Source organism: Stenotrophomonas sp. KH_052 (genome assembly GCF_057838755.1).
Window position 1 is genome coordinate 2,954,411 of record NZ_CM174475.1, and the last position, 54,316, is coordinate 3,008,726.

General features: G+C 64.1%; 58 protein-coding genes and 2 pseudogenes (2 of these 60 cut by a window edge). 25 read left to right on the forward strand and 35 right to left on the reverse strand.

Features of this window, described 5'->3' with window-relative positions; translation table 11 throughout:
- Positions 1 to 200, forward strand: the 3' end of a protein-coding gene (locus AC3ITW_RS13620) for a class I SAM-dependent methyltransferase (RefSeq protein WP_012511420.1). It extends 451 nt beyond the left edge of the window; only the last 200 of its 651 coding nucleotides appear in the window; its start codon lies off the left edge, out of view; the stop codon is at positions 198 to 200.
- A 75-nt stretch (positions 201 to 275) separates the two neighbouring features.
- On the opposite strand, the gene AC3ITW_RS13625 is transcribed toward AC3ITW_RS13620, so the two are convergent.
- From AC3ITW_RS13625 to ppsR, 3 genes are all read right to left on the reverse strand, one after another.
- On the reverse strand, positions 276 to 764 hold the full coding sequence (locus AC3ITW_RS13625) for an NUDIX hydrolase (protein ID WP_012511421.1): 489 nt from the start codon (positions 762 to 764) through the stop codon (positions 276 to 278).
- 40 nt (positions 765 to 804) lie between these two features.
- Positions 805 to 1,314, reverse strand: a complete 510-nt coding sequence (locus AC3ITW_RS13630; protein WP_006374079.1) for a DUF1249 domain-containing protein — start codon at positions 1,312 to 1,314, stop codon at positions 805 to 807.
- 169 nt (positions 1,315 to 1,483) lie between these two features.
- On the reverse strand, positions 1,484 to 2,305 hold the full coding sequence (gene ppsR / locus AC3ITW_RS13635; protein ID WP_012511422.1) for a posphoenolpyruvate synthetase regulatory kinase/phosphorylase PpsR: 822 nt from the start codon (positions 2,303 to 2,305) through the stop codon (positions 1,484 to 1,486).
- Positions 2,306 to 2,449: 144 nt separating this feature from the next.
- Here ppsR and ppsA point away from each other — a divergent pair, with 144 nt between their 5' ends.
- On the forward strand, positions 2,450 to 4,828 hold the full coding sequence (gene ppsA, locus AC3ITW_RS13640; protein WP_065724520.1) for a phosphoenolpyruvate synthase: 2,379 nt from the start codon (positions 2,450 to 2,452) through the stop codon (positions 4,826 to 4,828).
- A gap of 136 nt (positions 4,829 to 4,964) precedes the next feature.
- Positions 4,965 to 5,858 (forward strand): mechanosensitive ion channel family protein, encoded by an 894-nt coding sequence (locus AC3ITW_RS13645; protein WP_006374142.1) that lies wholly within the window; start codon positions 4,965 to 4,967, stop codon positions 5,856 to 5,858.
- Positions 5,859 to 5,945: 87 nt separating this feature from the next.
- On the opposite strand, the gene AC3ITW_RS13650 is transcribed toward AC3ITW_RS13645, so the two are convergent.
- The 5 genes from AC3ITW_RS13650 to AC3ITW_RS13670 form a co-directional block, all read right to left on the reverse strand.
- Complete coding sequence (locus AC3ITW_RS13650; protein ID WP_012511424.1) at positions 5,946 to 7,061, reverse strand: alkene reductase; 1,116 nt, start codon at positions 7,059 to 7,061, stop codon at positions 5,946 to 5,948.
- Between the two features lie 208 nt (positions 7,062 to 7,269).
- On the reverse strand, positions 7,270 to 8,142 hold the full coding sequence (locus tag AC3ITW_RS13655) for an EcsC family protein (RefSeq protein WP_032971007.1): 873 nt from the start codon (positions 8,140 to 8,142) through the stop codon (positions 7,270 to 7,272).
- A gap of 159 nt (positions 8,143 to 8,301) precedes the next feature.
- On the reverse strand, positions 8,302 to 8,874 hold the full coding sequence (orn, locus tag AC3ITW_RS13660) for an oligoribonuclease (protein WP_012511426.1): 573 nt from the start codon (positions 8,872 to 8,874) through the stop codon (positions 8,302 to 8,304).
- 74 nt (positions 8,875 to 8,948) lie between these two features.
- The gene (gene tadA, locus AC3ITW_RS13665) at positions 8,949 to 9,473 is read right to left on the reverse strand and encodes a tRNA adenosine(34) deaminase TadA (RefSeq protein WP_032971011.1); all 525 of its coding nucleotides are present in this window, start codon (positions 9,471 to 9,473) and stop codon (positions 8,949 to 8,951) included.
- A gap of 75 nt (positions 9,474 to 9,548) precedes the next feature.
- Positions 9,549 to 9,908 carry a winged helix-turn-helix transcriptional regulator gene (locus AC3ITW_RS13670; RefSeq protein ID WP_006374229.1) on the reverse strand — a complete coding sequence of 120 codons (360 nt, stop codon included), beginning with the start codon at positions 9,906 to 9,908 and terminating at the stop codon, positions 9,549 to 9,551.
- A 77-nt stretch (positions 9,909 to 9,985) separates the two neighbouring features.
- On the opposite strand from AC3ITW_RS13670, the gene AC3ITW_RS13675 reads away from it, so the two are divergent.
- From AC3ITW_RS13675 to AC3ITW_RS13685, 3 genes are all read left to right on the forward strand, one after another.
- Positions 9,986 to 10,753: an NAD(P)H-dependent oxidoreductase gene (locus tag AC3ITW_RS13675; RefSeq protein ID WP_012511429.1), complete on the forward strand. Its 768-nt coding sequence runs from the start codon at positions 9,986 to 9,988 to the stop codon at positions 10,751 to 10,753.
- A gap of 68 nt (positions 10,754 to 10,821) precedes the next feature.
- The gene (locus AC3ITW_RS13680; protein WP_006374231.1) at positions 10,822 to 11,259 is read left to right on the forward strand and encodes an acetyltransferase; all 438 of its coding nucleotides are present in this window, start codon (positions 10,822 to 10,824) and stop codon (positions 11,257 to 11,259) included.
- A gap of 58 nt (positions 11,260 to 11,317) precedes the next feature.
- Complete coding sequence (locus tag AC3ITW_RS13685) at positions 11,318 to 11,524, forward strand: hypothetical protein (protein WP_005410107.1); 207 nt, start codon at positions 11,318 to 11,320, stop codon at positions 11,522 to 11,524.
- Positions 11,525 to 11,542: 18 nt separating this feature from the next.
- Here the strand turns inward: AC3ITW_RS13685 and AC3ITW_RS13690 are convergent, their stop codons facing one another.
- A complete protein-coding gene (locus AC3ITW_RS13690; protein WP_012511430.1) occupies positions 11,543 to 12,049 on the reverse strand; it encodes a GNAT family N-acetyltransferase in 507 nt (168 codons plus the stop codon).
- 278 nt (positions 12,050 to 12,327) lie between these two features.
- On the opposite strand from AC3ITW_RS13690, the gene AC3ITW_RS13695 reads away from it, so the two are divergent.
- The 3 genes from AC3ITW_RS13695 to AC3ITW_RS13705 are packed head-to-tail and all read left to right on the forward strand — an operon-like array spanning position 12,328 to position 14,696.
- The gene (locus tag AC3ITW_RS13695; protein WP_006374288.1) at positions 12,328 to 12,678 is read left to right on the forward strand and encodes a hypothetical protein; all 351 of its coding nucleotides are present in this window, start codon (positions 12,328 to 12,330) and stop codon (positions 12,676 to 12,678) included.
- A 39-nt stretch (positions 12,679 to 12,717) separates the two neighbouring features.
- Positions 12,718 to 13,371 carry a hypothetical protein gene (locus AC3ITW_RS13700; RefSeq protein ID WP_006374290.1) on the forward strand — a complete coding sequence of 218 codons (654 nt, stop codon included), beginning with the start codon at positions 12,718 to 12,720 and terminating at the stop codon, positions 13,369 to 13,371.
- Positions 13,368 to 14,696 carry an XVIPCD domain-containing protein gene (locus tag AC3ITW_RS13705; RefSeq protein ID WP_012511431.1) on the forward strand — a complete coding sequence of 443 codons (1,329 nt, stop codon included), beginning with the start codon at positions 13,368 to 13,370 and terminating at the stop codon, positions 14,694 to 14,696. The genes AC3ITW_RS13700 and AC3ITW_RS13705 overlap by 4 nt, the downstream gene beginning before the upstream one ends.
- Before the next feature lie 54 nt (positions 14,697 to 14,750).
- On the opposite strand, the gene AC3ITW_RS13710 is transcribed toward AC3ITW_RS13705, so the two are convergent.
- The 3 genes from AC3ITW_RS13710 to AC3ITW_RS13720 form a co-directional block, all read right to left on the reverse strand.
- The gene (locus AC3ITW_RS13710) at positions 14,751 to 16,025 is read right to left on the reverse strand and encodes a hypothetical protein (RefSeq protein WP_489389639.1); all 1,275 of its coding nucleotides are present in this window, start codon (positions 16,023 to 16,025) and stop codon (positions 14,751 to 14,753) included.
- A gap of 97 nt (positions 16,026 to 16,122) precedes the next feature.
- Positions 16,123 to 17,127, reverse strand: a complete 1,005-nt coding sequence (locus tag AC3ITW_RS13715; protein WP_100468864.1) for an XVIPCD domain-containing protein — start codon at positions 17,125 to 17,127, stop codon at positions 16,123 to 16,125.
- Positions 17,128 to 17,184: 57 nt separating this feature from the next.
- Positions 17,185 to 17,721, reverse strand: a complete 537-nt coding sequence (locus AC3ITW_RS13720; RefSeq protein ID WP_032129521.1) for a hypothetical protein — start codon at positions 17,719 to 17,721, stop codon at positions 17,185 to 17,187.
- A 268-nt stretch (positions 17,722 to 17,989) separates the two neighbouring features.
- Between AC3ITW_RS13720 and AC3ITW_RS13725 the strand changes: the two genes are divergently transcribed.
- Positions 17,990 to 18,280, forward strand: coding sequence for a hypothetical protein (locus tag AC3ITW_RS13725; RefSeq protein ID WP_154354767.1), 291 nt, complete (start codon positions 17,990 to 17,992; stop codon positions 18,278 to 18,280).
- A gap of 67 nt (positions 18,281 to 18,347) precedes the next feature.
- Here AC3ITW_RS13725 and AC3ITW_RS13730 read toward each other — a convergent pair whose 3' ends face one another.
- The 18 genes and pseudogenes from AC3ITW_RS13730 to AC3ITW_RS13815 all read right to left on the reverse strand — a co-directional run bounded on the left by AC3ITW_RS13730 (position 18,348) and on the right by AC3ITW_RS13815 (position 35,722).
- Positions 18,348 to 18,635: a DUF4189 domain-containing protein gene (locus AC3ITW_RS13730; RefSeq protein ID WP_229298220.1), complete on the reverse strand. Its 288-nt coding sequence runs from the start codon at positions 18,633 to 18,635 to the stop codon at positions 18,348 to 18,350.
- A 267-nt stretch (positions 18,636 to 18,902) separates the two neighbouring features.
- Positions 18,903 to 19,673, reverse strand: a pseudogene (locus AC3ITW_RS13735) (type IV secretion system protein); the annotation flags it as partial.
- Between the two features lie 44 nt (positions 19,674 to 19,717).
- Positions 19,718 to 20,254 (reverse strand): DUF4189 domain-containing protein, encoded by a 537-nt coding sequence (locus AC3ITW_RS13740; RefSeq protein WP_223276932.1) that lies wholly within the window; start codon positions 20,252 to 20,254, stop codon positions 19,718 to 19,720.
- 9 nt (positions 20,255 to 20,263) lie between these two features.
- A pseudogene (locus AC3ITW_RS13745) lies at positions 20,264 to 21,202 on the reverse strand (TrbL/VirB6 family protein); the annotation flags it as partial.
- Positions 21,203 to 21,697: 495 nt separating this feature from the next.
- Positions 21,698 to 22,213 carry a DUF4189 domain-containing protein gene (locus AC3ITW_RS13750; RefSeq protein ID WP_006405953.1) on the reverse strand — a complete coding sequence of 172 codons (516 nt, stop codon included), beginning with the start codon at positions 22,211 to 22,213 and terminating at the stop codon, positions 21,698 to 21,700.
- A gap of 41 nt (positions 22,214 to 22,254) precedes the next feature.
- A complete protein-coding gene (locus tag AC3ITW_RS13755; RefSeq protein WP_229298144.1) occupies positions 22,255 to 23,406 on the reverse strand; it encodes a TrbL/VirB6 family protein in 1,152 nt (383 codons plus the stop codon).
- Between the two features lie 79 nt (positions 23,407 to 23,485).
- Entirely contained in the window at positions 23,486 to 24,283 is a 798-nt protein-coding gene (locus AC3ITW_RS13760) for a hypothetical protein (RefSeq protein ID WP_049398226.1), read from the reverse strand.
- 59 nt (positions 24,284 to 24,342) lie between these two features.
- Positions 24,343 to 26,781, reverse strand: a complete 2,439-nt coding sequence (locus tag AC3ITW_RS13765; protein WP_006374693.1) for a VirB4 family type IV secretion/conjugal transfer ATPase — start codon at positions 26,779 to 26,781, stop codon at positions 24,343 to 24,345.
- A gap of 81 nt (positions 26,782 to 26,862) precedes the next feature.
- Positions 26,863 to 27,171 (reverse strand): VirB3 family type IV secretion system protein, encoded by a 309-nt coding sequence (locus AC3ITW_RS13770; protein WP_006374695.1) that lies wholly within the window; start codon positions 27,169 to 27,171, stop codon positions 26,863 to 26,865.
- Positions 27,164 to 27,574: a TrbC/VirB2 family protein gene (locus AC3ITW_RS13775; protein WP_006374697.1), complete on the reverse strand. Its 411-nt coding sequence runs from the start codon at positions 27,572 to 27,574 to the stop codon at positions 27,164 to 27,166. Before AC3ITW_RS13775 ends, AC3ITW_RS13770 begins: the two co-directional genes overlap by 8 nt.
- A gap of 73 nt (positions 27,575 to 27,647) precedes the next feature.
- On the reverse strand, positions 27,648 to 28,631 hold the full coding sequence (locus AC3ITW_RS13780; RefSeq protein WP_006374698.1) for a lytic transglycosylase domain-containing protein: 984 nt from the start codon (positions 28,629 to 28,631) through the stop codon (positions 27,648 to 27,650).
- Between the two features lie 3 nt (positions 28,632 to 28,634).
- Complete coding sequence (virB11, locus tag AC3ITW_RS13785) at positions 28,635 to 29,678, reverse strand: P-type DNA transfer ATPase VirB11 (protein WP_049398229.1); 1,044 nt, start codon at positions 29,676 to 29,678, stop codon at positions 28,635 to 28,637.
- 14 nt (positions 29,679 to 29,692) lie between these two features.
- Complete coding sequence (locus AC3ITW_RS13790; protein ID WP_006374750.1) at positions 29,693 to 30,958, reverse strand: TrbI/VirB10 family protein; 1,266 nt, start codon at positions 30,956 to 30,958, stop codon at positions 29,693 to 29,695.
- Positions 30,955 to 31,734 (reverse strand): TrbG/VirB9 family P-type conjugative transfer protein, encoded by a 780-nt coding sequence (locus AC3ITW_RS13795; RefSeq protein WP_006374751.1) that lies wholly within the window; start codon positions 31,732 to 31,734, stop codon positions 30,955 to 30,957. The genes AC3ITW_RS13790 and AC3ITW_RS13795 overlap by 4 nt, the downstream gene beginning before the upstream one ends.
- Positions 31,731 to 32,786 carry a VirB8 family type IV secretion system protein gene (locus tag AC3ITW_RS13800; protein WP_006374752.1) on the reverse strand — a complete coding sequence of 352 codons (1,056 nt, stop codon included), beginning with the start codon at positions 32,784 to 32,786 and terminating at the stop codon, positions 31,731 to 31,733. The genes AC3ITW_RS13795 and AC3ITW_RS13800 overlap by 4 nt, the downstream gene beginning before the upstream one ends.
- A gap of 89 nt (positions 32,787 to 32,875) precedes the next feature.
- On the reverse strand, positions 32,876 to 33,322 hold the full coding sequence (locus AC3ITW_RS13805) for a hypothetical protein (protein ID WP_006374753.1): 447 nt from the start codon (positions 33,320 to 33,322) through the stop codon (positions 32,876 to 32,878).
- A 426-nt stretch (positions 33,323 to 33,748) separates the two neighbouring features.
- Complete coding sequence (locus tag AC3ITW_RS13810; protein WP_006374754.1) at positions 33,749 to 35,428, reverse strand: type IV secretory system conjugative DNA transfer family protein; 1,680 nt, start codon at positions 35,426 to 35,428, stop codon at positions 33,749 to 33,751.
- A gap of 36 nt (positions 35,429 to 35,464) precedes the next feature.
- Positions 35,465 to 35,722: a hypothetical protein gene (locus tag AC3ITW_RS13815; RefSeq protein ID WP_006374755.1), complete on the reverse strand. Its 258-nt coding sequence runs from the start codon at positions 35,720 to 35,722 to the stop codon at positions 35,465 to 35,467.
- Positions 35,723 to 35,957: 235 nt separating this feature from the next.
- On the opposite strand from AC3ITW_RS13815, the gene AC3ITW_RS13820 reads away from it, so the two are divergent.
- Positions 35,958 to 37,169, forward strand: coding sequence for an MFS transporter (locus tag AC3ITW_RS13820; RefSeq protein WP_489389640.1), 1,212 nt, complete (start codon positions 35,958 to 35,960; stop codon positions 37,167 to 37,169).
- A gap of 16 nt (positions 37,170 to 37,185) precedes the next feature.
- On the opposite strand, the gene AC3ITW_RS13825 is transcribed toward AC3ITW_RS13820, so the two are convergent.
- The gene (locus tag AC3ITW_RS13825) at positions 37,186 to 37,665 is read right to left on the reverse strand and encodes a MerR family transcriptional regulator (RefSeq protein ID WP_006374757.1); all 480 of its coding nucleotides are present in this window, start codon (positions 37,663 to 37,665) and stop codon (positions 37,186 to 37,188) included.
- 89 nt (positions 37,666 to 37,754) lie between these two features.
- Between AC3ITW_RS13825 and AC3ITW_RS13830 the strand changes: the two genes are divergently transcribed.
- The 4 genes from AC3ITW_RS13830 to AC3ITW_RS13845 all read left to right on the forward strand — a co-directional run bounded on the left by AC3ITW_RS13830 (position 37,755) and on the right by AC3ITW_RS13845 (position 40,309).
- Positions 37,755 to 38,993 (forward strand): NADH:flavin oxidoreductase/NADH oxidase family protein, encoded by a 1,239-nt coding sequence (locus tag AC3ITW_RS13830; RefSeq protein WP_489389641.1) that lies wholly within the window; start codon positions 37,755 to 37,757, stop codon positions 38,991 to 38,993.
- Positions 38,994 to 39,086: 93 nt separating this feature from the next.
- Complete coding sequence (locus tag AC3ITW_RS13835) at positions 39,087 to 39,563, forward strand: hypothetical protein (RefSeq protein ID WP_006374924.1); 477 nt, start codon at positions 39,087 to 39,089, stop codon at positions 39,561 to 39,563.
- A 104-nt stretch (positions 39,564 to 39,667) separates the two neighbouring features.
- Positions 39,668 to 39,937: a hypothetical protein gene (locus tag AC3ITW_RS13840; protein ID WP_041864662.1), complete on the forward strand. Its 270-nt coding sequence runs from the start codon at positions 39,668 to 39,670 to the stop codon at positions 39,935 to 39,937.
- A 126-nt stretch (positions 39,938 to 40,063) separates the two neighbouring features.
- The gene (locus AC3ITW_RS13845) at positions 40,064 to 40,309 is read left to right on the forward strand and encodes a hypothetical protein (RefSeq protein WP_012511449.1); all 246 of its coding nucleotides are present in this window, start codon (positions 40,064 to 40,066) and stop codon (positions 40,307 to 40,309) included.
- Between the two features lie 45 nt (positions 40,310 to 40,354).
- On the opposite strand, the gene AC3ITW_RS13850 is transcribed toward AC3ITW_RS13845, so the two are convergent.
- Complete coding sequence (locus AC3ITW_RS13850) at positions 40,355 to 41,884, reverse strand: FAD-dependent monooxygenase (protein WP_489389642.1); 1,530 nt, start codon at positions 41,882 to 41,884, stop codon at positions 40,355 to 40,357.
- A gap of 82 nt (positions 41,885 to 41,966) precedes the next feature.
- On the opposite strand from AC3ITW_RS13850, the gene AC3ITW_RS13855 reads away from it, so the two are divergent.
- A complete protein-coding gene (locus AC3ITW_RS13855; RefSeq protein ID WP_006375107.1) occupies positions 41,967 to 42,611 on the forward strand; it encodes a TetR/AcrR family transcriptional regulator in 645 nt (214 codons plus the stop codon).
- A 73-nt stretch (positions 42,612 to 42,684) separates the two neighbouring features.
- Positions 42,685 to 44,826, forward strand: a complete 2,142-nt coding sequence (locus AC3ITW_RS13860; RefSeq protein ID WP_489389643.1) for a TonB-dependent siderophore receptor — start codon at positions 42,685 to 42,687, stop codon at positions 44,824 to 44,826.
- Between the two features lie 56 nt (positions 44,827 to 44,882).
- On the opposite strand, the gene AC3ITW_RS13865 is transcribed toward AC3ITW_RS13860, so the two are convergent.
- Entirely contained in the window at positions 44,883 to 45,164 is a 282-nt protein-coding gene (locus AC3ITW_RS13865) for a hypothetical protein (protein ID WP_012511452.1), read from the reverse strand.
- Between the two features lie 209 nt (positions 45,165 to 45,373).
- Between AC3ITW_RS13865 and AC3ITW_RS13870 the strand changes: the two genes are divergently transcribed.
- The 8 genes from AC3ITW_RS13870 (at position 45,374) to AC3ITW_RS13905 (ending at position 52,615) form a co-directional block, all read left to right on the forward strand.
- Positions 45,374 to 46,048, forward strand: a complete 675-nt coding sequence (locus AC3ITW_RS13870; protein WP_012511453.1) for a response regulator transcription factor — start codon at positions 45,374 to 45,376, stop codon at positions 46,046 to 46,048.
- Positions 46,048 to 47,397 carry a sensor histidine kinase gene (locus AC3ITW_RS13875; protein ID WP_006375112.1) on the forward strand — a complete coding sequence of 450 codons (1,350 nt, stop codon included), beginning with the start codon at positions 46,048 to 46,050 and terminating at the stop codon, positions 47,395 to 47,397. The genes AC3ITW_RS13870 and AC3ITW_RS13875 overlap by 1 nt, the downstream gene beginning before the upstream one ends.
- Positions 47,398 to 47,720: 323 nt before the next feature.
- Positions 47,721 to 48,137 (forward strand): hypothetical protein, encoded by a 417-nt coding sequence (locus tag AC3ITW_RS13880; protein ID WP_489389644.1) that lies wholly within the window; start codon positions 47,721 to 47,723, stop codon positions 48,135 to 48,137.
- 135 nt (positions 48,138 to 48,272) lie between these two features.
- Entirely contained in the window at positions 48,273 to 49,463 is a 1,191-nt protein-coding gene (locus AC3ITW_RS13885) for an efflux RND transporter periplasmic adaptor subunit (RefSeq protein WP_006375116.1), read from the forward strand.
- A gap of 2 nt (positions 49,464 to 49,465) precedes the next feature.
- Positions 49,466 to 51,424 (forward strand): MacB family efflux pump subunit, encoded by a 1,959-nt coding sequence (locus tag AC3ITW_RS13890; RefSeq protein ID WP_489390364.1) that lies wholly within the window; start codon positions 49,466 to 49,468, stop codon positions 51,422 to 51,424.
- 90 nt (positions 51,425 to 51,514) lie between these two features.
- Positions 51,515 to 51,898 (forward strand): hypothetical protein, encoded by a 384-nt coding sequence (locus AC3ITW_RS13895; protein WP_065724494.1) that lies wholly within the window; start codon positions 51,515 to 51,517, stop codon positions 51,896 to 51,898.
- Between the two features lie 26 nt (positions 51,899 to 51,924).
- Entirely contained in the window at positions 51,925 to 52,302 is a 378-nt protein-coding gene (locus AC3ITW_RS13900; RefSeq protein ID WP_448123173.1) for an EF-hand domain-containing protein, read from the forward strand.
- Between the two features lie 115 nt (positions 52,303 to 52,417).
- Positions 52,418 to 52,615, forward strand: coding sequence for a hypothetical protein (locus AC3ITW_RS13905; RefSeq protein ID WP_005410142.1), 198 nt, complete (start codon positions 52,418 to 52,420; stop codon positions 52,613 to 52,615).
- A 110-nt stretch (positions 52,616 to 52,725) separates the two neighbouring features.
- Here AC3ITW_RS13905 and AC3ITW_RS13910 read toward each other — a convergent pair whose 3' ends face one another.
- A complete protein-coding gene (locus AC3ITW_RS13910; protein ID WP_489389645.1) occupies positions 52,726 to 54,048 on the reverse strand; it encodes a Smlt3024 family type IV secretion system effector in 1,323 nt (440 codons plus the stop codon).
- 31 nt (positions 54,049 to 54,079) lie between these two features.
- Positions 54,080 to 54,316 carry the 3' portion of a Smlt3025 familytype IV secretion system inhibitor gene (locus tag AC3ITW_RS13915; protein ID WP_012511459.1) on the reverse strand. It continues 627 nt past the right edge of the window, so the window shows 237 of its 864 coding nt (coding positions 628-864); its start codon lies off the right edge, out of view — the gene reads right to left on this strand; the stop codon is at positions 54,080 to 54,082.

Here is a 54,316-nt window from a genome sequence, read left to right on the forward strand (position 1 = left end):
CCTTCGGTGACGCGGCCTTCATGCGTAGCCTGCCATTTGCCAGCGACTTCCAGCTGCATGAGCTGGACGCGGTGGAACTGGCCCTGCGCGTTTCCGGCTTCAGCGTTTCGGCCTGGCGCAGCCACCGGGAATCCGCGACCGGCAATGACGGGCAGGTTCGCGAGAAGCACTTCCACCTGCTGCTGGCGCAACGGCGGTAATGCCCGCCGGGCATGGCCCGGCGCTGCCGGCTCCGAACGCTTCGGGTAGCGCCGGGCCATGCCCGGCGAGCCGCCTCACAGCCGGCTGTACGCCCAGCTCACCATGCGGCCGTCCTTGTACGGCATCACGCCGTGGAACGGGCGCGGGTCGGCGTCGAACACCAGCGGCAGGAAGTTGCGGTCACCCTCCCACATCGGCAGCTGGTCGAGCTTGTCCACATCCACCCATTCCAGGGTGCCCTCGTGGTTGCCGCCGTGCGGGGTGCCTTCGAAGCTGTCGATGACGAACACGAAGCCCAGCCAGTCCTCGCCATGCTTGCCGAAACCCGGCCAGCTGATGGTGCCGCGCAGGCGCATGTCCATGCAGTCGATCCCGGCTTCCTCGGCGATCTCGCGGCGCATGCCAGCGGCCACGTCTTCGGTCGGTTCGATCTTGCCGCCCAGGCCGTTGTACTTGCCCAGGTGGTGGTCACCGGGACGGGTGTTGCGATGGATCATCAGCACCTGGCGACGATCCGGCGACAGCACGTAGCCCAGGGTGGCGACGATCGGGGTATACGGCATGACAGCATCCAGCGGCAGGTCAGCCGTGGATTATGGCCGATCAGCGCACCAGCGACAGGCGGCGCTCGGCGGGCGTGCTGGCGCCGTCGGGATCGCGGCGCAGGGTGGCGACGCCGTGGCCACGTTCGGCCAGGTATTCCAGCCACTTGCCGAGGAAGGTGTTCATCCGCATGCGGTGGCTGATCAGCTCTGCCGGCGGCGGGTACAGGCCCATCGTGTCCTGCCAGCGGCGGCCGACATAGCAGTGGGTGGTCTCGGCCTGGCGCGCATCACGGTACAGGCGTACATAGGCCGAGGGATCCGGCTCGCCGGTGACCGGATCGGCCAGGTCGTAGGTCAGGCGCAGCTCCACCGTGTAGCGGTGGCACTCGATCACGTCCAGGCGAACATCCAGGCCGTCGCCGATCGAGGAAATGTAGCTGCCCGCCACCAGCCCGGCCGGTTCGAACAGGCGCACCAGGTGCCGGTAGTTTTCCGCGTACAGGCCCATGAGCCAGCTGAGCCGGCTCAGGCGGGGAATGCGTTCGGTGCGGGGCAAGGCTCGGGCCATGGGTCGATCCTACACGTTGGTGCTTCAACGTGGGGGCGGGATCGCCCCGACCAAAGGGGCTCGGTATCGACCAACGGTCGATACCCACCGCGGAGGAGGGGCGATGCCCGCCACGGAGGTAGGCCCCGACCACGCAGGTAGGCCACGACCGTTGGTCGTGGCGCGCGGATCAATACAGCTCGCGCTGCAACCCCAGCGTGGCCAGCACCTTGCTGGAGATCTCCTCGATCGAGGTATGGGTGGTGCTCAGGGTCGGGATGCGCTCCATCTGGAACATCACCTCGGCCGCGGCCACCTCGCGCTTGCAGGTATCCAGGTTGGCATAGCGCGAATTCGGGCGGCGCTCCTGGCGGATCTGCTGCAGGCGGTCCGGGTCGATGGTCAGGCCGAACAGCTTGCGCCGGTAGTTGCGCAGGCGCGGCGGCAGGCGGTCGCTTTCCAGATCCTCGTCGGTCAGCGGGTAATTGGCCGCACGCACCCCGTAATGCAGGGCCAGGTAGATGCAGGTGGGCGTCTTGCCGGCCCGCGACACCGCCACCAGGATCACGTCGGCGTCGTCGTAATTCACCGCGATGCCGTCGTCATGGGTCAGCGCGAAGTTCATCGCGTTGATGCGGCGGTGGTAGGTGTCGAAGTCGACCATGCCATGGGCCTGCCCCACCCGGTTCACCCGCGAGCTGGACAGTTCACGCTCCAGCGGCTCGATGAACGGCGCGAACACATCGAGCATCAGGGCCCCGCTCTCGGCCAGGATCAGGCTCAGGCTCTGGTCCACGCAGGAGTTCACCACGATCGGCCTGACCTGGTAACGCTCCCCCGCCGCCTGGATCCGGGAACAGGCTTCCCGGGCTTTTTCGGGGTCGTCTACAAACGACATCCGGTCGGTAATGAAGCTGAACCCGGAGAACTGGGTCAGCAGGCTATGCCCAATGGTTTCAGCGGTGATACCGGTTCCATCGGAAACGTAGAACACCGGACGGATGGTCGACATGCGCGCTTTTACCCCCTACGAAGCCTAAAAGGGCCGCCAACACAAGCTTGTGCCGACAGCGGTCTGCCCGGCATCATATCGGCTTCTTCCTACGGACGCGGCCACTCAGCCCGCCTCGGGCGATGGCCAAACGGAGCATCGCGCTTGAACGAGAACATCCTGTGGTTGCACGAACTGCGTCTGGCCGACCTGGCCCGCGTAGGCGGCAAGAATTCCTCGCTGGGCGAGATGATCGGCAATCTGGCCGGTCTGGGCGTCTCCGTTCCTGGAGGTTATGCGACCACGTCTGAAGCCTTCAAGGACTTCATCGCGCACAACGACCTGTCCAAGCGCATCTTCGACAAGCTGGCCACGCTGGACGTCGAAGACGTCAACGCGCTGACCGCCGCCGGCAAGGAGATCCGCAGCTGGGTGATCGACGCGCCGCTGCAGCCGCAGCTGGACCAGGACATCCGTACCGCCTACGCCAAGCTGAGCGCCGACAACGGCGGCGGCGACGTGGCCGTGGCCGTGCGTTCGTCGGCCACCGCCGAGGATCTGCCCGATGCCTCCTTCGCCGGCCAGCAGGAAACCTTCCTCAACGTCACCGGTGCCGACGACGTCGTGCACAAGGTCAAGGAAGTGTTCGCCTCGCTGTACAACGACCGTGCCATCGCCTACCGCGTGCACCACGGCTTCAAGCATGAAGACGTGTTCCTGTCCGCCGGCGTGCAGCTGATGGTGCGTTCCGGCGTCGGTTCCTCCGGCGTGCTGTTCACCCTGGACACCGAGTCCGGCTTCCGCGACGTGGTGTTCGTCACCTCCTCGTTCGGCCTCGGCGAAATGGTCGTGCAGGGCGCGGTCAACCCGGACGAGTACTACGTCTACAAGCCCACCCTGCAGGCCGGCAAGCCGGCGATCCTGCGCCGCTCGCTCGGCAGCAAGGCGATCCGCATGGTGTATTCGGATGTCCCCGGTGAGCGCGTCAGGATCGAGGACACCCCGGCCGAACTGCGCACCACCTTCTCGATCAGCGACGAGGACGTGCAGGAACTGTCCAAGCAGGCGCTGGTCATCGAAAAGCACTACGGCCGCCCGATGGACATCGAGTGGGCCAAGGACGGTGTCAGCGGCAAGCTGTTCATCGTCCAGGCGCGCCCGGAAACGGTGAAGTCGCGCAGCCATGCCACCCAGATCGAGCGCTTCGCGCTGACCGAAAAGGGCGGCAACGTGCTGGCCGAGGGCCGTGCCGTGGGTGCCAAGATCGGCGCCGGCGTGGCCCGCGTGGTGAAGACGCTGGAAGACATGAACCGCGTGCAGCCGGGCGACGTGCTGATCGCCGACATGACCGACCCCGATTGGGAGCCGGTGATGAAGCGTGCATCGGCCATCGTCACCAATCGCGGTGGCCGTACCTGCCACGCCGCGATCATCGCGCGCGAGCTGGGCGTGCCGGCCGTGGTCGGTTCGGGCAACGCCACCAAGGTCATCGAAGATGGCCAGCTGGTCACCGTCAGCTGCGCTGAAGGCGATACCGGTTTCATCTACGAAGGCAAGCTGGGCTTCGAGCGCACCACCACCGATCTGGGCAACATGCCGCCGGCACCGTTGAAGATCATGATGAACGTGGCCAACCCGGAACGTGCCTTCGACTTCGGCCAGCTGCCGAACGCCGGCATCGGCCTGGCCCGCCTGGAAATGATCATCGCCAGCCACATCGGCATCCACCCGAACGCCCTGCTGGAATACGACCGTCAGGATGCGGCGACGAAGAAGAAGATCGACGAGAAGATCGCCGGCTATTCCGATCCGGTCGGCTTCTACGTGGACCGCCTGGCCGAAGGCATCGCCACCCTCACCGCCTCGGTCGCACCGAACGCCGTGATCGTGCGCCTGTCGGACTTCAAGTCCAACGAGTACGCCAACCTGATCGGCGGCAGCAACTACGAGCCGCACGAAGAGAACCCGATGATCGGCTTCCGCGGCGCCAGCCGTTACGTCGACCCGAGCTTCTCGGCCGCCTTCGCGCTGGAGTGCAAGGCCGTGCTGCGCGTGCGCAACGAAATGGGCCTGGACAACCTGTGGGTCATGATTCCGTTCGTGCGCACCCTGGAAGAAGGCCGCAAGGTCATCGAGGTGCTGGAACAGAACGGCCTGAAGCAGGGCGAGAACGGCCTGAAGATCATCATGATGTGCGAAGTGCCGTCCAACGCACTGCTCGCCGATGAGTTCCTGGAGATCTTCGACGGCTTCTCGATCGGCTCCAACGACCTGACCCAGCTCAGCCTGGGCCTGGACCGTGACTCGTCGATCGTCGCGCACCTGTTCGATGAACGTAACCCGGCGGTGAAGAAGCTGCTGTCGATGGCGATCAAGGCAGCACGTGCCAAGGGCAAGTACGTTGGCATCTGCGGCCAGGGCCCGTCCGATCACCCGGATCTGGCCGAGTGGCTGATGCAGGAAGGCATCGAGTCGGTGTCGCTGAACCCGGACACCGTGGTCGATACCTGGCTGCGCCTGGCCAAGCTGAAGGCCAACGGCTGAGACCGTGATTGCTGAGGGCTGACGTCGCTTTCATCGGCGCCGGCCCATACTTCAGCTGCATGCAAGCCCCGCCTCTGCGGGGCTTGTTGTTTCTGGCGTCCGCGCGCGCCACCTCCCCCGCCGCAAAGGAGCCCGCATGCTCGCTACTGCCCCACCCGCCCCCGCCGCAACGCCCTGGTTCCACTCACTCGATTGGGAACGCCTGCTGGAGACCTACGGCGTGCCGTTGCTGGCCGCGATCGTGGTGCTGCTGGTCGGCATGTGGGTGGCACGACGCCTGTCCAATGCGATGCCACGCGCCACCGCGCGCATGGGCGTGGACCCAATGCTGGGCAGCTTCCTGCGCAACGTGGTCTATGCCACGTCGCTGGTGATCGTTGTGGTATTGGCCATTGGTACGCTGGGCGTGCAGATCACCCCGCTGCTGGCCGTGCTCGGCACCGCCGGCCTGGCGGTGGGCCTGGCGCTGAAGGACTCGCTGTCCAACATCGCCTCGGGCGTGATGCTGGTGACACTGCGTCCGTTCCGTGTCGGTGATGTGGTGACGGTGGCCGGGCAGACCGGCACGGTTCGCGAGGTGCGTATCTTCCAGACCGTCATCACTGGTGCCGACAACCAGCACACCACCATTCCAAACACGTTGATCACCGCTGCGCCGATCATCAACCTGACCGCCGAACCGACCCGCCGTGTCGAACTGGTGGTGGGCATCGGCTACGAAGACAACATCCAGCTGGCGCGCGACACCGCGCTGGCGCTGATGAAGGCCGACCCGCGCGTGCTACAGACACCGGCACCGGATGTGGTGGTGTATGAGCTGGGTGCGCACGCGATCAACCTCGGCATCCGCTGCTACGTGAAGTCCGCCGACTGGTTCGGCACCAAGGTCACGCTGCTGGAGCAGCTCAAGCTGGGCTTCGACAGGGCCGGGATCAACATTCCGTATCCGCAGCAGGACATGCACCTGTACCTGCATGGCAAGGATGGCGGCGTGGTCGAGGCCGACGCGCTGGTGCGCGACAAGCCCTGATCCCAAACAGAAATGCCGGCCAGCGGCCGGCACTACCCTGCCCCGCGCACCCTGGTAGTGCCGGCCGCTGGCCGGCAACCTCCGGGATCAGGCGGCAACGCTTTCTTCCAGCACCGGGTAATCGGTAAACCCGACCGCGCCACCGCCAAAGAACGTCGCGCGATCCGGCGGATTCAGCTCCGCACCCAGACGCAGGCGCTCCGGCAGATCCGGGTTGGCAATGAACGGGCGGCCGAAGCCGATCAGGTCGGCCCAGCCTTCGGCCAGTGCCTGCTCCGCGCGTTCGGCGGTGTACTTGCCGGCGTAGATCAGGGTGCCCGGGTAGACCATGCGCAGTGCCTGCTTGAACGCCACCGGCATCAGCGGTGCGTCGTCCCAGTCGGCCTCGGCGATGTGCAGGTAGCCCACGCCCAGCCCGCCCAGCAGGTGTGCCGCAGCGAGATAGGTGGCCTGCGGCGTGTCGTCCACCGCGCCCTGCAGGGTGGTCAGCGGCGCCAGGCGCACGCCAACGCGCTCACCACCGGCCACCGCCACCACCGCCTCCACTACTTCACGCAGGAAGCGCAGCCGGTTCTGCAGCGCGCCTCCGTAGCCGTCGGTGCGCTGGTTGGCCTGCGAATCGATGAACTGGTTGATCAGATAGCCATTGGCACCGTGCAGCTCGACGCCATCAAAACCCGCCGCCAGCGCGTTGCGGGTGGCCTGCGCGTAGTCGGCGATGATGCCCGGAATCTCGGCCTCGGCCAGCGCGCGCGGCATCGAGTGCTGGATCATCTCGCCCACGCCCGCTTCCGGGCCTGCGCCGGTTGGATCGACGAACACCTTCACGCCTTCGGCCAGCAGCGCCGACGACGACACCGGTGCTGCACCGCCGGGTTGCAGCGCCACGTGCGAGACCCGACCCACATGCCACAGCTGGGCGTAGATGCGACCGCCTGCCGCGTGCACGGCGTCGGTCACCTGGCGCCAGCCCTGCACCTGTTCCGGGCTGTGGATGCCCGGCGTCCAGGCATAGCCCTGGCCCTGCGGGCTGATCTGGGTACCTTCGCTGACGATCAGGCCGGCACTGGCGCGCTGCGCGTAGTAGGCGGCCATTTCCGCAGTGGCAACGTTGCCGTCGGCGGCACGCGAGCGGGTCATCGGCGGCATCACGATACGGTTGGGCAGGGCCAACAGGCCCAGACGGTGGGGAGTGAACAACATGGCGGCGATCTCTTGAGGGGGGACTGACCGCAAGGATGGGGATGGATGCCGCAGTGCAACAGGCGGATCGTGGCAAAACAGTTGTGCCTGGCAGGCAAGGGTGGCGTGGCCAAGGGTCAGAGCCCCTTCCTGCGGAACGGGATCCGACCCCGCGCGCAACCGAGGTCGGATCCCTTTGCAACGCAAAGGGCTCTGACCCCGAAGCGGGTTACAACGTGGGCTCGATCAACGCCCCGCCGTGCGCCACGCGGTCATAGCAGGTGCGCACTACGCCTTCGCCGTACTTGCGCTCCAGCCGGCGCACAATGAAGTGGCCGCGCGCCATGTCCTGGTAGTAATCGGTGAACATCGTGTTGAGCGTCGCACCGGCAGCGGCACCCACGATTGGCACCGCCTGTGCGGCGAATTTCTCGGTGACCACCACGCCGAAGCGCGCGGCCACCTTCTCCACCATCTTCGCCAGCAGCTTGCCGGCTTCCTTCGGTGCCACGCCCAGGGTGAGGTCACGGCCGGTCACCACGCGCCCGGCCAGCTCAGCCGACAGATGGCGCATCACATCGGTGGTGAAGCCCCGGGCCAGGTAATAGCCAGTCTCGCTGGCGTCATCGCGCGGCGAGTTGCCACCCAGCGCGAACACCTCCAGGCAGGCCTGGCGGGTACTGAACTCGGACAGGTCGAAGCCTTCGCTGCGAGCCACGTCGGCCACGGCGCGCATCATGATGGTGGTCGACACCGGCAACTCGATGAACAGCGCAGCAAAACCAAAAGCGCCGCCAACCGCACCGGAGGTCGCTGCGGCCAGCTTGTGCCAACGGGTGGATGCGCCCTTGCCGGGGGTGTTGTCCATGCTCCACAGCGCGGCCTGCGCCGACTTGGTCAGCGCCGCCTGCACCGCGCCGTGGATGCGGTTGGAGACCGAGCTGGGCAGCGCCTTCACCGCGAACTCCAGCGGCGTACCGACCAGATTGGCCATGCGCGCGGTCAGGGTCGGCGCTTCCAGCAGGGTCACCGCCCGCTGCAGGTCAGACCAGTCGCGGGCGTCGTGAGCAATGTCGCGGGGGAGCAGGATGGGCTCGTTCATGGCGCCGATCTTAGCGCCAGGGAGTTGAACGGAGGGTAGTGCCGGCCGCTGGCCGGCAACCTGATACACGCCACGAAGGCCGCTGAATTGCCGGCCAGCGGCCGGCACTACCAGTTCGCGAGTCATCCGGTAGCGCCGGGCCATGCCCGGCGTCGTTGTTCAGGCCGTGGGCAACCCCGACAGCGCGCCCATGAACTGGCGATAGTGACGCAGCTCGGCAATCGAATCGTGCACATCGCTCAGCGCGGTGTGGTTGCTGTTCTTGCCGACGCCGGCGGCCACGGTCGGCGCCCAGCGCTTGGCCAGTTCCTTCACCGTGGACACGTCCAGGTTGCGGTAGTGGAAGTACTTCTCCAGGCGCGGCATCTGGCGGTGCAGGAAGCGGCGATCCTGGCAGATCGAGTTGCCGCACATCGGCGACAGGCCGGCCGGAATCCACTGCGCCAGGAAATTCACCGTCTGCGCCTCAGCCTGGGCAAGGGTCACCGTGCTGTCCACCACACGCTGCCACAGGCCCGAGCGGCGGTGCTGGTTGCGGTTCCACTCGTCCATCGCTTCCAGCGTTTCCAGCGGATGGTGGATGGCGAATTCTGGACCTTCAGCCAGCACGTTAAGCTGGGCGTCGGTGACCACGGTGGCGATCTCGATGATCGAATCGTTGTCGGTATCCAACCCGGTCATTTCCAGGTCGATCCAGATCAGTCGTTCGTTGGCCGCGCCGTTGTCCGCCATGTGTCGCCTCGTTGCTGGGCAGGCGCGCGGCCTACCGGTGATGGAAAGAGGCGCCCATCATACCCTTTAGCCCCTCAGCCCTCGCCGGCGTGGTCTTCCAGCAGCAGCGGAGGCTTGCCGCGCTTAGCGCGGAAATAGTTGGTCAGGCGCATGCTCGCTTCCTTGGCCAGCACCCCACCGTGGATCTCCACCCGGTGGTTGTGGCGACCATCGCCGAGCAGGTCGAACACACTGCCGCAGGCCCCGGTCTTGGGATCGCTGGCCCCGTAGACCAGTCGTGCAACGCGCGCGTGCACGATCGCCATCGCGCACATTGCGCACGGCTCCAGGGTCACATACAGGGTGCTGCCGAGCAGGCGATGGTTGGCGAGCAGTTTTCCACCTGAACGCATGGCCACGATTTCGGCATGCGCACTGGGGTCGTGCGAAGCAATGTTGAGGTTCCAGCCCTCACCCAGCAGCTGGCCGTCGGCACTGACCAGCACCGCACCCACCGGGATCTCGTCGAACTCGCGTTGTGCGCGCTCGGCCAGCGCCAGCGCGTGGCGCATCCAGTGTTCGTCGGTGTCGTGCACCGGCACACCCAGGGCGTCGGTCATGGCGGTTCTCGCGTTTCTGCAGGGCCAGGATGGCCGCCGGGGCCGCATTGTACGCCCGCAGCCGTGCAGGCGCCGCTAACGCGCGTCGAAGCGCTCGCGGGCCGCGTCCAGGGCCGGAAAATTATGCTCGGCCCAACGGTCCAGGGCCGCAAGCGTGTCGACCAGAGTGCGTGCGATCGTGGTCAACCGGTACTCCACGTGCAGTGGCTTGCTGCCCAGATCGCAGCGCTCGATCAGGCCGTTGCGCTCCAGCTGCCGCAGGGTCTGGGTCAGCACCTTCTGCGAGATGCCTTCGATCTTCCGCAGCAGCGCACCATTGCGTTGCGGGCCTTCGGCCAACGCCGGCAGCAGCAGCATCACCCACTTGCCGGAGATCAGTGCCAGCGCATCGCGCGCCGAGCAGTCGGCGGCATAGACATCGCCAGGATGAGCCATGGTTACCTCAAGGTGCGTAATTGCCGGGGCATGCCAGCATCGCGAGGATGGTCGCACATTCCAATACGCCCTCCCTCATGCGCGCCCTGATCCTGCTGGCCCATCCCGAACCCCGTTCCTTCAATGCCCACCTGGCCATGCAGGCCGCCGAGCAGCTGCGGCACGACCATCTGCAGGTGGACATGGTCGACCTGTATGCAGCAGGCTTCGATCCGCTGGAAGCCGCCTGGCACCATCCACGGCGCCTGCAGCCCGAGCGCTTCGATGCCCAGCGCGAACAACGCTACAGCGCCGAACACGACCAGTTGCCCGCCGATGTGCAACGTCACCTGCAACTGCTGCGGGCCGCGGACCTGGTGATCCTGCAGTTCCCGCTGTGGTGGTTCGCGGCACCGGCCATCCTCAAGGGCTGGCTGGACCGCGTGCTGGTTTACGGACCGATGTACAACAGCCGGCAGCGCCACGAACACGGCGTGATGCGCGGCAAGCGTGCGCTGCTGAGCGTCACTACCGGCTCATCGGCACGGGCGTGCGCGCTTGATGGCCGCGAGGGTGACACCCGGTTGCTGCTGTGGCCATTGATGTACAGCCTGCGCTACGTCGGCTTCGAGGTGATGGAACCGCATGTGGTGCATGGCGTGCGTTCCGGGCTTCCAGCGGAGCGTATGCAGGCCCACGACGAGGCGCTCGCCATGGCTACGCGCAACTACCTGGAACGGCTTGCTCGGTGGAGGCAGTGGCCCCTTGTGCCCTTCAACGACAGCGAGGACTTCGAGGATGGCGTGGTGCTGCGCGCCGAGGCAACGACCCACAGCCCCTTCATCCGCCACCGCAACGATGGATGAGTCCGCGCCCGCACCTGCAGCCGGAAGGCTTCATAATGCGCGCTCATCCGAAGCACCTTGGTGAACCCATGACCACCCTGCGCTGCTCGCGCGCCGACGATGGCGCCGCCCTCGTCGACCTCTGGCGTCGCGCCGTCGACGCCACCCACGACTTCCTCAGTACCGAAGACCGCCAGGCCATCGATGCCGAAGTGGCCGCTTTCCTGCCGCAGGCGCCGATGACCGTCGCCGTCGATGCACAGGACCAGCCGCAGGGATTCATGCTGATCGACGGCACCCACATGGAAGCGCTGTTCATCGATCCGGACGTGCGCGGCACCGGTATCGGTCGGCAGCTGTTGCAGCATGCACTGGCCCTGCACCCGCAGCTGAGCACCGACGTCAACGCACAGAACGCGCAGGCCGTGGGCTTCTACCTGCGCATGGGCTTTGCCGAAACCGGTCGTTCGCCGCTGGATTCGCAGGGCCGCCCGTATCCGCTGATCCATCTTCGGCACAAGGCCTGACATCCGTCGGCAGCAGCTGCGTGCTAGCGTGGCTGCTTTCGATCAAGGAATGCCGTCCATGGATGGTGCAAAAGCCCTGTTGACCCTGTTTGCACTGGGAATCAGCCTGGTCTGGATCCTGGTGCCGTTCGCCATCTTCGCCGTGCGCAACCTGCTGCGTGAGGTACTGGTCGAGCAGCGCCGCACCAATGAACTTCTCGAGCATATCGGCGGCTACCGCATTCCGAAGCCGCAACCCGAACCGACCGTCTGGCGCGCGCCCTGAACGGGCGCCCGCCGTGGCTCAGGCTGTCGCCTCGAAGGCCGGTGAGTACTGCACCTCGCCCTGAGCCAGCGGAGGCTGCAGGCAAAGCGCCTGGAAGTACTCCGCCGGCACGCCCGGCAGCACCAGGCCCGGCTCGGCACGGAACCCGAAGCGCCCGTAATAGGCCGGCTCACCCAGCAACACGCAGCCGTACGCGCCCTGCTGACGCAAGGCTTCCAGAGCCGCGTGCATCAGGGCCGCGCCAATGCCCTGCCCCTGCCATGCGGGCAGCACCGAAATCGGGCCCAGGCCGAACCAGCCGGTGCTGCCATCGCTGACCGTCACCGGCGACAGGGCAATGTGGCCGACCACCTCGCCTTGTGCTTCGGCGACCAGCGAAATACTCAGCTCCCCACGCGAACGCAGCGCATCGACGATGAACTGCTCGGTGTGGCTGCTGTGCGGGGCTTGGCGGAAGGCGGCCTCGGTGAGTGCATGGATGGCGGCGTGGTCGGCCGTGGTTTCGGTGCGGATCTGGATGTTCATGGGTAGCTCTTCGCAGTTACTGGACACCCGGGTCCCATCGATGGCCTGAGCCGCGACGGAACACCGGATTCACTTTTGTCAGCCGCATGTTAATACGCAAAATGGGTCACGGATTAGGATACCCATCGTGGCTGGCGTCAATTTTCTGCCACTCTGACCGTGGAAACGATGGAATCACAGCGTTTCTCCGGCCCATAATGGCATCGACTGTCACCACGGAAGGAGGCACGCATGGAACGCCCATCCCTTTGCAACTGCCTGCAGGACGCACTTTGCGAATGATCTTCTACCCCCTGCTCTACCTCTGCCTGGTCGCTCCTGCGGCATGCGTGGCGCATGCAGGTGCGCAGGACTCACCGGTCGTCACGCCTCCTGCGGATGACGCCCGCTACCTGCCAGCGGGGATTCGCCTGAGGTTGCTGGGCACGGACTACGGCACCCTGTACCTGGCAAGCCTGCTGGATGAGCGCTACTACCACGGCGGATTCCGCCATTGGCTCGGCAATGCGCTGGGCAATGCGTGGCAGGCTCTGTCCAGACACCACGACGGTCGCTCGCTGCCCTCGCATCGAGAAGAGTTCTCCGATGCGCCCCTCGTGACCCAACCCGCACGGAACGTCTCGCCATGACCGACCGTTCTTCCCCCCTTTCATTACTGGAGGCCGACATTGCGCCGTAAATTCATCCCGTGCCTTGCTCTGCTTCTGTTGACCGCCTGCAATCCGGAGACCGCCATGAACCAGGAACGTGCCGCTGCTGAAGCCGATGTCGCCCAGGGTGGGCGTGGCCTCGCCAAGCTCAACCCCAGCCCACGCAAGGCCTATGAGCTTGTGCTGCGCCTTAAGGACGCCCCCGGCGACTTCGCGGTGGTCGAAGGTGTCGCGCAGTACGACGTGACCAACGAAGACCAGTGCGGGCACATCGAACCGGCCACCGGTACCGCCGCACGCATCACCAGCCAGGAGCCGGTGGAGCTGCGCAAGGTCGCCGACGGCGAGTACCGCGGCACCGTGTACCTCGACCGGATGCTGGATGAGGACTACTACGGCCGTGGCGTCTGCAAGTGGGAATTCAGCGGTGCCGGCGCGATGCTGAAGGCCACTGGTGCCGAGGGTGAGACACGCTTCCTGTCATTCATTGAGGCGTCCCCCTTCGTCAAAGGCGAGACCGAGACCCGCCACTATCCTCGTGCGGACTATCCGCGCGTGAACGAAATTCCTGACTACGGCGCAAGCGGCCAGGAAGACCCGACCAAGTTCCGCCCTGAACTGCAGAATGCGCTGTTCTCCGCTTCGCTTGAAGCCGATGAGGTCCGCCAATGAGCTTCAACAGCCAAGACTATGCTGCGCTATCCGAAGATGCATACAAGGATTACGCGGTCGGTCGTCGTGCACCTGGCCAGGATGAGATCGTCCCGATCAACGGGCACAAGTACAGGATTCTCGAGCATGTCGACAATCGACTGAACGGCTATCAGGGAACGATCTATCAACGGGTCGATACCAATGAAATCGTCGTTGCACATCGCGGCACCGAGCAGATCGCTCGTGATGCAGTCCTCACCGACGGTGGCATGGTTGTCGCCCGCACCAATGTGCAGGCCCCGGACGCCATTGCATTGACCCAGCGTGCCCTCGCCTACGCCAAGAAGGAAGGCCAGGATCTCGGACAACGTCCACCTGAGGTCACCGTCACCGGCCATTCCCTCGGCGGCGCCCTGGCCCAGATCACCTCGCACCACTTCAACGTCAAGGGCGAGACCTTCAACGCCTACGGCGCGGTCAGCCTCAGCTACCGCATTCCGGAAGGCGGCAACACCATGATCAACCACGTCATGGCTTCCGATCCGGTCAGCGCCGCCTCGCCGCACTTCGGCCAGGTCCGCATCTACGCCAAGCCCGATGAGATCAAGACGCTCGCGGCAAATGGCTTCAGCAATCACGCCCTGCGTGATCTGATTCCAGACCGTCCGATCATCGCGGCCACCAGCTCATTCGGCGCGCACAAACTGGGCAACTTCCTCAACGAAGGCTCGGTGCTGAAGCACCCGGAAACGCAGAAGCTGGCGAAAGACAACGCCAAGATGATCGAGGAGTACCGCGACGACGTCGAATCGCTGCGCCGCGGCGTTACCCGTGCGGCACGTGGCATTCCGGGCGGTGCCGTCGATCTGTACGACCACATCCGTGGCCCGCTGCAACCCGGTGAGCCGGCGCGTCGCGAGGCGGAGAAGAACGGCCATCACACCAGCATGCTGCGCATGGACGATGCCACTCATCTTGGCAACCCGCTGTTCAACGACGCGATCCGTGGCGTGCATGCGCAGGACGTTCGCGTCGGCCGCGTGCCGGATGTGATGAGTACGCAGTTGGCCGGTAGCCTGGCGGCGGAGATGCACGCTGCAGGCGGCAAGCGCATCGACGAGGTGGTGATGAATGCCGACGCCTCGCGCAGCTTCGCGGTGCAGGGCCAGGGCGGCGACCCGGCGCATCTGCGCGTATCGGTGGACACCGCCGTGGCAATGAACACCCCGCTGGAGCAGAGCAGCCAGCGCATTGATCAGCAAGCCGCGGGACAGCGTCTGGCACAGGACCGCGATCAGCAACTGGAACAACAGCAGAACCAGACCCGCAGCATGCAGGCCTGATGAACAGCGCGGGAGCCGGTCATTCCGGCTCCCGCGTCACTTCGGCCCTCTGCCTCAGGGGCTGGAGGCCGCGACCGGCGCGGACGCACCGGCGGTCACGAACAGATCCGGCCCGGAATCCGGGAAGCCACCACAGGCGCGATCGCCCGGTGCTACCGGATCACAGGGCCACTGCGCCCGCGCGACCTTCTCACGCAGCTCGAAGCGATCCCCAGTCCAGACCACGAAGGCCAGGTGCTCGCGGTTCCAGTCACTGTAGGCACGCGGACCGACCTTCTGCGCCGTCTCCGGGTACTGCACGAACCAGCGCATGGCCGGGCCGTACTGCAACTTGCTGTGGTCCAGGCTGATCCGGCCGTCGCGCGACAGCTGCCGCGCACGATCGGCCTCCGTCAGTTGGGGCATGGCCGGCATGGCATCGGCGGTCACATCCCTCGGCGCGGCGTCCCCGCGAACCTGGTACACACGCTGGGCCACATAGGCCTCGCGGCAGTCACCCGCTGGCACACGTACCGGCTCCGCGCCGTACTCATCGCGGTTGGCGACCCTGTCGCTGCAGGTGAACGGTGCCGACACCAGGTAGAACGTGCTGTCGGCGTCGCGTCCTTCCAGCGAACGCACCCAGATGTCGCCCATCCGCGCGATGAAGTCCGGGCGCTGGCCGTAGCCCGGCACCGCCTTGAACCAAACCTTCTGTTGCACCTCACGCTCGCGCCAGCTGCGCGGCAGGTGGACGTCCTGCTGGGGCAGCGCGACCAGCAGCGCGGCCAGATGCGCCGGCATCGTGCCCTGGCAGGCGCCGATCAGCAGCTCGCCCTGGGCCGCCAGCCGCCCAGCCAGATCCACCGGGCAGCGGGCACCAAGCGCACGCTCGGTCGCCTGCTCGGGCGGCAACGGCGCGATGACCAAGGCGGGCGGCGCGGGAGCTACCGCCGGGACGGCTGGCTCGACGACAGCAGGCGGTGCAGCGACAGGCGCCGCCGCTGCGGGTGCAACGGGCACAGGCGTCGGGTCTGCAGCCGGCGCCGGCTGCGCGTCCACCACTGGTGTCGCAGGAGGTGTCACGGCAGCCGGTACATCGGGAGCCGGCGCCGCGACAACGGCTTCGGTGGCCATGGGCGCTGCAACAGGTGCCATCCCTGCAGGCGCGTCAACGATCGCCTCGGCGGCGATGGGCGCCTCCACGACGGGCGCCGCTGTCTCCTGAGCCTGAGCCTGTGCCGACGCTGCGGCAAGTCCAAGTGACAGCAGCCAGAGCGGCGGCAGGCGGCGCGCGAATGCATCGCAGCGGGCAGCGACGTGCCGGGCATTCGAGGGAACGATTCGCATGTGGTGTCCTTCCGAGTGGGTTTCCATGTCGGCGCCACAGGGCGCCACGCGTCGTACGTAAAGCGCCGGCGGGTCCCCTGCCCGCCGGCATCAGGTGTTACAGGGATCGAGAACGCTGCTCCTGCTCGCGGGCGAGCGCGGCCGCCGGGTCCTGCTGGGCGACACTGGCAGCCAACTGCTGGCTGCTCTGCGCCAGCGGCTGCTGGGCGGCCTGCTCCCGGTCAACGGACGCACGCAGCATCGCCGGATCTCCCAGCGCGCCCTGCACCGCAAACAGCGTGCGCCCGTCGTTGCCCGCCAGCAGATGATCGATACGCGACAGGCCGGCCTTCTGCGCCCCCAGCGCCAATGCGCCAGCGGTATTGTCGAGCTCCTGTGCACTGCGCAGTCCATTCTGTGGTCCCATCTGCTGCAGGTGCCGGCGCGCATCCTCGAACAACGCGTTGCCGGGCTCACCGGTCTGCGACATGTCTCGGGCAACACTCTGCGCCGGCGCACCGACTTCGCCCCGCTCCAGCCGCGCCATCACATCAGGCGTCAGCTTCTGCTGCCACGCATCGAATCGCTGCTGGCGGGCCTCGATGCCGTTCAGGCCACCATTGATCGCGCGCGTCGCTTCGCGCACATCCTCGCGCGCCGCCTCCGGTACCCGCGTCTGCCACTGCCACACCGCAATACGGCCTGCGTGCTCGGGCTGCGCGGCCAGTTCCGGCTGATTCACCAGATCCAGATCCAGCGCCTTGCCGGCACGCTCATAGTTTTCCTTGCCGACCAGCGGCAGATAGCCGCGGCCGTGATACTTCAATGCGTCGCCGGGCGCATCATTGCCCATGCGCCCGCCGTACATCAGCTCGGCCAGATTCTCCGGACGGCCGCGCAACGCGTCCTGGCGGGCGTCCTCAAGCGCGCCATTGCCATTGCGCCACGCCGCTTCCACCGGGATCTGCGAGATACCCCGGGTGAAGTTGAAACTTTCATTGAGCCGGCTCAGGCCACGGGACTCGTGCCCGGCCTGCGCCATGAAGTTGGCCAGTTCCCGGGACGAGGTGATGCCGGCCTCCGTGGCCTGCCGCAGCAACTGCGACTCTCTATCCTGCGACACGGTGAAACTCCTGCTCGATCATCGTTGGGTACTCCCGCCTCCTCACACGCATGGCACTCAGGGCAAGCTCACGTCGGCGACAACGGACGGATCGAAATCCTCGAACCGCACCCGACCAAGTTCGGCCGCCGAGAAATCGCGTGTATGACTGGCCTCGGTCTCGGTGTCGACCACCCTGCGCTGCACGCCATGCACCCAACAGGCCTCGTCGGCCGGAACGTAGCGGAACGTGTAGATGCTGCTCCAGCGCTCACGGCTCCCGCCGTTGGTGATCACACTGAACGCGCCATCCTCGATGGTCACGTACGCGAAGGGGTCGCCGGCAATGCCCCCACGGGTGGAGCACGGCACCAGCTTGTCGTTGCGCGCGGCCAACTGCCATCGGCCCGCGGCGTCACCCAGCAGCAGCAACAACACCCGGTTAGGACCGTGCTCGCCGGGCACCAAGCCGTCGGGTGCCGGTTGATCGATCACCAGCAACTGGTCGTCGATCCCGTTGCCGGTGAGATCGCCGCGTACCGCCTCCAGCAGGTTCGCGCCGGACGGAACGAACGCCAAGGCATTGTCCATGTGTACGCCACTCCCCTTCTGCATCCCCTGCGACTCCTTCAATCCTGACTTTCCAGTACCCGCGCGACGACCGGGAAACCATGCGCTGCGCTGCAGGCTCCGGTGTCCACCATGGCGGATGATAGCCCCGGCCCTGCGGCGTCTGCGATGGTCGCAATCAACATCCGCATCGTGGGTCGTCAGAGTCCTCATGGACGGAAAAGCTCCTGCGTTCGATGGCACCGGTGCGTCGGGATTTTGACGCGCACGCAGCTTACTTCGAGGAGGCGGGGCTCGTCGAAGGGAGCTTGGGATGAAAAGCGCACTTGATCACAGAAAAAGCGCAGTTAACGTGAATGGTGGCTTATCCGAAAAACAGATCCGCGGTGGATGGCGCCGGGGATGCATCGCCTCCCGCAGCCCCGCCGGCCTGAGGTTGCGCGGAAAGCGTGCGCTGCTTATCGCGCCCGAACATGCCCATGCTGGTGGCAACGGCCACAATCAACGCTGCCCGCGCCATGTTGGTTACCAGGACCATCATCGAGTCGCGGCTGCAGCCTGTAACGATTCGATAGCCTTGCAACACTTCTCCACAGCGCAATAAAAGAACATTTGCCCACTAGGACCGTCGCGCCACTCGATCTCGGCGGGATGTCACGGCAATCATGAGACTAGAACGACTCAAAGATCGGCTCAGAACAATCTGTATATAGAACTTTGCACTGCCCACCACCGATGTCCGCGCAATGGGACAAAACTCGATTTGTAGCCTCCTCCTTGGAGCCTGCAACCGAATAGGAGACGCGCCCCTTACTCCCCCTCTCGGGATCAGCATATGCAACGCACTGGTTCTTGTAGGGAGTTCCGACTTTGCAATCTCTAGCGCCATGGGTCGCGCAACGGGAAAGCGCCTCGGACACAGCTTCCTGCTTTGAACGCCTTCCGACTGATGCCCCCATATCGCCCGTGCTTACTGCGGTTGCAATAGCTCCCCAGGTTTTGATCCAGCGGCCTGTCGCGACCGGACCACTGGACCCCGCAGCGCCTCCATTGGAGCCCGGTATTGGCGCACATCCACCAACCCCCTGTCCGCCAATCGGATACTGTCCGGGCGGGCAGCGCCCCTCCGCTTGGACATCTGCTGTCACAAGCAAGAACAAAGCAGAGCAAATCCAAAAGAGGGAGATCACAATGCGCTTCACGTTAACTCTCCAATACGCCTGAAATCACTGTCTACCAGGATGAGCAGCTCGCTGGCCAGTTTCCGCAATCCTTGTTGCATCCGACTGCGGCAATGTCATGCGGCTTGTTGACTGATTACTGTAGTCACCGGCGTCTGCAGTACGCCCCTTCTCCGGCTTATCCGGCGAGTAGTAGCTACCCGGCGGCTGCCCACTCGGAGCCGGCGCCTGCGCAACAGGGCTGCCACCTATCTGCGAATATGCCATGAAGCTACCCAAGGTGCCCTGGAAGAACATGGCCGCCATTGGGGGCGCAGTCAGAATCAGGGTCGTCAGGATCAATCCCATGCCGCCCTACTGCATCGCCTGACTGGTCATGCCGTCGCTGGACGCGCCCATCAGCGGGAACTTGTTCACCAGCGCCGTCACCCAGAACGAGGCGGACACGCGAATTACCATGTCCAGTGCGATCGACACCATTGCCGCCAGCACCGCCATCGAGAACATGGTTCCGATGCCGTAGAACAGCCATCGCTGGAACAACTGCTTGGTCTGGTCGAACAGAAGGCAAAGAATGAACAACGGCCCGAATCCGATGAACAACGCCATTGCTACTTCGTAGAGCAGAAGCATTGAACCCGCAGTCACCGCTGGACCGCCGGTGCCGAGGCCGATGAACCACATGGCCCGGGTCTTGTCTTCCTGCAATCCAGGGTCATTCAGAATCTTGATGCCATCAATGCTGGACAGCGCCACCTGCATCCAAGCCAGACTCTTGTCGATCTGCTCTTCCGGTGCCTGGTCTTTTCCGGCTAATCAGGCATTTCTACGTTTTCAGCCAGAAACTCATAAGCGCAACCTCAGAAGCTCTCAAACTCAGGCTCGGTGCATCCAGAATAAATCACTTTACAGCCATCGCTCCCCTGTTTTAAGCACGCATCCACAGCCATCTTACTCGCAGCATCAACAGATGCCGCACGCGCAAACGTGGAGCCACCAAATCTTGCATCACTGGGGGATACGAATGCTGCACATTGATTATTGAACTCCAATACCACCCTGCAATCCGTAGCCCCCCGCTGTGCGCAATTAGCAAGGGACTCCGAAGCCGCATCCCTCTTCTTTCGCTTACCGAGAGCCACGCCGACATCGCCCCCCTTCGCTAAAGCGATGGCCCCCCAAGTCTTGATCCAACGCCCTGTCGCAACAGGCGACGCTTGGCCTGCTCCAGTGGTACCACCTGGGATGGGAGCACAGCCGCCGACTCCCTGACCGCCAATTGGATACTGACCAGGAGGACACCTACCTTCTGCATTGGCCGTCTGTGGCAATTGGCAGGCAATGATTCCCACACCCAGCAGGAGTACTACACCTGAATAGACACGAATTGACTTCATTTCCGGCCTCTAGTTCGAAGCTAAGCCTTTACGACCAGTATCAGAATTGCCTGACCCAACTGTGGAGTTGCTGCCAGTGACTACGACATTGCTCCCAACTGAAGTCGATCCACCCGATTGACTGCCACCGCTCGTCGACGGCTTGTCCGGCGTGTAATAACTACCCGGCGGCTGCCCGCTCGGACCCGGCGCCTGCGCCACCGGGCTGCCACCTATCTGCGAATATGCCATGAAGCTACCCAAGGTGCCCTGGAAGAACATGGCCGCCATTGGGGGCGCAGTCAGAATCAGGGTCGTCAGGATCAATCCCATGCCGCCCTGCTGCATCGCCTGACTGGTCATGCCGTCGCTGGACGCTCCCATCAGCGGGAACTTGTTCACCAGCGCTGTCACCCAGAACGAGGCGGACACGCGAATTACCATGTCCAGTGCGATCGACACCATTGCCGCCAGCACCGCCATCGAGAACATGGTTCCGATGCCATAGAACAACCATCGCTGGAACAACTGCTTGGTCTGGTCGAACAGAAGGCAAAGAATGAACAACGGCCCGAATCCGATGAACAACGCCATTGCTACTTCATAGAGCAGAAGCATTGAACCCGCAGTTACCGCTGGACCACCTGTGCCGAGGCCGATGAACCACATGGCCCGGGTCTTGTCTTCCTGCAATCCAGGGTCATTCAGAATCTTGATGCCATCAATGCTGGACAGCGCCACCTGCATCCAAGCCAGACTCTTGTCGATCTGCTCTTCCGGCTTCTGATCCTTGCCAGTGACAACGTGGGTGATCAGCCCCTTCACGTCCTCGGTCAGGAACTCATGAAGATCGCGCCCGAACATGCCCATGCTGGTGGCAACGGCAACAATCAACGCCGCGCGCGCCATGTTGGTTACCAGGACCATCATCGAATCGCGGCTGCGGCCGGTGATTATCCGGTAGTCTTGCGGCCCTTTTCCACAGCGCAGCAAACGGGCATCCCCCCCCCTAAGAAAGATGCGCCTTTCGCATCGCATTCTGGATGCCGTCGTTCTCGATCAAACTTCTCGGCGTGCAGCTTCTTCAGCCGCAGGCTCTCACCCCAGACTCTCGAGTCGCTTGGTGTCAAGTGCTTTCATGCCACCAAACCTCCTCACCGCAGGTCGGAACGACGCCTTTTCACGTCCAATCCCCTTGCCATTGAGGATTGGTCTCCAAGCCGCCTCGCACTCAATCCCGGGGCGATGCGAGATCCAGCATCTGATCCGCTGTCACTCATCCTTCCGCCACCACGCACCCGAGTTACGGAAGCCGATTCGCCTCTACGCCAAACGCCCGAGCCAGCGCGCAACTACCGGGCACCTCACCATTTCGACCTGCCTGACATTCAATCTTCCGGATTCTTTCCATAAAGGACTGTGCCAGGACGCCAGTCGGACGACCACAGACTCGCTATTGGATTTTTAGAATTCCTCGAAGATCGGCTCAGAGCAAGCGGAGTAGACGGCAGCACAATCGCTCCCTCCTTTCGAGGCACAGAGGCGGGAGGCAAACTCCGTGGCACTCTCGATCGTTGCACCGGTACCAAACTGCGTGGTTCCACCTGTGCCCGAGCTGGCGACAACGGCGGCCACGCATTGATTCTTATATGTAATTGTAACCTTACATCCCACTCCGCCGGATTCAGCACACTTCCTCTGCGCCTCCTCAGCGGCCTCCGTCTTCCGTACCCGCCCTGTTGAGGAGCCAGAGGCGCCCGACGGCGCCAATGATATTGCGCCCCAAGTCTTGATCCATTTACCCGTCGCTCTGGGCCCACTGGTAGCTGCACCTTCGCCTCCAGGAATCGGGGCGCAACCACCGACTCCCTTCCCTCCGATCGGGTACTGCCCAGGAGGACATCGCCCCTCAGCCCGAGCCTCAAGGGCCGATGTGGCGAACATGAACACCAACGGCGCTAGCAAATAGATCATTCTCATCAGGCAACTCTCCTTACACAGACAACGCGCATCTCCGCGAGCTAAATAGGTGCCTTGGCAAATCGGCCTGTATCCGACGGCGTATCGGCAACATGTGGAGATCCAGTTGATCTACCCATCTGCCCCACGCCGCTTGCTCCATGCCCGGTGCTCCCCTTCTCTGGAGCCGGAGGCGTGTAGTAACTACCCGGCGGCTGCCCACTCGGGCCCGGCGCCTGCGCAACCGGGCTGCCACCTATCTGCGAATATGCCATGAAGCTACCCAAGGTGCCCTGGAAGAACATGGCCGCCATTGGGGGCGCAGTCAGAATCAGGGTCGTCAGGATCAATCCCATGCCGCCCTGCTGCATCGCCTGACTGGTCATGCCGTCGCTGGACGCTCCCATCAGCGGGAACTTGTTCACCAGCGCTGTCACCCAGAACGAGGCGGACACGCGAATTACCATGTCCAGTGCGATCGACACCATTGCCGCCAGCACCGCCATCGAGAACATGGTTCCGATGCCATAGAACAACCATCGCTGGAACAACTGCTTGGTCTGGTCGAACAGAAGGCAAAGAATGAACAACGGCCCGAATCCGATGAACAACGCCATTGCTACTTCGTAGAGCAGAAGCATTGAACCCGCAGTTACCGCTGGACCACCGGTGCCGAGGCCGATGAACCACATGGCCCGGGTCTTGTCTTCCTGCAATCCAGGGTCATTCAGAATCTTGATGCCATCAATGCTGGACAGCGCCACCTGCATCCAAGCCAGACTCTTGTCGATCTGCTCTTCCGGCTTCTGATCCTTGCCAGTGACAACATGGGTGATCAGCCCCTTCACGTCCTCGGTCAGGAACTCATGAAGATCGCGCCCGAACATGCCCATGCTGGTGGCAACGGCCACAATCAACGCTGCCCGCGCCATGTTGGTTACCAGGACCATCATCGAGTCGCGGCTGCGGCCTGTAACGATTCGATAGCCCTGGATCAGCACCCACAAGGTCATGAGGGTCAGCGCGATGCCGCCCACCCACGCCATCATGTTGTCCATCAGGTCGAAGCCGAACTTGCCGATCCTGTCCCGCAGGTAGTCCAGGATCAGCTTGAAGAACACGAAATCGCCAATCGACTGGACACGCGCGACGTGCCCCATCAGATCCTGGAATCCGCCCGAAAAATCAAAGTTGGCAATCGACCTGATCGTCATACCCACATTCCCTTGGTAATACTGCAATCACATGAGGGGCGACGCAGACGCGCGCACCCTTGGTGCTCCATTCCATGCATCAGTCGATGGACAGCGCTGCCTTCAGCGCCGCCGTCTTGACCAGATCACTGGCAATGGTCTTCATCGGGTCGCCCTTCAGCGCTGCCTGTGCGACGACCTTCTGATTGGCTTCCATCACCTCGATGTAGGCATCGTAGGCCTTCTGCTGTGCCTCGAAGGACTTTGCCTTGGCTGCCATGTCGTTCGCGGTGCGCAACGTGTCGTTCTGCGTTGCGTTGACGTTGCCGAGCAGATTGCTGACATTTCGCTGCTTCTCGATTGCATCGAGGCTATCGAAGAACGACGGCATCGTCTTGAGCATGAAGTCCACCGCATCGTTGTACTTGCGGTTCTGCATCATCCGGATGTTCACGCAGATCTGTTGCTGCTGATCTTTCCAATCGCCCTTGAAATTGAAAACGACCCGGGTCGCGAGAGTCTTCAGGTCGGTGCCGATTCCGCAGGTCTCGGCAACCAGATAATTGGGTGGCACCGGCGTCAGCGGGGCGGAATCCGGCAACCCGAAGGAATTCACGATGCCCTGGATCTGGACCATCGTCTCCTGGTACTCCTTGATCGTCTGCGCCCAGTCCCGTGCCCACTGGGTGTTCTCCTTGACGAACTGGTACTTCTCCTGGAAACGGGCCTGGTACGTATTGATCTGATTGAGGATGTGCTGCCACAGTGCAGGACCCGTTTCCTGCACCGGGCCGATGGCGCCCGCATTGGTCGCTGAGAGGGCCAAGGCAACGCCGAGCACCTTGGCCATCGGCTTGAGTACCTTGCGGGCGCTGGCCCGACGCTTGACGTTGTTCATGGGAAAACTCCTGTTGTTCTGATTGACGTCCACTTGCCTGTCTCCTGCTCGCACGGCCATCAGGCCGCGTCGGACCGGGGTTCCTTTCCCGACCCCTTCCGGTTCTTGTAGAAATCTTCCAGCCACTGCTCCGGGCTGAGCTCGTCTACAGTGACGCGATTGCGGACCGCGGCCGTCTGCAGGACCCGATGCATGACATCGATGTTGTCGGTCGAAGCCGAGATCACCGACAGGATGTCGTCCATGCCGCGCAGGTTGAGCTGGCACACGCTGGAGGCATGGCCCTGCTTGACCAGGAAGCAGCGCGAGCGCTCGTCCAGTGCAGTCACCACCCTGAACTCGGCCTCGGTCAGCTTCAGGCCGTCCATGTAGTCGCTCTTGCTGGCATTCGGGTTCGGCAGCAGGATCAGGGTAGCGGTCTGCTCGATCAGGGCGGCGGAGATATCGCTCTTCAGCGCATCTTCCGGGCTCTGCGTAGCGAAGATGCCGAGACCGTTCTGCTTACGGATGGTCTTCTGCTTGTTCTTCGCGAACTCCTTCAGGCCACCTTCGCCGTCCAGGATCTTCCAGAATTCGTCCATCACATAGATCAGCGGACGACCGTCGATCAGCGACTCCAAGCGGTGCAGCAGGTAATTGATCACCGGCACGCGCACTTCAGGATTGTCGATGATGTCGGTGTAGTCGAAGCCGATGATGTTGGCCTTGCTCAGGTCAACGGTATCGATCGGATTATCGAACACCCAGCCCAGCGAGTTGCCCGATGTCCAACGGCGCATGCGCGCGTAGAGGCCATCGTCGCCCATATTGGGCAGGCTCTTCTGGAAGTTGGTCATGCTGCGCAGGTGCATCGGCGTATCGAGCATGCTTTCCACCGCGCGGTAGATGTCCTCTTCTTCGCGGGCGCTGTATTCGCGCTTGCCGGCCAGCACCTTGATCAGGTCGGCCAGGAACTGCACGTTGGCTTCGTTGTTCTCGCACTGGAACGGGTTGAAGCCGGTCGGTGCGCCGTTCTCCAGGGCCAGATAGTTGCCACCGCAGGCGCGCACGAAGATCTCCGCGCCGCGGTCCTTGTCGAAGAAGAAGATGGTCGGCGACGGCTCGTACTTCTGCACCTGGCTGAGCAGGAAGTTGATCAGCGCGGTTTTACCGGTACCGGACTTGCCGATCACCATGGTATTGGCGATCGCCTTCTCACCCAGCGAATTCTCCGAGGGATGGGTCGCATGGAAATTGAAGTAGTACGGCTGGCCATTGGTGGTCTGCAGCGTGGTGACGCAGTCGCCCCACGGGTTGTTGTGCTGCTTACCGGTGGCGAAGTTGTGCAGCGGCGACAGGCCCAGGAAGTTCAGCGAGCTGACATTGGCCAGGCGTGTGCGATAGCGCCAGTTGCCCGGCAGCTGCGAATAGAACGACGAGGTAACCGCCAGGTCTTCCTTGGTCGATACGAACCCGGCGTTGGACAGCTCGGCGCGGGTCGAGGCGACGTTCTGCGAAAGCTTGGCCTGCGTGTCGCCGTAGACCGCCATGATGAAGTGGTATTCACCCAGCACGAAGTTGCCCGACGACAGCTGATCCATGGCCTGGTCCAGCTCGACGATCTGGCTGACCGCCTTGTCGCCGGAGGAGATCATCATGCCCTTGGTGCGGTCGAGCACCTTCAGCGCGTCCTGGCGCCCCATCGGGCTGAACGAATGGGTGATGACGTATTCGTAGTCGAGGTACTTCAGGCCGTTGAGGATGCCCGGGTAAGTCCCCTCGGCATACTCCTTGATGTTCAGAATGGCGCCGTAGTGATTGGCACCGTTGGGAGTATTGATCGCAAAATCGCCGGTCTTGGCCGAGAACATGTGGCGACTGACCGGCAGGTAATCCTTGATCGGTGCCGACAGCACCGGCACCGGCTCGTCGATGCGATTGATCAGGTAACCGAACAGCTCCAGCGTTTCCGAGAACACCACGCCATTCTTGGCTTCGTACATACCCAGGCGATACGGCGCGTAGTCGCGGATCACGGCCTCGACGTTGCCGGCCAGTTCCATCAGTTTCTCTACCGCCTGCTCCTGCTCGGCGCGCAGCTTCTCTACGTTCGCCGACTTTTCGACGAAGCGTTTGCCCGCCACCACCGGGCGATAGATCATGGTCAGGTACAGCTCGTTCTGCATGATGCGCTGCGAGGACAGCATGCCCATGTACTGGTCTGAAACGTCCTGGTTGAAGCGCTGCCTGTAGTTGCTCTTGCCCTTCAACGTGCGACGGCGACGGATGTCGTGCACCCAGAAAGCGACGTTGACAAAGTCAGGCGCGCGCAACGTCTGCAGCAGACGGTTGAACGTGTTGTGGCGATGCTCGAGCTCCCACTCCTCTCGGCCGACAAACGGCAGCCCTTCCAGATGCCAGGTCAGCAGGTAGTCGCCGCCCGTGGTCTTGACCACGTTCGGGGCGACATGCGACGACAACGGGATGAACTCACTGATGGAGGTATCAGGGCTGAACATACGACTGCTTCCAAAGAGGTACTGCCAAGAAGTTTCAAGAGACCTGGCGGGCGCGGATGCCCGCCAGGCCGGATCCGGACCTCAATCCATTCGGGCCGGCTTGTTGCGGTAATGGTTGGGGTTGAGCACCCACATGCCATCGTGCTCCTGCACGTTGCGCACCTTCAGCTTGAACATCAGGCGCAGGCCCAGCAGACGGAAGATCATTTCGTCACGCTTGGCCATGTGCCGCATGATGAAGACCGCCACCGGAATGGTGAGCAGGAACCAGAAGTTCGTGTACATGCTGAGCAGCAACAGCCCGCCTGCCACCATGAAGAATGGCAGGTAGGGAACGCCCAGGAACATCGCTGGACGCGTGCAGCCGCGGAACACGACGTTCTTATGCACTGTAGTACTGGATCACGTGGTTGATCAGGTAGGAGGTGCTGGTGCCACCACCGCACTTGCCGTCGCTGCCATCACCCAGCAGCATGCGCGCGATCTGGCCTGCGGCGCCGATCAGCACGCCACCGATCAGGATCGGGGCGACGTCAGCGATGCGCTTGTGCGCGAAGGCGATCTGGTAACCAGCGAAGATCACCGCGATGGTGACCACGGCGATCGAGGCGATGTTCAGCAGGCCGTTGATGTTGTTGAAGAAGCTGCAGACCTTCTTGTCGGTGCCGCCGAAGTCGGTGGCGCCGTTGGCGAAGACTTGCGGGGCAAACAGTGCGCCGACGAACAGAGTGGCCATCAGCAGGGTCTTCAGCGTGCGCTGGGCCTGGACGAGGTCGAGATTGGATCGCTTCATGGATTGATTTCCTTGTTGATGGACTAACACAACTGAATCGACCAGCCGGGGGACTGGCCGTACCACGACTTCGTCAGAACACGAAGGCCGCATCCCCTGCGGGAATCTGCTGCACCGGTGCGGACTGTGCCGGTGCGTTATATGAACTGCCATTGCCGGCCACTGGCTGATTGCGCTCATTCCAGGGCCGCAACATCACAGGGCCCTCGTTGCTGCCACCTGCAGCACCTGGCAACTGCTGCGGCATGGCCATCGCCTGCGCCGGACCCTGCTGAGGCAGCTGCTGCGGCATGCCACCGGCCTGTTGCTGCGGATAGGCGGCCCCTTGGGTGGGCTGCGCCTGCGGCTGCATCATCCGATCCACCGAGCCCAGTACCACTTTGGAAAGCGCCTGGTCGGCGATGTTCAGCAGGCTGCCCCGCGCCATTGCACCGGTGGACGGATACACGACATACGCACGTGCCGGGTCTTCCGACGGCACGTACACCGGGCCACTCGCCTGCGCAACGATGCGCGCCTGCGCCGGCGAAGCGAGCTGCGGGTGATGCTCGACCTTCACGCTGCGGCGTTCGCCGCGACTCACCACGTCGATCGGTGCAACACCATTGCTGGCAAGCTGCTGCCCACGGCGCATCGAGTCATAGACCTTCTGCACATAGCCATGGCGGAAGCCAGTCTCGAAATTGCCCGAGTAGTAGCAACTGAATGACTTGCCCCAGTCGCCACCCGAGCGCTTGTAGCACTCGGCCAGGATGCGTGACCCGGCCTGCAGGTTCGGGCACTGCTGGAAGGCCTTTTCGTACGAATCCAGACCGTACTTGCCGAGGTTGTAACGATTGACCTGTGCCAGGCCAATCGAGAAGTTGTAGCCCTTCTCTTCCAGCATGCGCACCGTCGCCAGCGCTTCATCCAGCGCTTTGGGCTGACGCGCCAACGCGCCGCCAACCACGCCGATGGCATAGGGATTGCGCGACGATTCGACGTTGATCACGTGCTGCATCACGTCCATCGACACCGCCATCTCCGGGCACGCCATCATCTCCAGTCCTGGCAGCATCCTTCAGCCCTCCTGCCCCTGGGCCCGCCCAGGATTGAAATCGATACCGGTGATGTAGCGCGAACCGGCGTGCGCTTTGATATGCACGACGATGTCGATGGTCATCATCAACAGTCGCTTGATCACGTTGAACTCCAGGCCCGAACCTTCGGTGGAGGCCTTCACCATGAGGGCCAACTGGTCCCAGGTCTGCTCCGGACTGCCTGCATGGCAGCTGGTGATCGAACCCGGGTGGCCCGATGCGCAGTTGCGGATGAAGTAGAACGCCTCGTCACCGCGCAGCTCGGCCAGGATGATGCGTTCGGGCTTCATGCGCAGGCAGGCTTCCATGCAGCTCTTGGCGCTGACATTGCTGGTGCTCTGCCCACCCTTGGAGTACAGCAGATGCACCACATTGGGTTGGGTCAGAAACAGCTCGCGCGCATCTTCGATCGTGACCAGGCGTTCGTTGTCCGGAATATGATTGACCAGCGCTTTCATGAAGGTGGTCTTGCCGCTACCGGTCGCACCGGATACCACGATGTTCTTGCGGTACATCACCGCACGCCGGAAGAACTCTGCGTACTCGCGCTGCTGACGCAGCTCCAGCAGCTCGCGATCCTGCTCGCTGATGCTGCCATCGCTTTCCAGGATCTGGTTGAAGAACCCATCTTCGTGATACTGGCTGAGCGACTTGGTGTGCTTGGACGGCAGACGGATGGTGATCGACACCTTGCCTGCATCGCACGCCGGCGGAATCACGAACTGGGCACGCTGGCCGGTGGGAAACGTGAGCGAGACCACCGGATCGGCATCGGTGATGCGCTGGCCGGTGTTGCTCTCGTTCACCACCGCCGTGCAGAACTGCCGGGCCCGCTCGAAGGTCAGGCCCGGCACGTCCACCCGTTGCCACCCTGCCCGGGTTTCCAGGTACAGCTCACCGGGACGGTTGATGCAGATTTCCGTCACCTCCGGCGAGGTCATGTACTCGGCAATACCCAGCACTTCGTATTGATAGCGCAGGAAATCGCTGGAGACGAGGGCAAGGGGTGACACTTCAGCGTCCATGATCGTTCGTTGGGTTACCGGCGAGGATGCAGCACGCTCGTGAAGTCGACGTCCTTGGCGACGTACACATTCACGATGGTGCCTTGGTTGATGGTCACGGTCGGCGGGCGACGTTGGCTGAGCGACTCGTTGGCCAGGCGTTCCATGGTGCGCGCGGTGGCGCTCTCATAGGGCGACTGGATGGTCATGCCGTTGTTGGCCACCGTGGTGGTCTCCGGGCCATGTTCGGCGGCGGCGTACTTGAACGCGTCGGCCAACAGGCTGATCATCAGCGCCGAGGCGATACGGCTGCCCCAGTGCGCGCTGTACTGGCCCGGGTGGCCTGCGCCACCCAGCTGATCAACGCCCGGGCTGGACATTGCCACGTCAATACCGTTCGGCGTGGTGATGCGGTCCCAGATCACTTCCACCCGCTTGCCGGTAGGACCACCGCCATAGGCGCCATAGATCTTGGAGCCCTTCGGCAGCAGCAGATTGCGGCCGTTGATCGAGTACACCGGCTCTGTCACCAGGCACGAGGTGTAGCCCGCGATGTCAGTGATGATGCGGGTTTCCAGTACACAGCGCAGATAGGTTCCTCGCACCAGCAGCGCATCGGGACTGCGGATGTAGCTGGCATTGGACACGTCATCCACGTCGGGGCCACGACGCACGCGCGCTGGCGCTGCATTCTGCTGCCCGTTCATCTGCTGCAGCATTGCCCGCGTGTATTCGTCCATGCCCGCCTGCTGCGAGCGCTCCTCATCCTGTGAACCGCCATTGCCAACGAAACCATCGGCACTGGCACCCATCCGACGTTCGGCAAGCGTCGGACCACGAGGGCCCGCGGAGCGATCTTCCAACGTCACTGGCGGCTCAGGGCGGCTCGGCCCCAATGGAGGCGGCGGCAACATCGGAATCGGATCAACGGGCTGCATTGCCTGCGCCGGACCCGGATCGGTCTGGACAGCGTCCGGCAGTGTTGGCGTGCTCGCGCGCGCAACATCCGGCACCTTCGGCGCATCGTCCTTGTCTTGGCCCTTGCGGAAAAGCAGGAAGCCCATGGCAACAAGCAGCACCACGATACCGCCCAGGAACAGCAGCGCCTTGCGGTTCAATCGCTGCTCTTCAGCCGAGCGCAGCTGCGGCGCGGCCGCGTCCAGATCCGGTGCAGGCTCAGCCTGGGTCGTGCCGAAGTACGGATTCGTCTGCGCCTCCGGAGCAGCCTGTGCACCGTACGGGCTCTGGCTCTCGTCGCGTCCGTTGTTCGGGTCGTTTCCGGGAGTGTTCTGCTGGCTCATTTCTTCACGTTCCTTCGCAGGCCGACGACGAAGTCGCCGTGGCGGATGACCAGGTACGGGTAGGTCCCGTGCACGATCAGCGTATTGCCTTCAACCGTGGTGTTGACCACGAAGTCTTCACCGTATTCCGTTTCACGGCCGAACACGGCCGGGAAGATGCCGGTCTTGTACTCGGGCGAATTCGGTAGTTTCAGGTAAGTGAAACGGCTGTCGTCGTAGGCGTTGACCGGGATCAGCCAGCCCATCTTCTTCGCCTTGCTGGTCGAATAGGAGTAGTTGAAGTTGTACTGGCGGTCCTTGGCCAGTTCAGAGCTCAACAGCGGCTGCGCCTCCTCTTCCACTGCTTCCTGCGCGACGCCGAACACGGTGTCGTTCGGGTAGGTGAAGGCGATCTTGTACTGCACGCCAGCACGACGGGCCTGTTCCAGCTGGCGCCAGTCAGTGGCCACCACCTTCAGCTCAAAGATGTAGGAATGGGTCTCGGTGCGCACCATCATGTTGGTGTCGACGTCGACGTTCTTCGGCTTGAGATAGAACACGTTCTCGCGACGGGTCAGTTCCCAGCCGCTGCTGAAGCCGGTGCTGTAGTCGAGGATCTTCTCGTTCGGGCTCAGTTCGATCTGGGTGGTCAGGCCCAGGCCGGTGCGAACCGGATAGATGCGGTCCTTCTCGTACTCGTAGTGGTCCACCGCCTGCGCCATCGCCGCTGCTGAAAACAACAGCGACAACATCGACAGCAGCGCCAGTGCGCTTCCCCTGATATTTCGACTACTCATCGGTTGCTTGCTCCATCAGCAGTTCCGGTGGAATTGTTCTGCGCCGGCCTCATGGCCGGCTGTCCGGGCATGGCCTGCCCCGGTGTTGCTTGACCCGGCACCGGCTGCGCCGGCATCGGTTGCCCCTGTACCGGCTGGCCCTGCACGGGCTGACCCGGCACCTGGCCATTGGCCGGAACGGCGACCGGCTGGCCGGTGGCCGGATCGATCATCGTGGCCGCGGCCGGGTTGTTGGGATCGTAGACACCCTGGGCCTGCTGCGCGGCCTGTGCAGCCTGCTGCGCCTGTGCCTGCATGGCACCGTCATCCGGCACCGGTACGCCGCGCGAATAGTCGTTGTCGACGCGATACTCGGTGACCTGGAAGGCCAGCGGATTGAGGATGCGATCCTGTTCGGACAGCGCCAGGTTCTGGTTGTACCCGAAGCGCATCGTCACCAACTGGTTGTCCAGATAGGTGGCAACGCCGGTGCGCTTGTCCAGCAGACTGCGCTGGATACGCACCGAAGCACCGCGGAAGCTGCCATTCGGCTCAGCACCCAGCGGCGTGATGCTGAGGATCTTGACCCGGATGGCGCGCTCGCGGCCGTACATGACGAACGGGTTCTGTGGATTGTTGCCGGCATAACGCACGCGCATCGACTGCGCCACCGGATCGGTGGACATCACGAACACCAGCTCCCAATCACGCAGTCCCATCACCGCCGAGTCGTACGATTCACGCGCCAGCACGTACTGGGCCACGTTGCTGCGGTTGATCGCTTCATTGCTGGTGATGGTTTCACCCTGGAAGGTGCCACTCAGGCGCGCGACCGTGGCAGTACCGGTGTAGGCATCGGCCATCACCAGGAACGGCACCTTCTCCTTCAGCGGCAGCATGTAGTAGTAGCCACCGGCCAATGCCAGCGACATCAACAGCGAGCCCGTGGCGACCCACCAGGCACGACGCTCGCTGCGACGCGCCATGTCGGCCACGGTGATCTCGTAGCTGACCGCCTTGGCGACCGACTGCTCGACCTTGGGACTGTTGCCGGGATCCTTCTTGCGGAACATGGATTCTTCCGTACTGCTGAAACATCAATGGGCGTGGCGCCCCTGCGACCGGCGCGGGGAGCGGCACGTTCGATGGTTTCGAGGTGGACTCAGGTGCCGCTGTTGGAATCAGCGCCCTGCGCCGACGCGGTCGGCGTCGCGCCAGCGCTCTGCACAACGATCTGGTTGCCAACGATGGAGACGGAGATTCCCTGCGTCGCATAGGCCGCGGTGAGATCGATCACGGCCTGCTGTGCATTGGTGGTGTCGATGTTCGAGACTGCGCCGTACAGCGTGAAGTCCGAGCTGAGGCGGTAGTCCAGCGTGCGCCCGGAATCCTTGGCCCAGCGCTCGAGCATGGCTTTGAGCGTGCCATCCATCGGCGAAGCCTGGTAGACGTAGCTGGAGTACAGCGGGATCTCGGTCGTCGCCGCAGCGAAACGGTTGACCGGCTTCCAGCGCCCTCCGAAATCGGGAGCGGACTTGGTGGCACACCCTGCCACCATCAGCGCCGCGACTGCGGCGACGGATATTTTCGCGATAAACGCCTGATTCATACGGGCTTCACTTTGACGTACGAAAAAGCAGTCCCGAACATTGGCTCCCTGGTCGTCCGGCGCCGCATCACGCGCACCGGAAACGGGAAGACGCGCTGGCTCGCAGCACACCTGCCCCGGTTCCCCTGCAGCCCGAAAGCTGCCAACCAGGTGACGGGGCCGTCAGTCATTGCCGACGACACACCCGCACACATCTCCAACGTCGAAACCATCCTTGTTTCCATGGCACAAACTCCTGGCCACCCTGCTCTACAACATTTGACACCCAGCACACATTTCTGGATGACGAACACAGGGTCGCACAACCGCGCGTCAATTCCATGTCAGACAAGTCTGAATTTCTATGAACAGATGATGTTTTTTTGACTCAGCTCACGAATTCACGTCAATGAATGTGAATCCACGTCACAAATTTAGCGTCGTGAATTAGACGTTAAGCATCGGAACATCCACTTTCGGCAGCAATCGCGAGGTGAAGTAGCGATCCTTGTAGTAGCGGATCTTGTCGCACTTCACAGGATGCGGTATGCCCTCGTAGAGGAACACTTCCTTGTCCGGCCCCATCGCCTTCAGCTCCTGCGGCAGCATCAGTGCGCGCCGCTCCTCGGTGAAGCTGTGGGTCTTCTCGCGGGCATGGGTGACGTTCTTCTTGCGGATGGTGGTGTAACCCAGCATCTCCGAGTAGTCGTTGGCGTCCTGCTGCTCACGCGGCGCGTACAGGATCTGCAGCGCGTGGTTGGTGATGATCGTGCGCGACACCTCCCGCCCGTAGGTGGCATCGAGCTGGGACATGCTCTGGATGATCGGCAGCAGGCGGATGTTGTAGCCGGCCATGTAGGACACCGCCGAGGCGATGATCTCGACCTTGCCGATCGAGGTGAATTCGTCCATCAGCAGCAGGCACTGGTACTTCAGGTCCGGGTTGGACTTGGGCAGTTCCTTGGTGTTGAGGTTGATCAGCTGGCTGAAGAACAGGTTGATGATCAATCGGCTCTCCGCCAGCTTGTTGGGCTGGATGCCGATGTAGATGGTCATCTTCTTCTTGCGGACATCGGTCAGCAGGAAGTCGTTGCTGCTGGTGGCCTTGTCCAGCACCGGGTTGATCCAGGCGTTGAGCGGTTCCTTGAAGGTACCCAGGATCGAGGCGAAGGTCTCATCGGCCTGGGACAGCATGTTGGCAAACGCCGAGCGCGCGTTGGAACTGAGGAACGACCGCTCCGACAGGGCTTTGAGGTATTTCTTCAGATCGCTGCCGTCACCCGATGACAACCGGTAGACAGCGCCCAGGGTGGGCGTGCCCGAGCCGCCCGGGAAGCCACTGCTGCGCTCGTCATCCCAGTTCTCGAACAGATACAGGGTGAAGGCCATGAACGCATTGCGCGCCTGGCTGACCCAGAATTTCTGGTCCTCGGCACCATCCGGATACAGCATCGCGGCGATGCTCATCAGGTCCGAAACGCGGAACGCCGGGTCGTCGGAGACGTAGCTGAGCGGATTCCAGCGATGCGTGCGGCGATCTTCGGCGAAGGGATTGAACAGGTAGATCTCCTGGCCCTGGCTGGCACGCCAGCCGCTGGTCAGGTCGAAGTTCTCCTGCTTGATGTCCAGCACCACCAGCGATTCGCCGTACTCCAGCAGGTTCGGGATGACCACGCCCACGCCCTTGCCCGAGCGGGTCGGCGCGGCCAGGATCACGAACTGCTGGCCGTCCAGCCGCACCAGCTTGCCGCCATGGCTGCCAACCACGATGCTCTGGCCGGTCTTCTTGAACATGCCGTGCTTGGACAGGTCGGCGCTGGTGGCAAAGCGTGCGTCACCGTGCAGCGAGCGCTTGTCCTTCTTCAGAAGCAGCACCAGGCCGGTCACCAGCAGTACCAGCAGCGGCAGGCCGAAACCCAGATAGCCGGCCCACTTGATCTTGCCCACGAAGGGCGCGACCTGTGGCTGGCCGAGCGCGTTGAAGTACTGGTAGTAGGTATTCCATGTGAACAGCTTGGTGTCCAGCCCCAGCAACAGCAGGGTCAGGTAACCGGAAAACACGAAACCAAGCAGCAGGGTCGCCAGCGTGATGATGGCGATGAGCAGATACTTCTTACTGGGCAACACCCGGATCCTCCATGATGCGCACAAGGGCGCGACGGCCTAGCGGCGGCGCCAGCGCGACGCCTTCTTCCGCAGGTGGTTTTCGTTCTCCAGCCCGGGCTCCTCGCCCTCTTCACGCACCAGTGCCTGCAGGCGTTGGCGCGCTTCGGCCAGCGACATCAGGTCGGTCAGACGATCCCCATCGTCGGCTACGACCGCATGGCCGACCACATCGCCCGGAGCGTACACCGGCGCGTAGGACACCGCTACCAGCTGATAGCGGCCGCGCGTCTCCAGCACATGCCTGAATTCCTGCATCGACATCCTCCTTGTTCCAGCACTCCGCAGCCCCTGTGTTTCGCATCATGCCGACGTCCATGTCGTCATTACATGCAGGACGCCGACAACAGCGCCCCGAACCTGCCGTCGTACCGAGCCCATGCCCGGCTTGCCGCAACCCCACGGATCAAACGCTGTTTTACCGCCAGCGTGGCTGCTGCTGTTGCGGTGCAGCAGTACAATGGCGAGCTCCCCGCCCCCATCGCGCCCCCGCATGAGCCCCAACTCTTCCCTGGCTGCGCGGCTGACGCCCCGTCAGCGCACCCTGATCATCCTTGCCCTGTCACTGGGCGGCTTCGCCATCGGCACCAGTGAATTCGCCAGCATGGGCCTGATGCTGGAAATCAGCCGCGGCCTGTCGATCAGCGAAACCCAGGTCGGCCACCTGATCAGCGCCTACGCCATCGGCGTGGTGGTCGGCGCGCCGATCCTGGCCTTCGTCGGCGCCAGTTTCCCGCGCCGCAAGCTGCTGCTGGCGCTGATGGGCTTCTACGCCGTCGGCAACCTGGCCAGCGCCCTGGCCCCGAACTACGGCACGATGCTGATCGCACGTTTCGTTGCCGGCCTGCCGCATGGCGCCTACTTCGGCGTGGCGATGCTGGTGGCCGCCGCGATCAGTCCGGCCGGCCAGCGCGGCCAGGCGATGTCGCGGGTTCTGCTGGGCCTGTCGATCGCGATCCTGATCGGCAACCCGCTGACCACCTGGCTGGGCCAGCAGCTGAGCTGGCGCACCGCCTTCGCCCTGGTCAGCCTGCTGGCCATCGCCACCGTGGTGATGATCGCGCGCTTCCTTCTGCCGGACCCGGACGAGGTGCGCACCTCGCCGATGCGCGAACTACGTGCCTTCAACACCACCCAGGTGTGGCTGGCGCTGGCGATCGGCGCGGTCGGTTTCGCCGGCATGTTCTGCGTGTTCACCTACCTGGCGCCGCCCCTGGTGCAGGTCACCGGCGTGGCCGAATCGTGGATGCCGCTGGCCGTGGGCGTGTTCGGCATCGGCGCGATCATCGGCAACATCGCCGGTGGCTGGCTGGTCGACAAGTTCCACTTCAAGGCCGCTGCGGTGGTGCTGCTGTGGTCGATCGTGATGCTGCTGCTGTATCCGCTGGCCGCACAGTCGGTGTGGACCATCGGCCCGATGATCATCACCGTCGGCACCATGGGTGCGCTGGCTGCGGTGCTGCAGACGCGCCTGATGGACGTGGCCGGCGAAGCGCAGACCCTCGCTGCCGCTTCCAACCATGCCGCCTTCAATACCGCCAACGCGCTCGGCCCGTGGCTGGGTGGCATGGCGATCAGCGCCGGCTTCAGCCCGGCCAGCACTGGCTACGTCGGTGCAGCCACCGCGATCGGCGGCCTGCTGCTGTGGTGCGTGGCGGTGATGGTGGACAAGAAGCGCAAGATCGCCGTCACAGGCAGCCACTGAACACCGCGCCGGGTCGTCAGCCGTTGCCCATGCGGCGGCGGCGATCCGGGCGCAGCATCGCCACATCGCCGGCCGCCAGCGTCGGCCGCGCCAGCTCACCACGCTTCACCCGGTCCAGCACCCGCTGCGAATTGGCCGCGCAATCAATGCCCTCCGGCCGCGCCTGGATGTCTTGGATCAGGGCCAGCAAGTGCGCACGGCTCTCTGCCAGCCGCAGCTGCAGCGCATCGATATCGGCCACCTTCTGCTGCAGCATCGTGATCAGTGCCTCGTGCTGCCACTGGCCCATGTCCGGAGGCAACAGCGCGCGGATCTCTTCAAGGCTGAAGCCAGCGCGCTGCGCACCCGTGATCAGCTCCAGCAGCAGCACCGCCTGTTCCGGGTAATCGCGGTAGCCGTTGGCCTGGCGCTGCACAACCAGCAGCCCTGCATCCTCATAGAAGCGGATGCGCGACGCGGCAAGGCCGGTGCGTCGCGCCAGCTCACCGATCTTCATCTGCCTGAATCCTCGACATTGGAACCTGTTGACCTTCAATCAAACTTGGAGGTTAGCGTAGCGCCATTCCCCTGTCCTGGAGCTGTCCGATGTCGCTGTTCTCGCCTCTGGCACTGCCTTCCGGTGCCGTCATCCGCAACCGCATCGCCAAGGCGGCGATGGAAGAAAACATGGCCGACGCCGACCACGCTCCCTCGGCCGCGCTGCTGCAGCTGTACCAGCGCTGGGCCGACGGCGGCGCCGGGCTGATCATTACCGGCAACGTTATGGTCGACCGCCGTGCCATGACCGGTCCCGGCGGCGTGGTGCTGGAAGACGATCGCCACCTCGATCGCTTCATCGCCTGGGCCGACACCGCTCGTTCGCGCGGTGCGCAGATGTGGATGCAGATCAACCACCCCGGGCGGCAGATGCCGGCCGCGCTCGGTCAACCGGCGTTGGCACCGTCAGCGGTAGCGATGGATCTGGGGGCCCTGTCCAAGCAGTTCGCACCGCCGCGGGCGATGACCGGAACCGACATCGAGGAAGTGATTGCCCGCTTCATCCGCAGCGCCGAACTGGCCGAACGTGCCGGTTTCAGCGGGGTGGAGATCCATGCCGCGCACGGCTACCTGCTCAGTCAGTTCCTGTCACCGCTGTCGAACCGGCGCGAGGACCACTGGGGCGGCAGCCTGGAAAACCGTGCGCGCCTGCTGCTGGAGATCGTGCAGGGTGTGCGTGCAGCGGTGTCGCCCGCCTTCGTGGTGGCAGTGAAGCTCAACTCCGCCGATTTCCAGCGCGGTGGCTTCTCGCCCGAGGAGGCGCGCGCAGTAGTGGAGATGCTGGCCCCACTGGGCGTGGATCTGGTGGAACTGTCCGGCGGCAGTTATGAAGCGCCGGCGATGACCGGCGCCGCACGCGACGGCCGCAGCGTGGCCCGAGAAGCCTACTTCCTCGAATTCGCACGCGAGATCGCCACGGTGGCAACGATGCCGCTGATGGTCACCGGCGGCATCCGTCGCCGTGTAGTGGCCGAGCAGGTGCTGGACAGCGGTGTTGCCATGGTCGGCATCGCCACCGCGCTGGCGATCGAGCCGGACCTGCCACACCACTGGCAGCAAGGCCGCGACCAGGTGCCGAGCCTGCGCAACATCGACTGGCGCAGCAAGCCGCTGGCCGCCAGTGCACACATGGCCGCGGTGAAGTACCAGCTGGGCCGGTTGAGCCGACGCCAACCAACCGCCCCCGGCGTCTCGCCGGTGTGGGCACTGTTGCTGGCACAGGCCGCGGCCACATGCCGGACCCGCCGCTACCGACGCTGGATGGGGGAACGCGCGGCTGCGCACTGAGCCGGCAAGGCTTCTCATCGCCGGGGCAATACCCCACCATCTGCAGGATCGGCGGCACCCCGCCGCCGATCGCAACATGCAGAAGGAACCGACGTGGCAGCAGCACCGACCAAGGACCGCGAGAAACTGCTCGACGACCTGCTCTCGCTGGGGCGCAACTGGGCACTTGCCATCGCCATCGCCGGTGCCGGGGCTGCCGTGCACTACAACGAATCGGTATACGAAGCGGGACTCTGGCGCGGGCTGCTGCCCACGCTCTGCTTTCTGGTCGCGATCGTCTGGATCGTGCTCAGCATCATCCGTTTCGACCTGACCATCCAGCAGCACTTCGAGCGCAAGCTGTCGCGCTGGCTCAGCCGCCTGCTGTATGTCGTGCTGCTCGGCACCGGCGTTACTGCAGTGTTCTTCGTCACCGAACTGGCGGAAAACAACCACATCGCGCGGATGTGCGACTCGGTGGCCAACGAACCCGGCAGCCGCATCCACAGGTCGGAAGAATGCCAGCGCCTGTACCAGCACCGGGCGGCGTACCGGCAGCGGCTGGAATCGGCCGAGGGTGAGTTCGACTGAGCGCCCGTGCTGCAGGCACATGGCGCACACGAAGTACACGCGGCGTGGATATGGGGTCGGGCACAGTAGCTGCGCCGCCCTTCCATGTGACCACACCGGCCAGCATGTTCCGCCACCCTGCCCCTGCCCGCCACGATGCCGTTGCCCTGCAGGCCGGCGTGCTCGGCAGCGTGCTGGGCGTGGCCCTGTTCAAAGCGATCGCGTTGTCGTCGCTGGCGAGCGGATCACTGATGGTGATCGGCCTCTGGCTGCTGGCCTGTGCACTGCTGGGCGCCTGGGCGCTGGCGGCCTACCTGGCCTGCCTCGCATTGAGCCGGCGTGTGTTCGTGCTGATGCTGGTGCTGTGCACGGTGCTGATGATCTGCCTCGCCTGATCCGGGCAAGCGCGCAACTATCACTTAAACGTTACAAGATAACAAGTGCGATCAGTCGGATTGTGCGTGTCGGGGGTCACGGATTGGAATGCCATGGCCACCCGGCATTACCCCCGAGACCACGCCATGACCCTGCAGCCCCTGTATCGCGCCTCCCTCACCGCCATCGCCCTGGCATCGCTCAGCGCCTGTGCCACCTATGACGACAGCAACATGCATCAGGCCTGCCAGGAGTCGCCGCATCTGAAGGACCTGCCGCGCGAAGTGGCTGCGCGGGAGAGCCGCTGCAACAAGAGCATGGAAGTGTGGTCGAGCGAGCGCAAGGGCAGTGACAGGCCGCTGGATCTGAGCGGAAAGAAGAAGGACCTCTGACCACAACTGGCGCAGCCCTTGCCGGCTGCGCCACCGCTTTGCTGGTCAGCCTGCGGCCATCGATCCGAACCAGTGCCGCAGCGCATCGGACAGCCCGGCCCCATCACCCCCGGCATCACAGGCCCAGGCAACGATGCCATCCGGGCGCACCAGCACCGCGCCCAGGCCGAGCGTGTCATCCACCGCCTGCCTGACGAGGGCCAGGCGCCGTTGGCAACCCTCGATGCTTGCGCACAACGACGTGCCCGCGTAGAACACCAGCAGCACGCCCTGCCCTGCACGCAGCAGTTCACCCATGCGACGTCCATCGGCGATCAGGAAGTCCGGCGCGCTGCGGCCGACCAGCGGATGGCCCACGCCCAGGTCCAGCTGCTGTGCAACGCCCCAGATCCGCTCGGCCAGGTAGGTCGCACCATCACGGGTGTCGGCCAGATCGGCCATCACCGCCGCCAGCGCGCGCGAGCCAGCGCCCGGCCGCATCAACGCGACCTGCGCACGCGACCAGTCCAGCACCTTCGCGCCGATCGGATAGCGCTCGGCCTGGTAGCTGTCCAGCAGCACCTCATCGGCATCGCCACGCACCACGGCAGCCAGCTTCCAACCGAGGTTCATCGCGTCGCCGATGCCAAGGTTCAGGCCTTGCCCGCCCAGCGGCGAATGCATGTGTGCTGCATCGCCGGCCAGCAGCACGCGACCCTTGCGATAGACCGTGGCCTGGCGCGCGGCATCGGTCCAGGTGGTAGCCAGATGCACCGCGGTGATGGTTGCTTCACGTCCGGAGATCCGCCGTAGCATGGCCTGCGCGCGCTCCCGGTCCAGCGCCGTGCGATGACCGGCACCGCCGTCGAAATCCGCCAGTGCCAACACGCCTGGCGGATTGAAGTTGTACATTCCATCGGCGGTGTAATGACGCCCCGGTGTGAGCAGCGACGGATCTGCCAGCTCGACCAGCAGCGAGTGTCCGGTGAACTCCGGCTCGGTCCCGGCGAAGGTGAAACCTGATTGTTTACGCACAGTGCTGCGGGCGCCGTCACAACCGATCAGCCAGCGGCCACGCGTTGTACCGCGAAGGGTCTCCACGACGACCTGCTCACCTTCCATGCGCACCGCCTGCACCGCACTCCCGCGGTCGATGCGCACGCCAAGCGCGGCCGCCCGTTCGTCCAGCACCGCTTCCAGCGCCTGCAGTTCAATCGCCATCTGGAAGCCGACCGGCGACGGCAGGTGATACAGCCAGCGCTCGCTGGCCACGTTGTCCAGCGCAAACGGAATGCCAGCGAAGTGGCCGCCCAGCGGCCGGGGCTGCGCCAGCCAGTGGGCGGTGCCGGGCGGTGGTGCGCCCTTGTCGGATTTCAGCACCTGGCGCGCGGCCACCGCCTGCAGCAAGTCGCGCCTGTCCAGCGCCTCCAGGGTGGGCGTGTTCAAGCCGCGCAGCCCAAAGGGCAGGCGCTTGAGGGGTGATTCCGGGGACTCGGCCTGCTCCAGCACCAACACCGAACAGCCGGCCAGGGCCAGCTCGCAGGACAGGAACAGGCCGACCGGGCCAGCCCCGGCAATGACGACGTCGTACAGCATCGGAATTCCTTGTGAGCACCGGGCCGGCACTCTGGCGAAGCGAATGTTACACTCGGTGTACGTTTTCACAAGTGAACCGCCCATGACCCCGCCTCCGGGCCGCCGCGAGCAGCGCAAGGCCGAGACCCGACAAGCGATTTCGGATGTCGCCACCGAGCTGATCATCCGGCGTGGCTTCGAAGCCGTTTCCATGTCCGAGATCGCCGATGCCGCCGGGGTCTCGCGCAAGACGGTGTTCAACTACTTCGCCAGCAAGGAAGACCTGGTGTTCGACCGCGATGAGGAGGCCCGCGCGCTTCTGCGCGAGGGCATGGCCGCGCGCAGCGGCCTGACCCCACTGGCCGCGTTCCAGTCGCTGGTGCACGAACTGCTGGACAGCGGCCATCCCCTGCTGCGGGTCAACGCAGGCGCCGCCGCGTTCTGGGCCACCGTGGCCGCGAGCCCGGTGCTGGTGGCGCATGCAAGGCGACTGCAGGCGCAGCTGACCGACGACCTGACGCAGCTGATGGCGGCCTCAGCCGGGCGCCCGGACGGCGATGCCGAGGCGCGACTGGGTGCGTCGATGCTGCTGGCATCGATGGTGACCGCCTACGGCAAAGGACTGGCAAGCCAGCTGCTGGGCGAGGATCCGCGCGAAGCCATGGTGCAGTTGATCGTGCGCGGCGCCACCGGCGTACTGGTGGCCTTGGCAGGCACCCCCTATACCGACCCTGACGCGCGCCCATAGCGCATTCGGGGGATAGGTCACGAAGTGTTGCAAATGCTAATCTTTCTCATTTGCAGCCACATACCCCCTGCCCATGCCCCCTCTCCTGCTCCACAAACGCGCGCTGTACCTGGCACTGACCCTGCCCTTTGCACCCCTTGCCCTTGCCTCCGAGACCTCAACGACCATTCCCAAGGAGCTGGACAGGGTGGAAGTCCGCGGCCGTGCGCAGGCGCTGTACCGGGTGGACGACGCTGCGGTTGGCACCCGCACCGATACGCCACTCGAGTTGGTTCCACAGTCGATCCAGGTGATCCCGCGCGAGCTGATCGACGATCAGGCCGCGCGTCAGGTGACCGATCTCTATCGCAGCATCAGCGGCATCAGCTATTTCAGCTATGCCGGCGTGACCCTGCGCGGCTTCCGCCAGGAAAACGTGCTGTATGACGGCCTGCGCGGCGACCCGTACGCGGGCTTCTCGGTACCACAGCTGTTCAACATCGAACGCGTGGAAGTGCTGAAGGGGCCGGCCGGCGCACTCTACGGTGGTGGCGACGCCGGCGGCGTCATCAACTACGTCACGCGCAAGCCCAGGGCGGCCACAGAGCGCCGCATCGAAGTGCAGATGGGCAACCGGGATTTCCGCGCTGGCTCGATCGAAGGCACGGGTCCATTGAATGCCGCTGGCAGCGTGCGCTATCGCGCCGGCCTGTATGCCGACACCGAGCAGGGCGTGCGCTGGAACACCGACAGCGAAAGCGTGATCGGCGACGCCTCGCTGGCCTTCGATGTCGGCCGGACCGGCGAGCTGGTGCTGCAGTTCACCGATATCACACAGAACCTCGGTGGCAATCGCCTGCGCGGCGTGCCGGTGAATGATGCGGGCACCTTCCTGACCGATCGCCGCTGGAACCACAACGAGGCCAGCGACTTCCTCGACATGCGCGCCAAAGTGGCGCTGGCGCAGTACCGCTTCGCACCGCGCGACAACCTGGATGTGGATTTTGCCGCTCGCTGGTTCAGCAACAACGAGCACCAGATGTACCACGAGCCGATGGGCCTGATCGATCGTGACCGCGATGGCGTGGCCGAGTGGATGACCCGCCAGCTGCGCAACCAGATCCGCGACAACGAAGCATTCACTGCCAACGGTAATGCAGTCTGGCGGGTGACCACCGGCACCGTCGAGCACAAGGTGTTGTTCGGTGCGGACGTGTATCAGCTGGATGCGGATTTCACTGCACAGACCGCCAACAGCGCCGACCTTGCACGTGGTGCGGGGCCGGTGCGCGGCATCGACCTGTTCAATCCCGTGTACGGCGCCAGTACCTGGCACGACTACAACCTGGCGGCCCTGCCCTGGCGCAGCACGTCCACCCGCAGCAAGCGCTATGGCGGCTACCTGCAGGACGAACTGGCACTGGGCACACGCTGGCATGTGCTGGCCGGGTTGCGCTGGGATGGCTTCAAGGACGACGACCGCATTGCCGGCAGCAGCGTGGATGGCAACGACCTCAGCTGGCGGCTGGGCAGCACGTTCACCGTGCGCGAGGGCCTGAATGTCTATGCCAATGTGGCCAGCGGCTTCGTACCGCAGAGTGCTACCAACCAGAACCCCGCCGCTGGCGGGCCGTTCGATGCAGAACGCAGCAAGCAGTGGGAAGTGGGCATGAAGTCCCTGCTGGCCGACCGTGTGACCTTGAACATGGCCGCCTACCGGATCGACCGCAGCAATATCGTGCAGGCAACCGGCGAAGTGATCGGTGGCGTGAACCAGTTGGCCGCGCTGGGCCTGGTGCGCAGTACGGGCATGGAACTGGACCTGCTGGCCGACGTGACCGATCGCTGGGTGCTGAACCTGACCTACGCCTACAACGATGCGCGGGTGAAGGACGCAGGCCCGAATGGCATCACCAACGCTTCCGGCGACCGATTCGCCAATGCGCCGCGCAACAAGCTGGGTCTGTGGACGCGCTACGACCTGCCGTCGATCAATTCGGCCATCGGCTTTGGTGCTGACCATGTGGGTGAGCGCGTCAGTCTGGACGGGCAGACGGTGAAGGCTTACACCGTGTTCGACATGAGCTGGAAGACCACATGGAAGCAGTGGCAGTTCCAGGCCAACGTCAAGAACCTGTTCGACAAGGTATATGCAGCCAGCGGTTTCATCGCGCGCAACGGGCATTTCCCGGGTGAGCCGCGGCGGGTGTACGTGCAGGCCGCTTACAGCTTCTGACGCAGGGCTGTGGGCTGTGATGACGGGGAGGTGGCAACCCACCTCCCCTGTTGGTGTCAGTGCGAGCAGGCCACCAGCATCGAGCGGGTGGCCATCTGGGTGGAGGTGAAGCCGTTCTTGTTGCCCACCGCGATGGCGTTGCCGTCGTCGCCATCCTTGCTGAAGACTACATAGCCGCCTGGGCACATCTGTCCGGCCTTTTCGTAGCAGCCACTCCAGGAACTGGAGCCGCTGCAGTCGATGGAGACGCCGCGCCGGCCATCAGGGGTAACGGTCATCTTCGCGGTGGTACAGCCACTCAACGCGGCCACAAGCAACAACGGAACGAACAACTTCATGGGTACTCCAGGGATTGGGGGGCAGCGAGTGGGCGCCAAGGCTGGAGTGCCTGGATTGCGCGAACCTTGCGCCGCCGCCCACCGTCCTGGGTCATCACAGCCTTGCGGGACGTCCGGAAGGCACGCCATGTTCACGCAATGTTCCTGTAATACGGTGCCGGCGCGTGCCGACCCGCCCTGCCACGCCCCTTCCTGCCCAAGCCCTGCCGATGCACATCCTGCTGATCGAAGACGAAGCCGAACTGGCCGCCACCCTGAAATCCGCCCTGCAGCGCGAGCGCTACGTGGTGGACCTGGCCAACACTCTCGCGCTGGCCCGAGAAGCAGCCCTGTACGGATCGCACGACCTGGTGTTGCTGGACCGCACCCTGCCCGACGGTGACGGACTGGGATTGATTTCCCTGCTGCGTGAGCGCAACCCCGGGGTGCCGATCATCGTATTGAGCGCGCTGGGCCAGCTGCCAGACCGCATCGCCGGGCTGGATGAGGGCGCGGACGACTATCTGGCCAAGCCCTTCGCACTTGAGGAACTGTTCGCCCGCATCCGTGCTGCAGGGCGCCGGCCGAGCGGCATGCAGGTGGAACTGGTGAGCATTGGCCGGTTGGTGTTCGACCCGGCATCGGGTGAAGCCAGCGTGGGCGGGCAACGGCTTGAGCTGCCGCGCCGCGAGATCCGTGTGCTGACCGCGCTGGCCCGGCGCCTGGGTCGCACCGTGCTGCGCGAGTCAATTGAGATGGCTGTGTATGGATTCGATGACGGCATCCATTCCAATACGCTCGACTCTCACGTCTCGCGCCTTCGCCGCAAGCTGGCCGATGCCGATGCCCGGGTGGAGATCCACGCCATCCGCGGCGTCGGCTATCTGATGCGGGAAGCCAAGTAATGGCGCGTCGTCCATCGCTGAAGCGCCCGTTGATCGTCAAGACGTTGATCTATCAGCTGCTGGCGTTGCTGGTGGCGTTCTTCGCGCTTCTGATGGTGTTGATACGTGCCGACAGCGGTGGCTATTACAGCATCCAGACCTTCGCGCCGGTGGCCGCCGATGCAGTGCACCGCGACCGCAATGGCGACCTCTACGTGCAGAACACGCCGGAACTGGCCGAACTGCTGAAGATCGTTCCCGGCGCATGGTTCATCGCCGAGGATGAGCACGGCCACCACGTTACGTTCGGACCTGTGCCGCCGGCCTATGCCTCGCTGGTAGGCGCACTGGATGGCATCCCCTTTGGCGACCTGCGCGGGCGCGATCGCAGCGATGGCCTGGCCGTCGTGGTCCGCCAGCACAGCGGGCCGGCCGGCAAGCTGACCATCATGGCCCATGGCGAAACCGATACGCTGACCTGGCAGATGGCGCTGGCGGCACACATCATCACCCTGCCGATCTTCCTGCTGCTGGGCCTGGCCACCATCGTCCTGACACCGATCATCGTGAGACGAGCCTTGGCCGGGGTGGAGCGCATCGCCCAGGAAGCCCGCAACATCTCTGCCAGTCGGCGCGGTGTCCGCCTGACAGAAACCGCGGTGCCGGTGGAGATCGCTCCGTTGGTGACGGCGGTGAATGAAGCACTGGAGCGGCTGGACGAGGGGCACGAGCGGCAACGCCGCTTCATCGCCGCCGCCGCGCATGAGCTGCGCACCCCCATCGCGATTCTGAGGGTAAAGGTCGATGCGGCCGACGACGCCACCTCGCGCAGCCTGGCCGTGGAAGTGGCGCGGCTGGCGACGCTGGCAGAGCAGTTGCTGGATCTGCACCGCATGGACGAAGACGGGCCGAAGGAAACCATCAACCTGGCGCGGGTAGCCAAACGGGTGGCCGCCGATCTGGCGCCGCTGTTGATCCAGTCGGACAAGACAGTAGCCGTGGCGGTGGAATCGCACTTCCCGGTGCTCGGCGAGACCGGCGCAGTGGAGCGGGTAATCTCCAACCTGGTACTGAATGCTGCCGAACATGGCGGACGCCAGATCATCGTGCGCGTTCAGGGTAGCTGCCTGGAGGTCGAGGACGACGGCCCCGGCATACCGGTCGACCAGCGCGAACGGGTTTTCGAACCCTTCCAGCGGCTGCGGCCGCGGCAGACAGGCGCAGGCCTGGGGTTGAACCTCGTGCGCCAGGTGATCGACCGCCACGGCGGCCACGTCACGATTCTGGATGCGCCTGGCGGTGGTGCATTGATCCGAGTCGAGTTTCCACTGCACCCGGGCGTAACCAGCGCACCACCGCTGGAGCACTGAACACGCTGCATGCACCTGTGTAACTGGCACCTGTCCATGCGAAGCCGGTAGTGAGGACAGGCAAGGTTGCGGCAATGTTCGCTGGACAGCATCGGGGCGTGGCACCTGCCGTGCCACCGCGTTCCGATCTGACAGGAAGCCTGCATGTGACCCAGGGAGCTCCTCCACCGTCCTCTTCCACGCGCTCTGTGGCACCGCGGAATTCGCCGGGCCTTACAGCTGCCGCATGGAATCGCCGCCCACGCACTGGCCGCGCACTCGGCCTGGAACATTGGCCGCATTGGCTGCGGGCAGTTCCCGAACCCGAGCGCGCAGGTGTATTGATGCGGCTGTTCGGCGCCTTGTTCCTGCTGCTGCCCGGCATTGCACTGGTGGCTTCAACGTATCGGCACGCGAGCGCAGCGGCGGCGGCGGCCGTGCTCCTGTTCGTTGCCGTGCATGCAGCGCTGCATGGGTTGGCGGCATGGCGCGCGGCAACCTCGCGCCCGATGTCACCACTGCTGCGCGCTCTGGATGGTCATGCCGCCGGGACAATGATTGCCAGCGCGCTGCTGATCGCCATCGGTGCAGGAATGACGAAGCTGCCTGTTCCAACATTCTTCTGGTTGTTGGCCGGCGCGGTGAGTCAGCTCTTCGCTGCGCGATTGTCAGGTCACCGGCTGCGCAATGCACTGCTGGTTCTCGGTAGCGCCCTGCAGTTCATCGCCGTAGCATTGCTCGCCCTTCTTGCCGCACGCTGACACAGCGACAGCCCCGCAAGGTTCACGCAATCCAGCGCATCGAGACTCGACGGCCAACCCCGTCTGCCACCCCAGACGTGTGTCTCTTCTGCCGCGAGGACCCGCGATGACCTGTCTCTACTGGATGCTGCGCCGATGAGCGCCGCACCACGCAAGCGCCGCCGGGCGCTCATGATTGCTACCGCCCTGCTGTGCAGCGCACTGATTCTGTTCGCATGGTTGCGGCCGACACCACCACCGCAACTGCAGGTTGCACCCGTCGTTCGCGGCAACATCGAACAGGTGGTGGAAGCCACTGGCACGCTGAAGCCCTCGCGGCTGGTCAGCGTGGGTGCGCAGGTCTCCGGCCGCATCGACACCCTGCATGTGAAACTGGGCGACAAAGTGAAAGCCGGCGATCCCATCGCCGATATCGATTCGCGCACGCAGCGCAATGCATTGCTGAGCGCGCAGGCCGCACAGCGCACCGCGCGCGCCAACCGCGATGCACTGGCGACCGACCTGCGCCAGTTCGAGTTGACACTGCATCGGCAGCAGCAACTGGCTGCCGCGCAGCTGGTGGCCCGCGCCGACTTCGATGCAGCCAAGGCCAAGGTGGACGCCACCCGTGAACAGATCGCCGCATTGGACGGTGAAGTTGCGCGCCGGCAGACCGACGTTGATGTCGCGCAGACCAATCTGGAGTACACCCGCATCACTGCCCCCACCGACGGCACCGTACTGGCCGTGGTCGCGCGCCAGGGGCAGACCGTGAATGCGGTGCAGAGCGCACCGACCATCGTGATGCTCGGCGATCAGGACGTGATGACGGTGTACGCCGAGATCTCCGAGGCTGACGTCGTACACACCGCTGTTGGGCAGGAGGCGTTCTTCACCATTCTTGGTGATGCCGGTCGGCGCTACAGCAGCAGGCTTCGGGATATAGCGCCAGCACCGGAATCGATCACCAACGAAGACAGTTCCAGCCTCGCCGCACCGGCGGTGTCGGGTGGCAGCCGCACGGCCATGTACTACAACGGCCAGTTCGACGTGGACAACGCTGATGGCCGCCTGCGCAGCTACATGACCGCGCAGGTTCGCATCGTGCTGGGCCGCGCCAACGACGTACTGACCATTCCCTCGGCCGCATTGGGTGCGCGCGCCGCCGATGGCAGCTACAGCGTGCAGATACGCGGTGCCGACGGTCGCGCCAGTGCGCGGCGCATCACCACCGGGCTGGATGACCAGATCCAGGTGGAAGTACGCGACGGGCTGAAGGAAGGCGAACAGGTCGTGCTGGCGCAGGCCAACGTCGAAGCCGCCAGCGCACCCGCGCAACCCAAATGAGTATGACCATGATAGAGCCACTGCTGCGCGTTCGCGGCGTACGCCGTGAATTTGCCGCGGGCGAGCAGACACTGGTGGTACTCGACGGCATCGACCTGGATATTCACGCAGGTGAACTGGTGGCCATCGTAGGCCAATCCGGTTCCGGCAAGTCCACGCTGATGAACATCCTGGGTTGCCTGGATCGCCCTTCCGCCGGCGTCTATCAGATCGCCGGGCGCGAGACCGCGCAGATGTCGCCTGATGAACTGGCCGAACTACGCCGCGAGCACTTCGGCTTCATCTTCCAGCGCTATCACCTGCTGACCGATCTGACTGCACTGAGCAATGTGGAGGTGCCTGCGATCTACGCCGGCATGCCTGCCGAAGCACGCCATGCACGGGCAGCCACCTTGCTGTCGCGGCTGGGTCTGGGCGAGCGCATGCAGCATCTCCCCGGCGAGCTCTCGGGCGGCCAGCAGCAACGCGTTTCGATTGCGCGTGCGCTGATGAATGGTGGCGCGGGGATCTTCGCCGACGAACCCACGGGTGCGCTGGATACGCATTCCGGAAAAGAGGTGATGAAGATCCTCGGCGAGCTGCACGCCGAGGGCCATACTGTGGTGCTGGTCACGCATGACATGGCCGTGGCCGAGCATGCGCAGCGCATCATCGAAATCCGCGATGGGCGGATCGTGGATGATCGTGCAACCGGTACAGCTCTGGCAGCGGGCGTGGTGAGGCCAGCCGCGCCCCAATCCACGGGTAGCGGCGGCTGGCAGGTCTGGCGGGACCGGTTCGCTGAAGCCTTCCGCATGGCACTGCGCGCGATGAACGCCCACCGCATGCGCACCTTCCTGACCATGCTCGGAATCATCATCGGCATTGCTTCGGTCGTGGCGGTGGTAGCACTGGGCACCGGTGCACGGCAGGCCATCCTGTCCAACATCTCCTCGTTGGGTACCAACACGATCGAGATCTATCCCGGTTCCGGTTTTGGCGACCTGCACTCGGCGCGGGTGGAAACACTCACCCCCGGCGACAGCGTGGCCCTGGCCCGGCAGCCATTCGTGGACAGCGCCACCCCGGGTGTTGCCACCAGCGGCACCGCCCTGCGCGGCAACCGCTCTGCCAGTGTGCAGGTGCAGGGCGTCAGCGAGCAGTACTTCCGCGTGCATGGCCTGAAGCTCGGCGAGGGCGCTTTCTTCGGTCCACCCGGCGTGGCCGGCTACCAGCAGGTGGTGGTGATCGACGCCAATACCCGCGCACGCTTCTTCGCCGCGACCGACAATCCGATCGGGCAGACCCTGCTGCTGGGCAATGTCCCGGTGCGCGTGGTGGGCGTGGTGAAGAAAGACGCCGGTGCAGCCGGTGATGCATCGTTGCTGCGGGTATGGCTGCCCTACACCACCGCAATGGCGCGCGTACTGGGGCAGAGCCACGTCTCCAGCATCACCGTGCGCGTCTCGGATGCGATCAGCATGGAAGCGGCTGAGCAGGCCATCGCGCGACTGCTGACTCGCCGCCACGGCAGCACCGATTTCTACATGAGCAACAACGCGCAGATCCGTAGATCCATTGAACAGACCACCGGCATCCTGACCATGATGATCAGCTCCATCGCTGCCATCGCACTGGTGGTGGGCGGGATCGGGGTGATGAACATTATGCTGGTGTCGGTGACCGAACGAACCCGCGAGATCGGCGTGCGCATGGCGGTGGGCGCGCGACGCAGCGACATCCTGCAGCAGTTCCTGATCGAATCGGTGCTGGTCTGCCTGCTCGGTGGCGTGCTCGGCATCGGCGTGGCACTGGCGCTGGGCGCGGCCATGGAGCTGGCCGATGCGGGCTTCAGCCTGGTGTTCTCCGTCAATTCGATTCTGGCTGCATTCGTGTGTTCCAGCCTGATCGGCGTTGGTTTCGGCTTCCTGCCGGCACGCCGTGCCGCACAGCTGGATCCTGTGGAGGCGCTGGTTCGATAGCCGCTGCAATTGCTCGCCCTGACGGCAGGTTCGCGCAATGTCTGCGGGGTGTACTACGGCTACCAACGATGTCCGCACAGGAGCTGGACGATGTTTCTGAAGACAGGAAGAACCGCGCTGATTCTGGCGGTCGCTGCGCAGCTGGTGTTGATGCCGTACGCCGGCGACGCCCATGCGCAGCGTGGCGACCGCTACAACCCGCAGTGGAACCAGGACTACCGGGAACGGGATCGCGAAGCGTGGGAGCGACGCGAACGCGAGCGGGAACGCGAGCGCCGACACGACGCCAAGACCGCCGGTGTCGTGGTGGGCGTGGTAGGTGCAGCGGTGGTGGCCGGCGTGATTGCCGCTGCCGCCAAACGCGAGCGCGAGACCCGGGAGCGCGCCGACTACTGCATGAACCGCTACGGCAACTACGATCGTCGCAACGACACCTATCGCGGCGCCGACGGCTACACCTATCCCTGCCGCTGATCTGCAATTTTCAAGGAGAATCACCCATGACCAGGATCACGCTGTTGATCGCACTGTGCACTGCCCCGTTGCTGGCCCAGGCCACACCCACCGACCCGAAGCAGGCTTACATCGACGCCACATTCACCGCCATGGATGCCAACAACGACGGACGCATCGACAAGGTCGAGTACGCGAAATTTCAGCAGGAACGTTTCAGCAAGCAGGCCGATTCAATCGGCGCCGCGTTTTCCGCGATGGACAGGAACAAAGACGGCAGAATCAGCAAGGAGGAAGCCAACGTGGTGCCGGAGATCGCGAAGTACTTTGCGGGCCTGGACACCGATGCCGACGGCTACCTGTCGCTGAAGGAAATGCAACAGGCCATGGTTGCCGCTCAGACTGCAGACGCGCCAACAAAGTAAATCCAGGGCGGGGCGCTGAAGATGGATACCCATCCGGGCGCGGTGCGGGTTGAATACACCCTCTTCCCACGTTAGCCTCCGAGGTGCCCAAGGAGGGCTATCAACGGAGTGAAGCATGAAGATTGGATTCAAGCTGTCTGTTGCTATTGCGGCCGCTGCACTGACCCTTGGAATCGGCAGTGCCTCCGCGCAGTCCCGCTGTACCCCGTGCTACACCGCCTACGACGCCTGCCTCGCAGCGGGCAATGGCGAGAAGGTGTGCTACCCGGCGTTTGCCCGCTGCCTGCGGAACAGCGGCTGCACCATCCCGTAAGTCACGCACTGCCGTGATGTGTGCCGGCCCCCATTTCGGGGGCTGGCATTGGCTGTCAGGCATTGCCCCATGCTACTGATAAGGTTCCATACGCGATGGGCGGAGTGATTTCATCCCATCCGCATCGCGCTATTTTCGCGCGCCTGCACTTCGATATCCTGCTGGTGTTGCCCGGCGGTCTGCTGCAGCTCCAGACTGGCGGCTTCCATCTGCTGCAGCGACTGCGCAACCGGCGTATGCACTGCTACATCTGTGGGCATTGAAACGCGCAGGTGGGCGGGATCGTTCATCTCGCCCTGCACCACGAACACGTTCCGCCCTGCGGGAGTGTCGGCCGTCTGGGCGCTCAGCAGCACGTGATCGGCGCGTTCAAGCTGGTTGCGGCGGGCCAAGGCCATCACGCTCGCCACAAGACGCTCGCTGTTCTCATCGTGGGTACGCCCGGCGCTGGCATCGATCGCGGCAACGCCTTCGCGCACCTGCTGCATCAGTGCGTACTCCCGATGGCCGGGGCCGATGTCCGCCAGGCGGGTCGGGGCCTGTGAGGGATCCGGCACGTCGTCCGCCGCTGCGGTCAGCGGGCTGCGGGTAATGGTCCGATACGGGTCGTCCGGGTGGAACTGCGTACGTTTTTCCTGGCGTTCCAGACGAACCTCGCGCGCATCGTTGAGTTCAGCGATACGGGCGGGATCGGTGATCTCGCGCAGCGACATGTGACCGCCGCCCGCACTGACGCTGGCCCATTTCCTGTCGGCTTCGAAGTACACCGCGTAGTAGCTGTTGCCGCCGATGACGTTCGGATCGACCGCTGAGCGCCCCTCCAGTGCCTGGGTGGCTTCCAGCACGCTCAACCGGGTCAGGTACTGCCCGCCCTTCGCCCATCCCATCTGGCTGATGGCATCAACGCTGGTGTTGCCTACGCGCGGGCCTCCGGCGTAGTCGTTGTCGAGCATGTTGGTCCAGATCTGCTCCAGCTTCGCGGGGCCGCTCTTCTGCTCGGCCGCCTCCAGCAGCACGCGCGGCGTCCAGCAGTTGGGATCAAGCTCATGCCGTTCAAATGCCCGGTCGTGGGCCAGCATCACATCCTTGCCGGGAAGATTCAGTGCCAGGTCTGGGCGGCGCTCGTTCATCCACTGCTGCCGCAATTCAAGATCTCTTTCGAGCAGGGTCTGCCCAAAGGACTCCCACTGCCGCTCGGTCAACTGTGCATTTGAGAAACGCGATCCCTCATCCTGTTGGGTCTTCGCGTAGTTCTGTGCATAGGTGTTCGCTACACGTCCCGGAAGGCTGTCATTGCGTACAACACCCAGTGCCAGCGTCCCGTAGCCATCGGCTCCCGGCAGCTGCGACAGGTAGTTCCAGTAAAGCTCGCGGTTGCCGTCTCTGGCATAGCTGCCAAGGACTCTGAGATCGCGTTCGGTCAATCCATTCATACCCTGTCCCTTCTCTTCCTTGATTCACCGATCACTGGGACCGGGTGCGCGCGATGACATCCCTGACAACCTCTTCCATACGCTTCCAGTCCTTCAGAAACGCTCTCTTGTAGTCCAGGCTGACGGACAGCTTGTTGTCGATGTCCACGAAATAATGAACGCAGCCGGCTGCCACTTCTCCTGGCTCACTGATCACCTCGCTTCCCTCCAGCCGCACGCCGTCGCGTCGGAATTCCTTGCCGTCACATTTGATGAACGAGCTGATCCG

What these genes read in the sequence shown, in the direction of transcription:
- AC3ITW_RS13755 (WP_229298144.1), bottom strand. Translation starts at nt 23,406, where the DNA reads ATGACGATCAGGTCGATTGCCAACTTTGATTTTTCGGGCGGATTCCAG.
- AC3ITW_RS13890 (WP_489390364.1), top strand. Translation starts at nt 49,466, where the DNA reads ATGACCATGATAGAGCCACTGCTGCGCGTTCGCGGCGTACGCCGTGAA.
- AC3ITW_RS13860 (WP_489389643.1), top strand. Translation starts at nt 42,685, where the DNA reads ATGCCCCCTCTCCTGCTCCACAAACGCGCGCTGTACCTGGCACTGACC.
- AC3ITW_RS13780 (WP_006374698.1), bottom strand. Translation starts at nt 28,631, where the DNA reads ATGCTGCCAGGACTGGAGATGATGGCGTGCCCGGAGATGGCGGTGTCG.
- AC3ITW_RS13795 (WP_006374751.1), bottom strand. Translation starts at nt 31,734, where the DNA reads ATGAGTAGTCGAAATATCAGGGGAAGCGCACTGGCGCTGCTGTCGATG.
- tadA (WP_032971011.1), bottom strand. Translation starts at nt 9,473, where the DNA reads ATGACCGACGCCCTGGGTGTGCCGGTGCACGACACCGACGAACACTGG.
- AC3ITW_RS13740 (WP_223276932.1), bottom strand. Translation starts at nt 20,254, where the DNA reads ATGAAGTCAATTCGTGTCTATTCAGGTGTAGTACTCCTGCTGGGTGTG.
- AC3ITW_RS13910 (WP_489389645.1), bottom strand. Translation starts at nt 54,048, where the DNA reads ATGAATGGATTGACCGAACGCGATCTCAGAGTCCTTGGCAGCTATGCC.
- AC3ITW_RS13720 (WP_032129521.1), bottom strand. Translation starts at nt 17,721, where the DNA reads ATGCAGAAGGGGAGTGGCGTACACATGGACAATGCCTTGGCGTTCGTT.
- AC3ITW_RS13830 (WP_489389641.1), top strand. Translation starts at nt 37,755, where the DNA reads ATGTCGCTGTTCTCGCCTCTGGCACTGCCTTCCGGTGCCGTCATCCGC.
- AC3ITW_RS13705 (WP_012511431.1), top strand. Translation starts at nt 13,368, where the DNA reads ATGAGCTTCAACAGCCAAGACTATGCTGCGCTATCCGAAGATGCATAC.
- AC3ITW_RS13730 (WP_229298220.1), bottom strand. Translation starts at nt 18,635, where the DNA reads ATGGGGGCATCAGTCGGAAGGCGTTCAAAGCAGGAAGCTGTGTCCGAG.
- AC3ITW_RS13645 (WP_006374142.1), top strand. Translation starts at nt 4,965, where the DNA reads ATGCTCGCTACTGCCCCACCCGCCCCCGCCGCAACGCCCTGGTTCCAC.
- AC3ITW_RS13900 (WP_448123173.1), top strand. Translation starts at nt 51,925, where the DNA reads ATGACCAGGATCACGCTGTTGATCGCACTGTGCACTGCCCCGTTGCTG.
- AC3ITW_RS13625 (WP_012511421.1), bottom strand. Translation starts at nt 764, where the DNA reads ATGCCGTATACCCCGATCGTCGCCACCCTGGGCTACGTGCTGTCGCCG.
- AC3ITW_RS13800 (WP_006374752.1), bottom strand. Translation starts at nt 32,786, where the DNA reads ATGTTCCGCAAGAAGGATCCCGGCAACAGTCCCAAGGTCGAGCAGTCG.
- AC3ITW_RS13865 (WP_012511452.1), bottom strand. Translation starts at nt 45,164, where the DNA reads ATGAAGTTGTTCGTTCCGTTGTTGCTTGTGGCCGCGTTGAGTGGCTGT.
- AC3ITW_RS13870 (WP_012511453.1), top strand. Translation starts at nt 45,374, where the DNA reads ATGCACATCCTGCTGATCGAAGACGAAGCCGAACTGGCCGCCACCCTG.
- AC3ITW_RS13885 (WP_006375116.1), top strand. Translation starts at nt 48,273, where the DNA reads ATGAGCGCCGCACCACGCAAGCGCCGCCGGGCGCTCATGATTGCTACC.
- AC3ITW_RS13670 (WP_006374229.1), bottom strand. Translation starts at nt 9,908, where the DNA reads ATGGCTCATCCTGGCGATGTCTATGCCGCCGACTGCTCGGCGCGCGAT.
- AC3ITW_RS13855 (WP_006375107.1), top strand. Translation starts at nt 41,967, where the DNA reads ATGACCCCGCCTCCGGGCCGCCGCGAGCAGCGCAAGGCCGAGACCCGA.
- AC3ITW_RS13880 (WP_489389644.1), top strand. Translation starts at nt 47,721, where the DNA reads ATGCGGCTGTTCGGCGCCTTGTTCCTGCTGCTGCCCGGCATTGCACTG.
- AC3ITW_RS13710 (WP_489389639.1), bottom strand. Translation starts at nt 16,025, where the DNA reads ATGCGAATCGTTCCCTCGAATGCCCGGCACGTCGCTGCCCGCTGCGAT.
- AC3ITW_RS13655 (WP_032971007.1), bottom strand. Translation starts at nt 8,142, where the DNA reads ATGAACGAGCCCATCCTGCTCCCCCGCGACATTGCTCACGACGCCCGC.
- AC3ITW_RS13695 (WP_006374288.1), top strand. Translation starts at nt 12,328, where the DNA reads ATGATCTTCTACCCCCTGCTCTACCTCTGCCTGGTCGCTCCTGCGGCA.
- AC3ITW_RS13630 (WP_006374079.1), bottom strand. Translation starts at nt 1,314, where the DNA reads ATGGCCCGAGCCTTGCCCCGCACCGAACGCATTCCCCGCCTGAGCCGG.
- AC3ITW_RS13680 (WP_006374231.1), top strand. Translation starts at nt 10,822, where the DNA reads ATGACCACCCTGCGCTGCTCGCGCGCCGACGATGGCGCCGCCCTCGTC.
- AC3ITW_RS13825 (WP_006374757.1), bottom strand. Translation starts at nt 37,665, where the DNA reads ATGAAGATCGGTGAGCTGGCGCGACGCACCGGCCTTGCCGCGTCGCGC.
- AC3ITW_RS13725 (WP_154354767.1), top strand. Translation starts at nt 17,990, where the DNA reads ATGAAAAGCGCACTTGATCACAGAAAAAGCGCAGTTAACGTGAATGGT.
- ppsR (WP_012511422.1), bottom strand. Translation starts at nt 2,305, where the DNA reads ATGTCGACCATCCGTCCGGTGTTCTACGTTTCCGATGGAACCGGTATC.
- AC3ITW_RS13685 (WP_005410107.1), top strand. Translation starts at nt 11,318, where the DNA reads ATGGATGGTGCAAAAGCCCTGTTGACCCTGTTTGCACTGGGAATCAGC.
- AC3ITW_RS13905 (WP_005410142.1), top strand. Translation starts at nt 52,418, where the DNA reads ATGAAGATTGGATTCAAGCTGTCTGTTGCTATTGCGGCCGCTGCACTG.
- AC3ITW_RS13790 (WP_006374750.1), bottom strand. Translation starts at nt 30,958, where the DNA reads ATGAGCCAGCAGAACACTCCCGGAAACGACCCGAACAACGGACGCGAC.
- AC3ITW_RS13750 (WP_006405953.1), bottom strand. Translation starts at nt 22,213, where the DNA reads ATGAGAATGATCTATTTGCTAGCGCCGTTGGTGTTCATGTTCGCCACA.
- AC3ITW_RS13765 (WP_006374693.1), bottom strand. Translation starts at nt 26,781, where the DNA reads ATGTTCAGCCCTGATACCTCCATCAGTGAGTTCATCCCGTTGTCGTCG.
- AC3ITW_RS13895 (WP_065724494.1), top strand. Translation starts at nt 51,515, where the DNA reads ATGTTTCTGAAGACAGGAAGAACCGCGCTGATTCTGGCGGTCGCTGCG.
- AC3ITW_RS13850 (WP_489389642.1), bottom strand. Translation starts at nt 41,884, where the DNA reads ATGCTGTACGACGTCGTCATTGCCGGGGCTGGCCCGGTCGGCCTGTTC.
- AC3ITW_RS13675 (WP_012511429.1), top strand. Translation starts at nt 9,986, where the DNA reads ATGCGCGCCCTGATCCTGCTGGCCCATCCCGAACCCCGTTCCTTCAAT.
- AC3ITW_RS13875 (WP_006375112.1), top strand. Translation starts at nt 46,048, where the DNA reads ATGGCGCGTCGTCCATCGCTGAAGCGCCCGTTGATCGTCAAGACGTTG.
- AC3ITW_RS13805 (WP_006374753.1), bottom strand. Translation starts at nt 33,322, where the DNA reads ATGAATCAGGCGTTTATCGCGAAAATATCCGTCGCCGCAGTCGCGGCG.
- AC3ITW_RS13690 (WP_012511430.1), bottom strand. Translation starts at nt 12,049, where the DNA reads ATGAACATCCAGATCCGCACCGAAACCACGGCCGACCACGCCGCCATC.
- orn (WP_012511426.1), bottom strand. Translation starts at nt 8,874, where the DNA reads ATGGCGGACAACGGCGCGGCCAACGAACGACTGATCTGGATCGACCTG.
- AC3ITW_RS13820 (WP_489389640.1), top strand. Translation starts at nt 35,958, where the DNA reads ATGAGCCCCAACTCTTCCCTGGCTGCGCGGCTGACGCCCCGTCAGCGC.
- AC3ITW_RS13815 (WP_006374755.1), bottom strand. Translation starts at nt 35,722, where the DNA reads ATGCAGGAATTCAGGCATGTGCTGGAGACGCGCGGCCGCTATCAGCTG.
- AC3ITW_RS13775 (WP_006374697.1), bottom strand. Translation starts at nt 27,574, where the DNA reads ATGAAGCGATCCAATCTCGACCTCGTCCAGGCCCAGCGCACGCTGAAG.
- virB11 (WP_049398229.1), bottom strand. Translation starts at nt 29,678, where the DNA reads ATGGACGCTGAAGTGTCACCCCTTGCCCTCGTCTCCAGCGATTTCCTG.
- AC3ITW_RS13650 (WP_012511424.1), bottom strand. Translation starts at nt 7,061, where the DNA reads ATGTTGTTCACTCCCCACCGTCTGGGCCTGTTGGCCCTGCCCAACCGT.
- AC3ITW_RS13845 (WP_012511449.1), top strand. Translation starts at nt 40,064, where the DNA reads ATGACCCTGCAGCCCCTGTATCGCGCCTCCCTCACCGCCATCGCCCTG.
- AC3ITW_RS13840 (WP_041864662.1), top strand. Translation starts at nt 39,668, where the DNA reads ATGTTCCGCCACCCTGCCCCTGCCCGCCACGATGCCGTTGCCCTGCAG.
- AC3ITW_RS13760 (WP_049398226.1), bottom strand. Translation starts at nt 24,283, where the DNA reads ATGAACAACGTCAAGCGTCGGGCCAGCGCCCGCAAGGTACTCAAGCCG.